General features: G+C 72.1%; 49 protein-coding genes, 2 tRNA genes, 2 pseudogenes and 1 riboswitch (2 of these 54 running past the window's edge). Of the genes and pseudogenes, 34 read left to right on the top strand and 19 right to left on the bottom strand.

Annotated features, from left to right (window positions below):
• On the bottom strand, positions 1–891 hold the 5' portion of the coding sequence (locus tag KME66_RS09595) for a zinc-dependent metalloprotease (RefSeq protein ID WP_073214852.1). The gene continues 564 nt to the left of window position 1, outside the view; the window shows 891 of its 1,455 coding nt (coding positions 1–891); the start codon lies at positions 889–891; its stop codon lies beyond the left edge, outside the window.
• A gap of 190 nt (positions 892–1,081) precedes the next feature.
• On the opposite strand from KME66_RS09595, the gene KME66_RS09590 reads away from it, so the two are divergent.
• The 3 genes from KME66_RS09590 to KME66_RS09580 all read left to right on the top strand — a co-directional run bounded on the left by KME66_RS09590 (position 1,082) and on the right by KME66_RS09580 (position 4,315).
• Positions 1,082–2,233 carry an SDR family oxidoreductase gene (locus KME66_RS09590; RefSeq protein WP_216321001.1) on the top strand — a complete coding sequence of 384 codons (1,152 nt, stop codon included), beginning with the start codon at positions 1,082–1,084 and terminating at the stop codon, positions 2,231–2,233.
• A 106-nt stretch (positions 2,234–2,339) separates the two neighbouring features.
• Positions 2,340–2,801 carry a molybdenum cofactor biosynthesis protein MoaE gene (locus KME66_RS09585; RefSeq protein ID WP_073214847.1) on the top strand — a complete coding sequence of 154 codons (462 nt, stop codon included), beginning with the start codon at positions 2,340–2,342 and terminating at the stop codon, positions 2,799–2,801.
• A 398-nt stretch (positions 2,802–3,199) separates the two neighbouring features.
• Entirely contained in the window at positions 3,200–4,315 is a 1,116-nt protein-coding gene (locus KME66_RS09580) for a PDZ domain-containing protein (protein ID WP_216321000.1), read from the top strand.
• Positions 4,316–4,402: 87 nt separating this feature from the next.
• Here KME66_RS09580 and KME66_RS09575 read toward each other — a convergent pair whose 3' ends face one another.
• On the bottom strand, positions 4,403–4,963 hold the full coding sequence (locus KME66_RS09575; protein ID WP_236726209.1) for a PPA1309 family protein: 561 nt from the start codon (positions 4,961–4,963) through the stop codon (positions 4,403–4,405).
• Positions 4,964–5,098: 135 nt separating this feature from the next.
• Between KME66_RS09575 and KME66_RS09570 the strand changes: the two genes are divergently transcribed.
• From KME66_RS09570 to KME66_RS09555, 4 genes are all read left to right on the top strand, one after another.
• Positions 5,099–8,092: a UPF0182 family protein gene (locus KME66_RS09570; RefSeq protein WP_216329177.1), complete on the top strand. Its 2,994-nt coding sequence runs from the start codon at positions 5,099–5,101 to the stop codon at positions 8,090–8,092.
• A 42-nt stretch (positions 8,093–8,134) separates the two neighbouring features.
• Positions 8,135–8,208 (top strand) — tRNA-Met (locus tag KME66_RS09565).
• A 226-nt stretch (positions 8,209–8,434) separates the two neighbouring features.
• Positions 8,435–10,522 (top strand): tetratricopeptide repeat protein, encoded by a 2,088-nt coding sequence (locus tag KME66_RS09560; RefSeq protein WP_073214837.1) that lies wholly within the window; start codon positions 8,435–8,437, stop codon positions 10,520–10,522.
• A 96-nt stretch (positions 10,523–10,618) separates the two neighbouring features.
• Positions 10,619–10,692, top strand: a tRNA-Met gene (locus KME66_RS09555).
• Between the two features lie 120 nt (positions 10,693–10,812).
• Here KME66_RS09555 and KME66_RS09550 read toward each other — a convergent pair.
• Entirely contained in the window at positions 10,813–11,232 is a 420-nt protein-coding gene (locus KME66_RS09550; protein WP_216320998.1) for a Fur family transcriptional regulator, read from the bottom strand.
• Between the two features lie 183 nt (positions 11,233–11,415).
• Here KME66_RS09550 and KME66_RS09545 point away from each other — a divergent pair, with 183 nt between their 5' ends.
• Positions 11,416–12,867, top strand: coding sequence for a catalase (locus KME66_RS09545; protein ID WP_073214832.1), 1,452 nt, complete (start codon positions 11,416–11,418; stop codon positions 12,865–12,867).
• A 100-nt stretch (positions 12,868–12,967) separates the two neighbouring features.
• Here KME66_RS09545 and KME66_RS09540 read toward each other — a convergent pair.
• Positions 12,968–13,345: pseudogene (locus tag KME66_RS09540) on the bottom strand (cyclic nucleotide-binding/CBS domain-containing protein); the annotation flags it as partial.
• A gap of 234 nt (positions 13,346–13,579) precedes the next feature.
• Positions 13,580–14,380, bottom strand: coding sequence for a histidinol-phosphatase (gene hisN, locus KME66_RS09535; protein WP_216320996.1), 801 nt, complete (start codon positions 14,378–14,380; stop codon positions 13,580–13,582).
• A gap of 122 nt (positions 14,381–14,502) precedes the next feature.
• On the opposite strand from hisN, the gene KME66_RS09530 reads away from it, so the two are divergent.
• Positions 14,503–15,201 (top strand): TetR/AcrR family transcriptional regulator, encoded by a 699-nt coding sequence (locus tag KME66_RS09530; protein ID WP_216320993.1) that lies wholly within the window; start codon positions 14,503–14,505, stop codon positions 15,199–15,201.
• On the opposite strand, the gene KME66_RS09525 is transcribed toward KME66_RS09530, so the two are convergent.
• The 4 genes from KME66_RS09525 to KME66_RS09510 all read right to left on the bottom strand — a co-directional run bounded on the left by KME66_RS09525 (position 15,158) and on the right by KME66_RS09510 (position 18,844).
• The gene (locus KME66_RS09525) at positions 15,158–15,481 is read right to left on the bottom strand and encodes a multidrug efflux SMR transporter (protein WP_006127447.1); all 324 of its coding nucleotides are present in this window, start codon (positions 15,479–15,481) and stop codon (positions 15,158–15,160) included. The two genes, KME66_RS09530 and KME66_RS09525, sit on opposite strands and share 44 nt — an antisense overlap.
• 173 nt (positions 15,482–15,654) lie before the next feature.
• Entirely contained in the window at positions 15,655–16,671 is a 1,017-nt protein-coding gene (gene rsgA / locus KME66_RS09520; RefSeq protein WP_216320989.1) for a ribosome small subunit-dependent GTPase A, read from the bottom strand.
• A gap of 3 nt (positions 16,672–16,674) precedes the next feature.
• Positions 16,675–18,027 carry a 3-phosphoshikimate 1-carboxyvinyltransferase gene (gene aroA, locus KME66_RS09515; protein ID WP_216320986.1) on the bottom strand — a complete coding sequence of 451 codons (1,353 nt, stop codon included), beginning with the start codon at positions 18,025–18,027 and terminating at the stop codon, positions 16,675–16,677.
• Between the two features lie 103 nt (positions 18,028–18,130).
• Positions 18,131–18,844 carry a M50 family metallopeptidase gene (locus KME66_RS09510; protein ID WP_073214815.1) on the bottom strand — a complete coding sequence of 238 codons (714 nt, stop codon included), beginning with the start codon at positions 18,842–18,844 and terminating at the stop codon, positions 18,131–18,133.
• A gap of 53 nt (positions 18,845–18,897) precedes the next feature.
• Here KME66_RS09510 and KME66_RS09505 point away from each other — a divergent pair, with 53 nt between their 5' ends.
• The 9 genes and pseudogenes from KME66_RS09505 (at position 18,898) to KME66_RS09465 (ending at position 27,683) form a co-directional block, all read left to right on the top strand.
• A complete protein-coding gene (locus KME66_RS09505) occupies positions 18,898–19,713 on the top strand; it encodes an SOS response-associated peptidase (protein ID WP_216320982.1) in 816 nt (271 codons plus the stop codon).
• A gap of 109 nt (positions 19,714–19,822) precedes the next feature.
• Positions 19,823–20,464 carry an alpha/beta family hydrolase gene (locus KME66_RS09500; RefSeq protein WP_216320979.1) on the top strand — a complete coding sequence of 214 codons (642 nt, stop codon included), beginning with the start codon at positions 19,823–19,825 and terminating at the stop codon, positions 20,462–20,464.
• A 311-nt stretch (positions 20,465–20,775) separates the two neighbouring features.
• Entirely contained in the window at positions 20,776–21,432 is a 657-nt protein-coding gene (locus tag KME66_RS09495; RefSeq protein WP_201790463.1) for a sigma-70 family RNA polymerase sigma factor, read from the top strand.
• On the top strand, positions 21,429–21,749 hold the full coding sequence (rsrA, locus tag KME66_RS09490; protein WP_073214803.1) for a mycothiol system anti-sigma-R factor: 321 nt from the start codon (positions 21,429–21,431) through the stop codon (positions 21,747–21,749). Before KME66_RS09495 ends, rsrA begins: the two co-directional genes overlap by 4 nt.
• Before the next feature lie 98 nt (positions 21,750–21,847).
• Positions 21,848–23,146: pseudogene (locus KME66_RS09485) on the top strand (HD-GYP domain-containing protein); the annotation flags it as partial.
• Between the two features lie 524 nt (positions 23,147–23,670).
• Entirely contained in the window at positions 23,671–24,957 is a 1,287-nt protein-coding gene (locus KME66_RS09480; protein WP_216320976.1) for an HD-GYP domain-containing protein, read from the top strand.
• A gap of 92 nt (positions 24,958–25,049) precedes the next feature.
• Positions 25,050–26,045, top strand: coding sequence for a hypothetical protein (locus tag KME66_RS09475; protein ID WP_006127468.1), 996 nt, complete (start codon positions 25,050–25,052; stop codon positions 26,043–26,045).
• A 74-nt stretch (positions 26,046–26,119) separates the two neighbouring features.
• Complete coding sequence (gene def / locus KME66_RS09470) at positions 26,120–26,758, top strand: peptide deformylase (RefSeq protein WP_216320973.1); 639 nt, start codon at positions 26,120–26,122, stop codon at positions 26,756–26,758.
• 187 nt (positions 26,759–26,945) lie between these two features.
• Positions 26,946–27,683, top strand: coding sequence for a D-Ala-D-Ala carboxypeptidase family metallohydrolase (locus tag KME66_RS09465; RefSeq protein ID WP_073214792.1), 738 nt, complete (start codon positions 26,946–26,948; stop codon positions 27,681–27,683).
• Between the two features lie 46 nt (positions 27,684–27,729).
• On the opposite strand, the gene KME66_RS09460 is transcribed toward KME66_RS09465, so the two are convergent.
• Positions 27,730–28,710: a GlxA family transcriptional regulator gene (locus tag KME66_RS09460; RefSeq protein ID WP_216320970.1), complete on the bottom strand. Its 981-nt coding sequence runs from the start codon at positions 28,708–28,710 to the stop codon at positions 27,730–27,732.
• Positions 28,711–28,791: 81 nt separating this feature from the next.
• Here KME66_RS09460 and KME66_RS09455 point away from each other — a divergent pair, with 81 nt between their 5' ends.
• Positions 28,792–29,007 carry a hypothetical protein gene (locus KME66_RS09455; RefSeq protein WP_073214787.1) on the top strand — a complete coding sequence of 72 codons (216 nt, stop codon included), beginning with the start codon at positions 28,792–28,794 and terminating at the stop codon, positions 29,005–29,007.
• Between the two features lie 118 nt (positions 29,008–29,125).
• Here the strand turns inward: KME66_RS09455 and KME66_RS09450 are convergent, their stop codons facing one another.
• From KME66_RS09450 to KME66_RS09420, 7 genes are all read right to left on the bottom strand, one after another.
• A complete protein-coding gene (locus KME66_RS09450) occupies positions 29,126–30,142 on the bottom strand; it encodes a ribonucleotide-diphosphate reductase subunit beta (RefSeq protein ID WP_216320967.1) in 1,017 nt (338 codons plus the stop codon).
• The gene (locus KME66_RS09445; protein ID WP_216320964.1) at positions 30,142–32,556 is read right to left on the bottom strand and encodes a ribonucleoside-diphosphate reductase subunit alpha; all 2,415 of its coding nucleotides are present in this window, start codon (positions 32,554–32,556) and stop codon (positions 30,142–30,144) included. Before KME66_RS09445 ends, KME66_RS09450 begins: the two co-directional genes overlap by 1 nt.
• A 136-nt stretch (positions 32,557–32,692) precedes the next feature.
• Positions 32,693–32,829, bottom strand: a riboswitch (cobalamin riboswitch).
• 43 nt (positions 32,830–32,872) lie between these two features.
• Positions 32,873–33,391, bottom strand: a complete 519-nt coding sequence (locus KME66_RS09440) for a GNAT family N-acetyltransferase (protein ID WP_073214776.1) — start codon at positions 33,389–33,391, stop codon at positions 32,873–32,875.
• The gene (locus tag KME66_RS09435) at positions 33,391–34,068 is read right to left on the bottom strand and encodes a hypothetical protein (protein ID WP_216320961.1); all 678 of its coding nucleotides are present in this window, start codon (positions 34,066–34,068) and stop codon (positions 33,391–33,393) included. The genes KME66_RS09440 and KME66_RS09435 overlap by 1 nt, the downstream gene beginning before the upstream one ends.
• A gap of 122 nt (positions 34,069–34,190) precedes the next feature.
• Positions 34,191–34,394 (bottom strand): YbdD/YjiX family protein, encoded by a 204-nt coding sequence (locus KME66_RS09430; RefSeq protein WP_073214770.1) that lies wholly within the window; start codon positions 34,392–34,394, stop codon positions 34,191–34,193.
• Positions 34,391–36,616 carry a carbon starvation CstA family protein gene (locus KME66_RS09425; RefSeq protein WP_216320958.1) on the bottom strand — a complete coding sequence of 742 codons (2,226 nt, stop codon included), beginning with the start codon at positions 36,614–36,616 and terminating at the stop codon, positions 34,391–34,393. Before KME66_RS09425 ends, KME66_RS09430 begins: the two co-directional genes overlap by 4 nt.
• A gap of 216 nt (positions 36,617–36,832) precedes the next feature.
• The gene (locus KME66_RS09420; protein ID WP_073214767.1) at positions 36,833–37,828 is read right to left on the bottom strand and encodes a helix-turn-helix transcriptional regulator; all 996 of its coding nucleotides are present in this window, start codon (positions 37,826–37,828) and stop codon (positions 36,833–36,835) included.
• 532 nt (positions 37,829–38,360) lie between these two features.
• On the opposite strand from KME66_RS09420, the gene KME66_RS09415 reads away from it, so the two are divergent.
• The 11 genes from KME66_RS09415 (at position 38,361) to KME66_RS09365 (ending at position 50,158) form a co-directional block, all read left to right on the top strand.
• On the top strand, positions 38,361–38,741 hold the full coding sequence (locus tag KME66_RS09415; RefSeq protein WP_073214764.1) for a hypothetical protein: 381 nt from the start codon (positions 38,361–38,363) through the stop codon (positions 38,739–38,741).
• A complete protein-coding gene (locus tag KME66_RS09410; protein WP_073214760.1) occupies positions 38,738–39,739 on the top strand; it encodes a glycosyltransferase family A protein in 1,002 nt (333 codons plus the stop codon). Before KME66_RS09415 ends, KME66_RS09410 begins: the two co-directional genes overlap by 4 nt.
• 188 nt (positions 39,740–39,927) lie before the next feature.
• A complete protein-coding gene (locus KME66_RS09405) occupies positions 39,928–40,959 on the top strand; it encodes a lysylphosphatidylglycerol synthase domain-containing protein (RefSeq protein ID WP_253208272.1) in 1,032 nt (343 codons plus the stop codon).
• Positions 40,956–42,404, top strand: a complete 1,449-nt coding sequence (locus KME66_RS09400; protein ID WP_216320955.1) for an aminotransferase class III-fold pyridoxal phosphate-dependent enzyme — start codon at positions 40,956–40,958, stop codon at positions 42,402–42,404. The genes KME66_RS09405 and KME66_RS09400 overlap by 4 nt, the downstream gene beginning before the upstream one ends.
• Positions 42,392–43,438, top strand: coding sequence for an NAD(P)-dependent oxidoreductase (locus KME66_RS09395; protein WP_216320952.1), 1,047 nt, complete (start codon positions 42,392–42,394; stop codon positions 43,436–43,438). The genes KME66_RS09400 and KME66_RS09395 overlap by 13 nt, the downstream gene beginning before the upstream one ends.
• Positions 43,439–43,455: 17 nt before the next feature.
• A complete protein-coding gene (locus KME66_RS09390) occupies positions 43,456–44,547 on the top strand; it encodes a UbiA prenyltransferase family protein (RefSeq protein ID WP_216320950.1) in 1,092 nt (363 codons plus the stop codon).
• Between the two features lie 159 nt (positions 44,548–44,706).
• A complete protein-coding gene (locus tag KME66_RS09385; RefSeq protein ID WP_216320947.1) occupies positions 44,707–45,738 on the top strand; it encodes a glycosyltransferase family 2 protein in 1,032 nt (343 codons plus the stop codon).
• Positions 45,735–46,901, top strand: a complete 1,167-nt coding sequence (locus KME66_RS09380; RefSeq protein ID WP_216320944.1) for an endonuclease/exonuclease/phosphatase family protein — start codon at positions 45,735–45,737, stop codon at positions 46,899–46,901. The genes KME66_RS09385 and KME66_RS09380 overlap by 4 nt, the downstream gene beginning before the upstream one ends.
• Positions 46,898–48,064 carry a glycosyltransferase family 4 protein gene (locus KME66_RS09375; RefSeq protein WP_216320942.1) on the top strand — a complete coding sequence of 389 codons (1,167 nt, stop codon included), beginning with the start codon at positions 46,898–46,900 and terminating at the stop codon, positions 48,062–48,064. The genes KME66_RS09380 and KME66_RS09375 overlap by 4 nt, the downstream gene beginning before the upstream one ends.
• Positions 48,061–49,191 carry an endonuclease/exonuclease/phosphatase family protein gene (locus KME66_RS09370; protein WP_216320940.1) on the top strand — a complete coding sequence of 377 codons (1,131 nt, stop codon included), beginning with the start codon at positions 48,061–48,063 and terminating at the stop codon, positions 49,189–49,191. The genes KME66_RS09375 and KME66_RS09370 overlap by 4 nt, the downstream gene beginning before the upstream one ends.
• On the top strand, positions 49,148–50,158 hold the full coding sequence (locus KME66_RS09365) for an aldo/keto reductase (RefSeq protein WP_073214736.1): 1,011 nt from the start codon (positions 49,148–49,150) through the stop codon (positions 50,156–50,158). Before KME66_RS09370 ends, KME66_RS09365 begins: the two co-directional genes overlap by 44 nt.
• Positions 50,159–50,248: 90 nt before the next feature.
• Here KME66_RS09365 and KME66_RS09360 read toward each other — a convergent pair whose 3' ends face one another.
• Positions 50,249–51,013, bottom strand: coding sequence for a GntR family transcriptional regulator (locus KME66_RS09360; RefSeq protein WP_073214732.1), 765 nt, complete (start codon positions 51,011–51,013; stop codon positions 50,249–50,251).
• Between the two features lie 279 nt (positions 51,014–51,292).
• Here KME66_RS09360 and KME66_RS09355 point away from each other — a divergent pair, with 279 nt between their 5' ends.
• The 4 genes from KME66_RS09355 (at position 51,293) to KME66_RS09340 (ending at position 56,112) form a co-directional block, all read left to right on the top strand.
• Positions 51,293–52,591: a sugar ABC transporter substrate-binding protein gene (locus tag KME66_RS09355; protein ID WP_073214729.1), complete on the top strand. Its 1,299-nt coding sequence runs from the start codon at positions 51,293–51,295 to the stop codon at positions 52,589–52,591.
• 114 nt (positions 52,592–52,705) lie between these two features.
• On the top strand, positions 52,706–53,713 hold the full coding sequence (locus KME66_RS09350) for a carbohydrate ABC transporter permease (protein WP_073214726.1): 1,008 nt from the start codon (positions 52,706–52,708) through the stop codon (positions 53,711–53,713).
• Positions 53,710–54,573: a carbohydrate ABC transporter permease gene (locus KME66_RS09345; RefSeq protein ID WP_073214723.1), complete on the top strand. Its 864-nt coding sequence runs from the start codon at positions 53,710–53,712 to the stop codon at positions 54,571–54,573. Before KME66_RS09350 ends, KME66_RS09345 begins: the two co-directional genes overlap by 4 nt.
• A 9-nt stretch (positions 54,574–54,582) precedes the next feature.
• On the top strand, positions 54,583–56,112 hold the full coding sequence (locus KME66_RS09340) for a glycoside hydrolase family 3 protein (protein WP_073214720.1): 1,530 nt from the start codon (positions 54,583–54,585) through the stop codon (positions 56,110–56,112).
• Between the two features lie 241 nt (positions 56,113–56,353).
• Here the strand turns inward: KME66_RS09340 and nagB are convergent, their stop codons facing one another.
• Positions 56,354–57,017, bottom strand: the 3' portion of a protein-coding gene (nagB, locus tag KME66_RS09335; RefSeq protein ID WP_216320938.1) for a glucosamine-6-phosphate deaminase. It continues 122 nt past the right edge of the window; the window shows 664 of its 786 coding nt (coding positions 123–786); its start codon lies beyond the right edge, outside the window; the stop codon is at positions 56,354–56,356.

The following is a 57,017-nucleotide window of genomic DNA, read 5'->3' as shown; positions in this document are numbered from 1 at the left end:
GACGACGTCCTCCAGCTTGCTGGTGTCGACCTTGATGCCGCGCGCATACGCCTCGACGGCACCGAACAGGTGCGAGCGCAGCCACGGCACATGGGCGAAGAGCCGCTGGTGAGCGGCCTCGCGCAGGGCCAGATACAGCCGGACCTCGTCCTGCGGGACGCTGAGGTCCTTGCCGAACCGCTCCACGTTCAGCGGGAGGAGCGCGGCCTTGCCCGCCGGGCCGAGCGGCAGCCCGATGTCGGTGGAACCGACCACCTCACCGGCCAGCGTGCCCACGGCCTGCCCGATCTGCTGGCCGAACATGGCGCCGCCCATCGACCGCATCATGCCGATCAGCGGGCCCGCCATGGCCTGCATCTCCTCGGGCAGCACGTCGCCCATCGCCAGGCCCACGCGCTCGGCCACCGGGTCGACGAGCTGTTGCCAGGCCGGCAGCGACGCCTCGACCCACTCCGCGCGGCTCCACGCCACGGTCGAGACCGAACCGGACGGCATCGACGTCACACCGTCCAGCCAGAGGTCCGCCAGCCGCAGCGCCTCGTCGACCGCCGTGCGCTCCGACGGGCCGACGCTGGCGTCCTTGGAACCGTCCGGGGCGCCCTGCGACACCGTCTGGCGGGCGATCTGCTTGGCCATGTCCCAGTTCACGGGACCGCCCTCGTAGCTCAGCATCTGGCCGAGCTGCTGGAAGGCCGCGCCGAGGTCGTTCGGATTCATCGAGCCGAACATTGCGGCGAACGGGTTGTCCCCGCCCGCGCCCGGCCCGAAGCCGAACGGATTACCCGGCCCGCCCGCGCTCTGCCCACCCTCGGTGGGGTCCTTCTTCTTGCCCTCGTCGCCGTTCTCCGGCTCCTCCGGCGGAAGGCCGAATCCGAATGGGGTGTCACTCACGGGTTTCCTCGGCTCGTAGGGCCGTCGGCTCGAACCGACGGCGACTGCCCGACATCACCATCCAGCGTAGACACCACGCCCGCTTCGGGCCTCAGTGCTCCGCCGACTCCCGGCCTGCGGCAGGATGGACGCCACCTGGTACGTACGCGTCATTCGGGTACGTACTGAAGACAACCGCTGGAGACGCCCGGTGAGTTCCCCAGATCCGCAGGTTCGCGCAGCGCGAAACCCGACCGACCCCGTACCCGAGAGCACATCCGAAGAGAAACGCCCCAGGTCCCCCGGAAACCGGGGCCCCGTCGTCGCGGTCACCGGCGCCGCCACCGGCATCGGCGAGCTGCTGACGGCCCACCTCGCCGCGTCCGACGCGATCAAGCAGGTCATCGCGATCGACGAGCGGCGCGGTGAGGCCTCCGAGGCGACCTGGCACATCCTGGACGTACGGGATCCGGCGATCGCCGAGAAGCTGCGCGGCGCCGACGTCGTCGTGCACCTCGCGCTCGACCTCGACCTGGAGACCGACCCCGCCGCCCGTACCGCCTACAACGTGCGCGGCACGCAGACCGTGCTCACCGCCGCGGCCGCCGTCGGGGTCCACCGGGTCGTGCTGTGCACCTCGGCGATGGTCTACGGGGCCCTCGCCGACAACGACGTGCCGCTCTCCGAGGACGCGGAGCTGCGCGCCACCGCCGAGGCCACCGGTGTCGGCGACCTCCTGGAGATCGAACGGCTCGGCCGCCGGGCCCCGCGCGCCCACCCCGGGCTCAACGTCACCGTCGTGCGGCCCACCGTCCTGGTCGGCGGCACCGACACCGCCCTGACCCGCTACTTCGAGTCCCCGCGCCTCCTGGTCGTCGCCGGATCACGCCCCACCTGGCAGTTCTGCCACGTCGAGGACCTGGTGACGGCGCTGGAGTACGCCGCTCTGGAGAAGATCGACGGCGAGTTCGCCGTCGGCTGCGACGGCTGGCTGGAGCAGGAGGAGGTCGAGGAGCTCAGCGGCGTACGCCGGATGGAGCTGCCCTCCGCCGTCGCGCTGGGCGCCGCCGCCCGGCTGCACCGGATCGGCCTCACCCCGTCCCCGGCGGGCGACCTGGCGTACACGATGCACCCCTGGGTGGTCAGCGTCAGCCGGCTGCACGACGCGGGATGGCGGCCGAAGTGGACCAACGAGGAGGTGCTCGGCGCCCTCCTCGAAGAGGTCGAGGGCCGCCACACGCTCGCCGGGCGCCGTCTCGGCCGCAAGGACGCCACCGCCGCCGGAGCCGCCGGAGCCACGGTCGCCCTGCTCGGCGCCGCCGCCGTGGTCCGCCGCGCCCGCAAGGCCCGCCGCCGGATCTGACCGGCCGCCGCGCCCGCGGGCCCTGTAGGAGGCTCCAAACCGGACGGCCGGCCGCCGGTAGAAGAGGCAATTCCGGGATGTCCGGCCCGTACGGCACGATGGGAGCATGGCACCCACCCACGACCACCCCGGCGAGTACGCGGCGGCCGAGCCCCTCCGACTGCTGGCGATCCGGGACACCCCGCTCTCCGTCGACGAGGTCTTCCGCGCCGTCGGGGACGACGCGGCGGGCGGCATCGCGCTCTTCGTCGGCACCGTGCGCAACCACGACGCGGGACAGGACGTCGGCGCGCTGGGCTATTCCTGCCATCCCTCGGCCGAGGACGAGCTGCGCCGGGTGGCGGAGAAGGTCGTCGCCGACTTCCCCGTCCGTGCCCTGGCGGCGGTCCACCGAGTGGGTGAACTGGAGGTGGGCGATCTGGCCGTGGTCGTCGCGGTCGCCTGTCCGCACCGAGCCGAGGCGTTCGAGGCCTGCCGCAAGCTCATCGACGACCTCAAGCACGAGGTTCCGATCTGGAAGCACCAGCGTTTCTCGGACGGCACGGAGGAGTGGGTCGGAGCCTGCTGAGCGCAAACCGTACCGGGGCGCATCAGCCCCGATTTGCGTAACCGCACCCCCGCCATGAGCGTTGGTCTTCCGGATCGTTAATCTGCTGATCGGGCATCCGGTCGCTCATGGGGTAGGGAGGTCGTGATGGCGGCACTCACGTGGCTGTTGATTCCAGTTATCGCTGCTGTCGGTGGTGCGATATGGGCGAGTTGGGCTGCCCGCAACCGCACGACCGGCGATGTCACCGAACTCGCCGGGTACGCCAGGTTCCGTGACGCGATGGAGAAATCGCACTCCGGTTCCGAGGCTCTCTGAGACCGACGCACGCCGCGTGACCGCCTTCCGCCGCGTTCCGGTCGCCTCGTACGGACCGGCCCCGGCGGTGCACTGACAGGCCCTTCCCGTACTGTCGTTCCATGCCACGCCGCACCGCGACGATGCTCGCCTCCACTCTCGTCCTCATCGCGCTGCTCTGCGCAGGCGTGCTGATCAAAGTGCCGTACTCGGAGATGTCCCCCGGACCGACGGTCAACACGCTGGGCGAGGCGCGTGGCGAACCCGTCCTGCAGATCTCCGGCCGCAAGACGTACCCGGCATCCGGCCATCTCAACATGACCACCGTCCGCGTCACCGGGGCGGACTACCGGATGAACGTCTTCGAGGCCGTCTACGGCTGGCTCGCCCACGACAGCGTCGTGGTGCCGCACGACACGCTCTACCCGGACGGCAAGACCGAGGAGGAGTCCACCCAGGAGAACGCCGAGGAGTTCAGCCAGTCCCAGGAGAGCGCCAAGGTGGCCGCTCTGAAGGAACTGGGCATCCCGGTCTCCACGCAGGTCGTGGTCTCCTCGGTGATCAAGGACAGCCCCTCCGAGGACAAGCTGCACGCGGGCGACGTGATCAAGGCAGTCGACGGCACGGTGGTCAAGGAGCCCGGGGACGTCGCGAAGCTCGTCACCGAACACCGCCCCGGTGAGAACGTCACCCTCACCATCGTCCCGGCCGAGGACGCCGCCGCGGCCGAGAAGGCCGGCCGCGCCCCCGAGGGCGGCGAGGAGGTCACGATCCGGACCGCGAAGGCTCCGTCCGCCGAGGGCGACGGCGAGGGGGACGGGAAGGGCCGGGCGATCATCGGGATCAGGGCCGGGACGGACCACACGTTCCCGTTCGAGATCGACATCAAGCTCGCGGACGTCGGCGGGCCCAGTGCCGGGCTGATGTTCTCCCTCGGCATCATCGACAAGCTCACCCCGGGCGATCTGACCGGCGGCACGTTCGTCGCGGGCACCGGCACCATCGACGACGCGGGAACCGTCGGCCCGATCGGCGGCATCACCATGAAGCTGGTCGGCGCCCGCAACGCCGGCGCCCGCTACTTCCTCACGCCCGACGACAACTGCGCCTCGGCCGCCGCCGACACACCGGACGGGCTCACCCTCGTCCGGGTCAAGACCATCGAGGACGCCACGAAGTCGCTGGAGCAGATCAAGGCGGGGAAGACCGCGGGCCTGCCGAGCTGTTCGACCGGCTGACGACCCCCCGGCCGGTCCGGCGTACGGTTCCGGGCCGGCGGCCGTGCCGCCCGGGGACCCGTACGACGGCCCCGGGCAGCGGCCGGATCAGGACTCGAACGTCGCCGCGAGCGCCTCGGCGAGTCCGGGCACCAGGCCCGCACCGGTCAGCACCTCGGTCGGGGAGTCCTTCTCCCGCAGCCGTACGGCGGACTCGCGCGCCCCGTCCCGCAGGACGGCCACGGTCATCCGCACCTCCTGACGGTCGGGGTGCTTCGCCACCCACGCGGTCAGCTGCTCGTCGCTGAGCTTCTCCGGTACGGAGGCCTCGGCGGACGGCGGCAGCATCAGCCGCTCCACCGTCATGGCGCAGCCGACCACGGCGTCGGGCCAGGCGATCGTGGCGAGGAACTCGTCGAGAGCGGCACCCGGCGGCAGCTCGTCCTGCTCGATCGGGGTGAGTGCGGCGACGGAGGAATTCGGGTCCTCCAGGCCCAGCTGAGCGGCGAGTCCGGGCTCCTGGGTGCGGAGCCGGTCGGTGTCGACCAGGGCGAACAGCCGGGCGGGCTGGTCCCAGCCGAGGTTGGAGGCATAGGCGTCGATTTCGAGGACGGCGACGGTCAGCGGGCTCGCGGCCATCGGGGGTCCTGCGGGGGAAACGTTGGGCATGGGCAATATCCTGCCTCCTTCCGCCCCGGGAACGGGAACTAGGTAAAGCCTCAGTAAGTTGCATAGGTGGGCTCTAGGATCGCTGGGCCTGTTCACACGACCGCGAACTTCGAGGTGCGCACGTTGGCTTTCCAGATGCCGGACCGCGGCGGAGGCCCGACCGGGCCACGGATCAGAGTCGGCCGCCCGTCCCGGCGCGCCCGTACCCTGCTCATGACTTTGGGTGTCCTGGCGGTTCTCGCCATGGCCTTCGTCATGTTCGCGGGGTTCTGGACGGACTGGCTCTGGTACAGGTCGGTCGCGTATTCATCCGTCTTCACCACCACCCTGTGGACCAAGATCGGGCTGTTCCTCGTCTTCGGACTGCTGATGGCACTGGCCATCGGTGTGAACATCTGGCTTGCGCACCGGCTCCGGCCGCCGCTGAGCGCGATGTCGCTGGAGCAGCAGAGCCTGGACCGCTACCGCATGAGCATCGCCCCCTACAAGAAGTGGGTGCTGCTCGCCGTCACGGCGCTCGTCGGACTGATCGCCGGAGCCTCCGCCTCCGGCCAGTGGCGCACGTGGCTGATGTATGTGAACGGCGTGGCGTTCGGGCAGAAGGACCCCCAGTTCCAGCTGGACGTCTCCTTCTACGCCTTCGACCTGCCGTGGTACCGCTTCATGCTGGGCTTCGGCTTCGCGGCGACCGTGCTCTCGCTGATCGCCGCGGCGCTGACCCACTACCTGTACGGCGGGCTGCGCATCACCAGCCCCGGCGCGCGGGCCACCGGGGCGGCCACCGGCCACCTCTCGGTCCTCCTCGGCGTCTTCGTCTCCCTGAAGGCCGTGGCGTACTGGCTCGACCGGTACGGGCTGGCGGTGAAGTCCAGTGACTTCAAGGCCACCGAGAACTGGACCGGTCTGCGATTCGTCGACGCCAACGCCTACCTCCCGGCGAAGACCATCCTGTTCTGCATCGCCGCGATCTGCGCGGTGCTGTTCTTCGCGACGCTGTGGCGCCGCACCTGGCAGCTCCCGGTCATCGGCTTCGGCCTGATGGTGCTCTCGGCGATCCTGATCGGCGGGCTCTACCCGGCGATCGTGCAGAAGTTCCAGGTCCAGCCGAACGAGCAGGCCAAGGAAGCGCCGTTCATCCAGAAGAACATCGACGCCACCCGCGACGCGTACGGCATCGACGACGCCGAGGTGGACGACTACGAGGGCCAGGCGGCCACGGCGGACGACGGCAAGCTGCGGGCCGCGGCCAACACCGCCGCCAGCTACCGCGTGATGGACCCCAACGTCGTCTCCCCGGCCTTCCAGCAGCTCCAGCAGCGCAGGAACTACTACCAGTTCCCGAAGACGCTGGACGTCGACCGCTACAAGGACAAGGACGGCAAGGAGCAGGACACGATCATCGGTCTGCGTGAGCTGAACATCCAGGGCCTGCCCAAGCGGAACTGGATCAACGACCACTTCACGTACACCCACGGCTACGGCGCCATCGCGGCCCGCGGCACGACCACCGGCACCAACCCGACCGGGTCCCCGGACTTCACCGAGTCCGGTCTGCCCTCCACCGGTGAGTTCGGGAAGTACGAGCAGCGCGTCTACTACGGCGAGAAGACCGAGCAGTACTCCATCGTCGGCGGGCCCCAGAAGGAGCTCGACTACGAGGAGGACGGCGAGAAGACCACCAGCTACAAGGGCGACAGCGGGGTCAGTCTCTCCAACTCCTTCAACCGTGCCGCCTACGCGGTCACCTTCAGCGAGCCGCAGATCATGTACTCGGGAGCCATCGGTGAGGGCTCGCGGATCCTGTACAACCGCACGCCGAAGGAGCGCGTCGAGGCCGTCGCCCCGTGGCTGACCATCGACGGTGACGCCTATCCGGCGGTCGTCGACGGCCGGATCAAGTGGATCGTCGACGCGTACACCACGACCAACGGCTACCCCTACGCGTCCCGGACGACGCTCGGCGACACCACGGCCGACTCGCTGACCACCAACCAGCGCGCGGTCGTCGCCCAGCAGAACCAGGTCAACTACATCCGCAACTCGGTGAAGGCCACCGTCGACGCGTACGACGGCAAGGTCAAGCTCTACGAGTGGGACACCAAGGACCCGGTCCTGAAGACCTGGCGCAAGGCGTTCCCGGGGACGGTCGAGCCGCGCGGCGACATCCCGCAGGAGCTGATGGAGCACCTGCGCTATCCGCAGGACCTGTTCAAGGTCCAGCGCGAGCTGCTGACCCGCTACCACGTCGAGGACCCCGCGCAGTTCTACAGCGGCTCCGACGCGTGGCAGGTGCCGGACGACCCGACCAACAAGGAGCCGGGTTCGGTCCCGCCGTACTACCTGAGCATGAAGATGCCGGGTCAGGACGAGCAGGAGTTCTCGCTGACCACCACCTTCACGCCGAGAGGACGCCCCAACCTGGGTGCCTTCATGGCGGTGAACGCGGACGCGGCCAGCAAGGACTACGGCACCATGCGGCTGATGCGGGTCACCTCCACGGTCAAGGGCCCCGGCCAGGTACAGAGTGAGCTCAACGGCAACGACGACGTCGCCGAGTTCGTGAGGAACCTCAAGGGCACCGACTCGGACATCGAGTACGGAAACCTGCTCACGGTTCCGCTGGAGGGCGGCTTCCTCTACATCGAGCCGGTGTACACGCGCGGTGGCAACCAGAACTACCCGCTGCTGCGCAAGGTGGCCGCCTCGTACGGTTCGAAGATCGTCTTCGAGAACAACCTCAAGGACGCGCTCAACGCGGTCTTCGGCGTCGAGGACGACGGATCCACGACACCGCCGGACACCCAGGAACCGCCGGGTGAGACCGACGAGCCCCCGGCCACCGGCAGCGCCGCCCTCAAGAAGGCCATCGCGGACGCCCAGAAGGCGTACTCCGACGGCGAGAAGGCACTGCAGGAGCAGGACTGGCCGGCGTACGGCAAGGCCCAGGAGGCCCTCCAGGACGCCCTGGAGCGAGCCGCCGCCGCGGAGCCCAAGGCGGGCAGCGAGGGCGAGAAGGCCGACGGCGCCGAGAAGCCCGAGGGCGGGGCGAAGCCGGAAGGCGAGGCCGGGCCGGAGGGTGACGCCGAACCGGACAGCTCGGCCGAGCAGGCCTCCGACCAGGGCAGCTGAGTAAGGTCCACCCCGCGTCGTGGTAAGGTTTGAACACAACGACGCGGGGTGGAGCAGCTCGGTAGCTCGCTGGGCTCATAACCCAGAGGTCGCAGGTTCAAATCCTGTCCCCGCTACTGAAAGATGAAGGCCCGGATTCCCTTGGGATCCGGGCCTTCGTCGTGTTCGGTGCGGATGCGGGCCGTGTCGGTCCCCGGCTGGGGGTGTGAAGTGCGGTTCGCTGAGCAGCAGTTGCCTCCAGGCGTGTTTGACTTGTCTCCCTGTGGGCATGTCGACAAAACGCTGTAGTGACCTCACTGGCCGCGATATACCAGGTGTACGCGGGTTACAGGTGGTGCGACGATGGTATTTATGGGGGACAGGGCAACTCTGTTGGAGACAGGGCGGTTTGTGCAGCAGCACGGCCAAGATACGGAAAGCGCGGTAGACGCGGCTTTCGCCGCTGCCATCGCCGGGGCCGGCGCACCGGTCCAGCGCACCGGTGCCATCGACGCGAGCGCTGCCCCCGGGGCGAGCGCCGCCACCCCCGCCCCGCCCGACGAGGACACCACGGACGCGGTCGACGCCGCGGACAGCGCCGAGAGCGAAGCGCGCCACCGCCGTGCCGCCGACGAGGGCGACACCGCGTCCATGAGCGTCCTCGGCGCGCTGCTGCTGCGCCGCGGGGAACTGGACGGCGCCGAGCGGTATCTGCGTGCCGCCACCGCCGACGGGGACCGCGCCGCCGCGAACAACCTGGGCGTCCTGCTGCACCAGCGCGGCTATCCGGACGAGGCCGCCGGCTGGTGGCGCATCGCCGCCGTGGCCGGTTCCGCCGCCGCCGCCCACGCGCTCGGCCGGCACTTCCGCGAGCGCGGCGACGAGCCCGGCGCGGAGTACTGGCTGCGCCAGTCCGCCGAGCAGGGCCACGCGCTGGGCGCGTACGCGCTGGCCGACCTCCTGGAGCACCGCAGCGACGTCGGCGCCGAGCGCTGGCTGCGCGCGGCCGCCGAGCAGGGGCACCGGGAGGCCGCCTACCGGCTCGCCCGCGCCCTGGAGCGGAAGGCCGTCCAGGACCCGCACGAGGCCTTCGGCCTGGGCCGGAGCGCCGCTCGCGGCGGGACCGGAACGAGGCTCGCCGTCCCCGGCTCCCCGCCCGCGCAGGACGTGCGGACGACAAGCCCCGCGGGGGACACGGGCGCGGCCGACGGCGACGGTCCCGTGGCGGGCCCCACCGCCGGCCGGGTCGGCGAGGCCGAGCAGTGGTACCGCCGGGCCGCGGCCCGGGGCCACCGCCGCGCCGCCCTGCACCTGGGCGCGATCCTGGAGCAGCGCGGCGAGCTCAAGGAGGCCGGCCGCTGGTACCTCACCTCCGCCAAGGACGGCGAGCCCCGTGCCGCCTGCGCGCTGGGCTTCCTGCTGCGCGACGCGGGCGACGAGGAGAGCGCCGCCGTGTGGTGGCTGCGCGCCGCCCAGGACGGCGACGGCAACGCCGCCAACGCGCTCGGGGCGCTGCACGCCGCACGTGGTGAGCAGCAGACCGCCGAGCGCTGGTACCGGGCCGCCATGGACGCCGGCGATGTCAACGGGGCGTACAACCTCGGGCTGCTCTGCGCCGCCCAGGACCGCACCCCCCAGGCCGAGCAGTGGTACCGCCGCGCCGCGTACGCCGGACACCGCGAGGCCGCCAACGCGCTCGCCGTGCTCCTCCTCCAGGCGGGCGACCACGCGGGCGCCGAGCCGTGGTTCTCCAAGGCGGCCGAGGCGGGCAGCGTCGACGCCGCCTTCAACCTCGGCATCCTCCACGCCGGCCGCGACGAGGACCGTACGGCGCTGGGCTGGTACGAGCGCGCCGCGGCGGCCGGGCACATCGACGCCGCGCTCCAGGTCGCCATGGCGCTGCTGCGCGACGGCGACGACCAGGAGGCCGAGCGCCACCTGCGCTGCGCCGCGGGCGGCGGCAGTGCCGAGGCCGCGTTCCGGCTGGCCGGGGTGCTGGACGCGCGGCAGCCGCCGCCGGGCCCGCCCGCGCTGGGCGAGCCGATGCCGGAGAAGACCGAGTGCGAGGAGTGGTACGAGCGGGCCGCCCAGCAGGGCCACCGCCGCGCCCAGGTCCGGGTCGGCATGCTCGCCGCCGCCCGCGGGGACGTGGAGAGCGCCGCCCACTGGTACCGGGAGGCCGCCGAGGCGGGCAGCCGCAACGGGGCCTTCAACCTCGGGCTGCTGCTGGCCCGTGAGGGCAGCGAGCGTGAGGCGGCCCTGTGGTGGACCCGTGCGGCCGGCGCCGGACACGGCCGGGCCGCGCTGCGCCTGGCGCTCCTCGCCGCCCGCCGGGGCGAGCTCACCGAGGGGCAGCGCTGGTGCGCGCGAGCCGTGGAGCTGGGTCCGGCCGAGGTGGCCGAGCGCGCCGCACGCCTGCGGGAGGCGCTGCACCAGGAGCTGACCGCCTGACGCCGCGACCTCGCGGCGCCGGGGTTCCGGCTTCCCCGGGGCCGCCTGAAGCAATTTGCGCTGCCCGACCCGCTGACGTAATGTTGCATTCACCGACGCGGGGTGGAGCAGCTCGGTAGCTCGCTGGGCTCATAACCCAGAGGTCGCAGGTTCAAATCCTGTCCCCGCTACTGAAGACGAAGGCCCGGATCTCTTCCGAGAGATCCGGGCCTTCGTCATGTTCGGACACCGGAAACGAGCCGGGCCCGCCTGTCGAACAGGCGGGCCCGTAAGTGTCAGGGGCGTTCGGCTCAGGCGGTGGGGGCGCAGTTCGGGCAGATGCCGCGGTACGTGACCTCGACGTCGGAGACCATGAAGCCGTAGCGCTCGTCCGCGGGCAGGTCCGCCAGCGGGTTGCCCGCCGGGTGCACGTCCCGGATGGCGCCGCACCGCGCGCACACCAGGTGGTGGTGGGGGCGGTGGGCGTTCGGGTCGTAGCGCTTGGCCCGCCGGTCGGTGGAGACCTCCAGCACCTCACCGAGGGACACCATCTCGCCGAGGGTGTTGTAGACGGTGGCGCGCGAGATCTCGGGCAGGCGGGAAACGGCCCTCGCGTGGACCTCGTCCGCCGTCAGGTGCACATGGTCCCCGTCGAGGACCTCGGCCACGACACGCCGCTGCGCCGTCATGCGCCAGCCGCGTCCTCGAAGTCGTTCCAGCAGGTCGCTCATGCAGCCCAGCCTAACAGTGGGGGGACCGAGTCCCGATCGGGTGTGGCTTTGGATGCTCACTTGACTTAGACATTGTCCATTGTAGGATCGGCTACGGCATTAGCCAAGGGACAGGGCTGTACAGGTTTTGACCGCTGCGCAGGGACACCACGGACCGCGCGGGGATACACGCAGGAGGCGCACGTGACGCAGGGACCGCTCACCACGGAGGCCGGCGCGCCGGTCGCCGACAACCAGAACAGTGAGACCGCGGGCCCCGGCGGTCCCGTTCTCGTCCAGGACCAGGCGCTGCTGGAGAAGCTCGCGCACTTCAACCGTGAGCGCGTCCCGGAGCGCGTCGTGCACGCCCGCGGCGCCGGCGCGTACGGCACCTTCACGCTGACCCGCGACGTCTCGCAGTGGACCCGGGCGGCCTTCCTCTCCGAGGTCGGCAAGCAGACCGAGACCTTCCTGCGCTTCTCGACCGTCGCGGGCAACCTCGGTTCCGCCGACGCCGTGCGCGACCCCCGCGGTTTCGCGCTGAAGTTCTACACCGAGGAGGGCAACTACGACCTCGTCGGCAACAACACCCCGGTGTTCTTCATCAAGGACGCCATCAAGTTCCCCGACTTCATCCACACCCAGAAGCGCGACCCGTACACCGGCTCGCAGGAGGCGGACAACGTCTGGGACTTCTGGGGTCTGTCGCCCGAGTCGACGCACCAGGTGACGTGGCTCTTCGGCGACCGCGGCATCCCGGCCACGCTGCGCCACATGAACGGGTACGGCTCGCACACCTACCAGTGGAACAACGAGGCCGGCGAGGTCTTCTGGGTCAAGTACCACTTCAAGACGGACCAGGGCATCAAGAACCTCACCCAGGACGAGGCCGACGAGCTCGCCGGCAAGGACCCCGACAGCCACCAGCGCGACCTGCGCGAGGCGATCGAGCGCGGCGACTTCCCGTCCTGGACCGTGCAGGTCCAGATCATGCCGGCGGCCGACGCGGCGACGTACCGCTTCAACCCGTTCGACCTCACCAAGGTGTGGCCGCACGCGGACTACCCGCCGGTCGAGATCGGCACGCTGGAGCTCAACCGCAACCCGGAGAACATCTTCGCCGAGGTCGAGCAGTCGATCTTCAGCCCCGCCCACTTCGTGCCGGGCATCGGCCCGTCCCCGGACAAGATGCTGCAGGGCCGCCTCTTCGCGTACGGCGACGCCCACCGCTACCGCGTCGGCATCAACGCCGACCACCTGCCGGTGAACCGCCCGCACGCCACCGAGGCGCGGACCAACAGCCGCGACGGCTTCCTCTACGACGGCCGTCACAAGGGCGCCAAGAACTACGAGCCCAACAGCTTCGGCGGGCCCTCCCAGACCGGCCGGCCGCTGTGGCAGCCGCTCCCGGTCACCGGTGCCACCGGCAGCACCGAGGCCCCCGGCCACGCCGAGGACGACGACTTCGTCCAGGCGGGCGACCTCTACCGGCTGATGTCTCAGGAGGAGAGGAGCCGGCTGGTGGAGAACCTCGCCGGGTTCATCGCCAAGGTCTCGCGCGACGACATCGCCGAGCGCGCGATCAGCAACTTCCGCCAGGCGGACGGCGACTTCGGCAAGCGGCTGGAAACCGCGGTCCAGGCCCTCCGCGGCTGACCGGACGCTTGGCGTCGACGGTGGGCCGGATCTCCTTCAGGGGGTCCGGCCCACCGGCCGTTCCGGACCCGGCGGGGGTCAGCGCCGCGGCGGGGGTGCCACGGCGGGCGGGCGCCCAGCAGCGGATGATGTCGCGCACCGACACGATGCCCACGGGGCCGTCGCCGTCCAGCACGATCAGATGCCGGAACCCTCCGTGCGTCATGGCTTCCGCGGCCTCCTCCAGGGTCCAGGCCGGGGCGGCGAACACCACGTCGGTGGTGGTGTGGGCGGATGCGGTCTCCCGGTCGGGGTCCATCCCCGAGCCGACCGCGTCGAGGATGTCGCGCTCGGTGATGATGCCGAGCCCGCAGGTGTCCGGGTCGTGGACGACAGCGGCCCCGATGCGGCGGGCCGACATCAGCCGGGCCGCCTGGCGGAGCGTGTGGGTGGGGCCGATGGTCAGAACCACCGTGCTCATGGCGTCACGGACGAGCATGAATCGAGCCACCTCCTCGGCGAGTCGACTCTGTGAGCCGATTCACAAGTTCACAAGTGGGGGGACTTTCAGAGTTGCACCCTTGGGGCGGGTCGACAAGGGGTGGGCAGGCGCGCGCCGGGGGAGTGCGCGAGCGCGCGCATACAGGGCCCCGCCGGGCGACGCGGTGCACAGCGCTCGTTCGGCGCACGGGTCCGCCGGCGCTGGTGGACCCGTGCGCCGGCGGAGCGCGGCTCAGCGGCGCTGGTTGAGGTAGCCCAGCAGCTCGTCGTGGAGCAGCCCGTTCGAGGCCGCCGCGTTTCCGCCGTCGGGGCCCTCCACCCCGTCCAGCGAGGTGTACCGGCCCCCCGCCTCCTGGACGACGATCGCGGGCGCCGCCATGTCCCACAGCGACAGCTCCGGCTCCGCGCAGAGGTCCACGGAACCCTCGGCGACCATCATGTACGGCCAGAAATCCCCGTATCCCCGCGTCCGCCAGCAGGCCCGGGTGAGGTCCAGGAGGCCGTCGAGGCGGCCCTGGTCCTCCCAGCCCGACAGGGAGGAGAACGCGAACGAGGCGTCCGCGATCCGCCCCACCCGCGACACCTGCATCCGGGTCGCGGAGGTGAGGCTGCGGCCGGTGAACGCGCCCGCGCCCTTCGCCGCCCACCAGCGCCGGTTCAGCGCGGGCGCGGAGACCACCCCCACCACCGGCCGGAAGCCCTCGTCGCCCGCCTCCATCAGCGCGATCAGCGTCGCCCACACCGGCACACCGCGGACGTAGTTCTTGGTGCCGTCGATCGGGTCGATCACCCAGCGCCGCGGACCGGAGCCCTCGACCCCGTACTCCTCGCCCAGGATCGCGTCCCTCGGGCGGGCCCGATGCAGATGGCCCCGGATCAGCTCCTCGGCGGCCTTGTCGGCCTCGCTCACCGGCGTCATGTCCGGCTTGGTCTCCACCTTCAGGTCGAGAGCCTTGAACCGGTCCATCGTCGCGGCGTCGGCGGCGTCCGCCAGTACGTGGGCGAGGCGCAGATCATCGTCGTAGTCGGGCATGCCGCCACAGTATCCAGCGCCGCCGGACACGGGCCACAGCGCCCCTGCCGCCCGGAACCCTTGACAGTCCCCGGGGGCGCGTCGACGCTGAGCGGCAGGATCCCGGGGCGGGGGAGGCGACGATGCCGACAGCGCGGCAGGCCCTGCTGGAGGCCGCCCTCCGGGCCCTGTCCGACCGGCCCTGGCGCGCCGTGCGCATGGTCGACGTCGCCGCGCTGGCCGATGTCTCGCGCCAGACCCTCTACAACGAGTTCGGCACCAAGGGCGGACTGGCCGGGGCGCTTCTGCGCGGGGCCGCCGACGGCTATCTCGCCGGGGTCGACCGCGCCCTGACGGCCCCCGCCCCCGACCGCCCGGCCGCGGTCGCGCTCTGGACCCTGCGGGCCGCCCGCCAGGACGTGCTGGTCAGGGCCCTGCTCACGGGGCACTGGACGGAGGGGCTGCCCCGCCCGGACCGGCGGCCGGACTCCTCGGAGCGTTCGGGCTCCGGGCGTCGTCCGGGCGGGACGCCGCCGCCGGGCCCCGGCGAGCTGCTGGCGCTGGTGCGGGACCGGATGGCGGCCGCCTCCCCCGGGCTCACGGCCGGGCACTGCGAGATCGTCCTGCGCCTCGCGTTGTCCTGTGTGACCGTTCCGGTGCCGGGCGACGACGCCACCGACAGCCGCGCCCTCGGACTCGTCCGGGAGGCGGCCGGGCGGGCGGTCCGCGAGAGGACCCGGGGCCCGGAGGACGTCAGGGCCCGCGAGGGCCCCGGGGCGGCCCCCGAGCGGGTGCGGCTCAGTGGGCCGAGCCGGACAGCTGGAGACCGATCACACCGATGATCACGAGCGAGATGGACACCAGCTTCAGGGTGGAGACCACGTCACCGAGGAAGATCATGCCGTAGATCGCGGTCCCGGCGGCCCCGATCCCGGTCCACACCGCGTACGCGGGGCCGACGTCCAGCTTCTTCAGTGCCAGGGTCAGCAGCCCGAAGCTGCCGAGCGCGAACGCGGCGAACGCGATCGTCGGCCAGAGACGGGTGAATCCGTGGGAGAGCTTCAGACACACGGCGAAGCCGGTCTCCAGCAGTCCTGCGACCACGACCAGCAGCCACGCCATCGTCAGTTGCCTCCCGCACAGGTGACCGGCTTCGGTTCGGGAACGTACCCGGTGGGCGGCGTCACGCGCCGCTCACTCGGTGCGATTATGCCTTTACCGGTCGTTGAAGGTCGCAAACATGCCCGCGCGGCTGTCGGATATTCCCCTCGGGCGGAGTGCGGGCCGTGGCGCCCTCAGTCGCCCTCGCGCCTCTCGCGGGTGGCGAGCAGCCGGCGCAGCGAGTCCAGCCGCGCCGGGTCGGCGTGCCCCTCGGCCACCCAGGCGTCCAGGGCGCACTCGGGCTGGTTCCCGTCATGGGTGCAGCCGCGCGGACAGTCCTCGGTGCCCGGCTCCAGGTCCGGGAAGGCGTGGATGACGCGTGACGGGTCGACGTGGTGCAGCCCGAAGGAGCGCACGCCCGGGGTGTCGACCACCCAGCCCCGGTCGCCGGGCAGCGGCAGCGCGAGGGCCGAGGTGGTGGTGTGCCGGCCCCGGCCGGTGACGGCGTTGACGTTGCCGGTGGTCCGCCGCCGGTCCTCCGGCACCAGGGCGTTGACCAGCGTCGTCTTGCCGACCCCGGAGTGCCCGACGAAGGCGGTGACCCTGCCCTCCAGCAGCTCGCGCACCCGCTCCGCCGCGTCGCCGTTCTCCAGCTCCTCGCGGCTGGTCACGATGTACGGCACGCCGAGCGGGGTGTACGCCTCCAGCAGCTTGTCGGGGGAGGCCAGATCGGACTTGGTCAGGACGAGGAGCGGGGTGAGCCCGCCGTCGTACGCCGCCACCAGACAGCGGTCGATCATGCGCGGGCGGGGCTCCGGGTCGGCCAGGGCGGTGACGATCGCCAGCTGGTCGGCGTTGGCGACGACCACGCGCTCGTACGGATCGTCGTCGTCGGCCGTGCGGCGCAGCACCGTGCGGCGCGGGGCGATCCGCACGATCCGGGCCAGGGTGTCCTTCTCGCCGGAGAGGTCCCCGACGAGGGAGACGGTGTCCCCGACCACGGCGGCCTTCCGCCCCAGCTCGCGGGCCTTCATGGCGACCACGGTCCGGCCGTCGACGAGGCAGGTGAGCCGGCCCCGGTCGACGGTGAGGACCATGCCGTCCTCGGCGTCCTCGTGCTTGGGCCGGATGTGCGTACGCGGCCGGTTGCCCTTGCGGTTGGGGCGGACGCGGATGTCGTCCTCGTCGGGGTTCTTCCCGTAGCGGCGCATGGTCTAGATCCCGAGCATCCCGGTCCACAGGTCCGGGAAGTCCGGCAGGGTCTTGGCGGTCGTGCCCACGTTCTCGATCTCCACGCCCTTCACCGCCAGGCCGATGATTGCCCCGGCGGTGGCCATCCGGTGGTCGTCGTACGTGTGGAAGACGCCGCCGTGCAGCGGGCGCGGGCGGATGTGGAGCCCGTCGGCGGTCTCGGTGACGTCACCGCCCAGCTCGTTGATCTCCTTGGTCAGCGCGGCCAGCCGGTCCGTCTCGTGGAGGCGCAGGTGGGCGACGCCGCTCAGCGTGGAGGGGGAGTCGGCCAGCGCCGCGACGGCCGCGATGCCCGGGGTCAGCTCGCCGACCTCGCCGAGGTCCACGTCGATGCCGTGGATCCGGCCCGTACCGGTGAAGGTGAGGCCGCGCTCGGTCAGCTCGCAGGAGCCGCCCATCGCGGTGAAGATCTCGCGCAGCGCGTCGCCCGGCTGGGTGGTGCGCTCGGGCCAGTCCGGGATCGTGACCCGGCCACCGGTCACCAGGGCCGCCGCCAGGAACGGCTGGGCGTTGGAGAGGTCCGGCTCGATCGTCAGGTCGCGGCCGAGCAGGGCGGAGGGGGAGACCCGCCAGACGTTGGGTTCGCCACCCGTCTCCGGCTCGTCCACCTGGGCCCCGACGGCCCGCAGCATGTCGACGGTCATCCGGATGTGCGGCATCGAGGGGAGCACCGCACCGGTGTGCCGGACCTCCACGCCCTGGTTGAACCGCGGCCCCGACAGCAGCAGCGACGAGACGAACTGCGAGGACGAGGAGGCGTCGATCGAGACCGGGCCGCCCTCCAGCGCCCCGCCGCCGTGCACGGTCAGCGGCAGCGCGCCGCGCCCGTCGTCGTCGATCCGCGCGCCGAGCGCCCGCAGGCCCTCGATCACCCCGGTCAGCGGGCGCTCGTAGGAGCGGGGGTCGCCGTCGAAGCGGATCGGGCCGTCGGCGAGCGTGGCGACGGGCGGCAGGAAGCGCATCACCGTGCCCGCGTTGCCGACGTCGACCGTGGCCGGACCGTGCAGCCCCGCCGGGATGACCCGCCAGGCCTCGCCGGAGCTGTCCGGGGAGGCAGCGGCGGACGGGCTGCTCGCGGACGAGGAGGAGACGGTCTCCTCGATGCCGACGCCCATGGCGCGCAGCGCCTCCGCCATCAGCAGGGTGTCCCGGGAGCGCAGCGGGCGGCGCAGCCAGCCCGGCTCGGCGGCCAGCGAGGCCAGCACGAGGGCGCGGTTGGTGACCGATTTCGATCCGGGCACGGTGACGGTCGCGTCGACGGCCCCGCTCGCATGGGGGGCGGGCCAGAGGGCGGGCTGCACGGAACTCTCGGTCATGGCCCTTACTTTAGTGGCTCCTCGCCGACCCGGATCCTGGCCAAATGGGCGGAAACCATCCCGTAACCCGAGAGTGGTACGGGCCGGAGCGGCCGCCCCGGCCTCACCAGCCCAGCAGCCACCGCCCGCCGCCGATCAGCGAGCACAGCGACACCGCGTGGAAGAGGAACAGCCACAGCACCGCCGGGGCGTGCGTGAGGCGGGCCAGCTGGTCCGCGTCGGAGTCCGGGGCGCCCCCGTGGCGCCGCTTGGACTGGAGCTCGAACGGCGGCCGGACCCCGCCCAGCAGCAGGAACCACACCACCACGTACGCGAACGCCGACTGCACGTCGGACGAGGCGAGCCAGGACACCAGGAGGAACGTGGTGCCGGTCAGGATGACGGTGAGGGCCCCGTAGACGTTGCGGATCATCACCAGCATCACCGCGAGGAGGGCGGTCGCCACCCACAGCAGGAGGGTGATCCTGCCGTTCGCCAGCAGCCAGGCGCCGCCCAGGCCCAGCAGCGACGGGGCCGTGTAGCCCGCCGCCGCCGTGAGGATCATGCCGATCCCTGTCGGCTTGCCCCGGCTCACGGTCAGGCCGCTGGTGTCCGAGTGCAGCCGGATGCCGGAGAGCTGCCGCCCGGTGAGCAGGGCCACCAGGCCGTGGCCGCCCTCGTGCGCGATGGTGATCGTGTTGCGGGCGAGCCGCCATATCGGGTTCGGCACGACCGCCATGAGCGCGAGCGTGGCCGTCACGACCACCAGCCACTGCTCGGGGGCGGCCTGGGTGCCGGTCACGCGATCCCACAGATCGGCCAGTTCGGTGCTGTTCATCGGCCGGGCGACTCCTTGCGGTCGGTGCGGGCGGTCGTGGCAGTCTGGCACTTATGTGCGGACGGTATGCAGCGAGTCGGAAGCCCGAGGACCTGACCGGACTCTTCGGCGTCGAGAAGTGGGAGCCCACCGAGACCCTGGAGCCGGACTGGAACGTGGCGCCGACCAAGAAGGTCTACGCGGTTCTGGAGCGTCCTGTGAAGGACGCGGACGACCGGCGTCCGGTTCGCCAGCTGCGCGCCCTGAAATGGGGACTCGTACCGTCCTGGTCCAAGACTCCGGACGGCGCCGCCCGGATGATCAACGCCCGCGCGGAAACCGTGCACGAGAAGCCCTCCTTCCGCCGCGCCTTCGCCCAGCGCCGCTGCATCCTGCCCGCCGACGGCTACTACGAGTGGGTCACCGGCGCGGAGGAGCGCCAGCTGGAGGAGAAGAAGGGCAGGAAACGCGCCCGCAAGCAGCCGTACTTCGTCACCCCCGCCGACGGCTCCGTCTTCGCGATGGCCGGACTGTACGAGTTCTGGCGCGATACGACCCTGCCCGGCGACCACGAGAACGCCTGGTGGGCGACGTGTTCGGTGATCACGACCGAGGCGGAGACCACCCCGCTGGCCGTCGCTCCCGCGGAAGGGCCCGGCGCGCTCGCCGACATCCACCCCCGGATGCCGCTCATGCTCACCCCCGACCGCTGGGACGCCTGGCTGGACCCCTCCCGCACCGGCGAGGACGAGCTCCGGGCCCTGCTGGAGCCGCCGCCCGGCGGGCTGATGCGCGCCTACCCGGTCGCCACCGCCGTCAGCAACGTCCGTAACAACGGGCCCGAACTGCTGGAGGAACTGGCCGCACCGGAGGAATCGACGCTGTTCTGAGGCGTAGGCGGAGGAGTCCACGCAGTTCCGGGGCGCGCGGGGCGGTCCAGTTCCGGGGCGTGCGCGGGGGAGTCCTGTTCCGAGGCGTGCGCGGGGGGAGGATGGCACGGTGAGCCCTCAACCACGTACGCAGAACGTCACCACCGACGCCGGTGAGGCCCGGATCACCTGGGTCCCCGCCGCCGCACCCCGCCGCGTCCTCGCCGTGAGCCACGGGGCGGGCGGCGGGATCGAGGCCCGCGACCTGAAGGCGCTCGCCGCCGCGCTGCCCGGACACGGAGTCACCGTCGCCCTGGTGGAGCAGCCCTGGCGCGTGGCCGGCAAGAAGGTCGCGCCCGCCCCGAAGACCCTGGACACCGGCTGGCGCGGACTGTGGCCCGCGCTCGCCGCCCCCGGGCTCCCCGTCATCGCCGGAGGCCGCAGCGCCGGGGCCCGCGTCGCCTGCCGGACCGCCGCCGAACTGGGCGCGGCGGCCGTACTCGCCCTCAGCTTCCCGCTGCACCCCCCGGGCAAGCCCGAGAAGTCCCGCGCCGACGAACTGCTCGGCACCGGCGTGCCCACCCTCGTCGTGCAGGGCGGCAACGACCCGTTCGGCAGGCCCGGCGAGTTCCCGCCGGGTTCGTACACGCTGGCCGAAGTGCCGCACGGCGACCACGGGTTCGCCGTGCCGAAGCGGTCGGGTCTCACCGAGGAACAGGCGATGGGCATCCTCACGCACGCGGTCACCGGGTGGCTCACGTCACTCGGATGACCCGGTGCCACCCGCAGGGTCGGCCGTCCCACGCGGGTCACCGGCCCCGGGAATGCTCCGCGCCGGGGCGCTGTTGTTCGGGACGTCGGTACAACAACGTCGTACGTGGAGAGGGAGTCCGTCGCATGGGTTCGACCATCTGCCCCAGCCGCTCGAACGCCGCTGACCTGGAGTGGACCGTGCTGCCCGCGGCGAGGACCACCTCCGAGCGGCCCCAGGGCGGGAGTAATCGACAGGCCGCCACCAGGCAAGGTCGACTATTCTCCGAGGCGAGCGGGTCCGGTTTCGGCTCCGCCACATCGTTGGAGGAGGTGGGTCCGGTCACTGGGACCGACACAGGGACCGACGACGGCCGCGCACCCGAGACGCCCGCCGAGCGCAACGCGCGCTTCGAGCGGGACGCCCTCGGCTTTCTCGACCAGATGTACTCGGCCGCGCTGCGCATGACGCGCAACCCCGCCGATGCCGAGGACCTGGTCCAGGAGACCTACGCCAAGGCGTACGGCTCCTTCCACCAGTTCCGTGAGGGCACCAACCTCAAGGCGTGGATGTACCGCATCCTCACCAACACCTTCATCAACTCGTACCGCAAGAAGCAGCGGGAGCCCCAGCGCAGCGCCGCCGAGGAGATCGAGGACTGGCAGCTGGCCCGCGCCGAGTCGCACATGTCGACCGGACTGCGCTCGGCGGAGTCCCAGGCCCTCGACCATCTCCCGGACTCCGACGTGAAGTCGGCGCTCCAGGCGATCCCCGAGGAGTTCCGCATCGCCGTGTATCTCGCCGATGTCGAGGGCTTTGCCTACAAGGAGATCGCGGACATCATGGGGACTCCCATCGGTACGGTGATGTCCCGGCTGCACCGCGGCCGTCGCCAGCTGCGCGGCATGCTGGAGGACTACGCCCGCGAGCGCGGGCTCGTCGCGGCCGGTGCCGGTGACGCGGACGATCGGAAGGGCTCGGCCTCATGAGCTGCGGAGAGCCGCACGAGACGGACTGCTCGGAGGTCCTCGACCATCTCTACGAGTTTCTCGACCGGGAGATGCCCGAGGGCGACTGCACCAAGTTCGAGGTGCACTTCGAGGAGTGCTCCCCGTGCCTGGAGAAGTACGGCCTGGAGCAGGCCGTGAAGAAGCTCGTCAAGCGCTGCTGCGGACAGGACGACGTCCCGGCCGACCTGCGCTCCAAGGTGATGGGCCGGATCGACCTGATCCGGGCCGGCGAGGCCGTGCCCGATCAGGACGTGACCGTGCAGAACACGGACCGGTCGGCGACCGCCGCCGAATAGTCACCCGAATGTGCTAATCGGATCCGTAGCGGCTCGGTGAGCCGCACAACTCGCTAGCGTGGCGCGTCCATCGACCATGCTGGGGGGCGAGTGCGGGCGTGACCGGCACACCGACGGCGGCGCGTGCCTGCGTCCTGGCCGCCGTTCTCTGCGCGATCTGGTGCACGCTTCCCGCGTACGCCCCCGACGCCCCGGTCCCGTGGGGCACGGCAGCCCTGCTGGCCGCCGTCGGGCTCGCCTGCGAGGCGGCCGGCCGCCGTTCGCCGTCCGGGGGACCCGGACCGGCCGCCGCCGGAGCCTTCCTCCCGGTCCTCCTCACCGCCGCCTTCCTGCTGCCGCCCGCGGCCGCCGCCCTGGTGGCGGCGATCGGTTCCCCGGCCGGGCGGGTGGAGCGGCCGCCGTACGCGGTCCGCCGGATGTGGCGGGCCGCGCGGCTCGCCCTCGGCTGCGCCGCCGCCTCCTGGACGTACGCGGCCTCCGGCGGCCCCGCGGCCCTCGGCGGCGGGGGAGCCGCCCCGGACCTGCCCCGCGCCCTGCTGCCCGCCTGCGCGGCGGCGGTCGTCCTCAGCCTGGTGCTCACCGCGCTCGACGGCCTCATCCTCGCGGCGGCGGAAGGCCGGCCCGTGCACCGCAGCGTGTACGAACTCCTGCCGCTCGCGCTCGGTCCGCACCTGGTGCACGCGCTCGCCGGGCTGATGGCGGCTGTCCTGTGGCGGAGCCCGTACGGCCCGCTCTCCGGGTTCCTCGTGCTGCTCCCGATGTACCTCTCCTGCTGCGTGTTCGCGCGCTACCACCGGGAACAGGCCGCCCACCGGGCCACCATCCGCGCCCTGGTCCACGCCGTCGACATCAAGGACACCTACACCCGGGGTCACAGCGAACGCGTCGGACGGGCCTCCGTCCTGATCGCCCGTGAGCTCGGCATGGACGAGCGCCGGGTGGAGGGGCTCCGGTTCGCCGGGATCCTGCACGACGTCGGCAAGCTCGGCGTCCCCACCCGGGTGCTGCGCAAGGACGGGCCGCTCACCCCCGAGGAGCGGCGGATCATGGAGCTGCACCCGGAGTACGGGCACGAGATCGTCCGGGGCATCGGCTTCCTGGACGAGGCCCGCGACGCGATCCTCCACCACCACGAACGGCTGGACGGCAGCGGCTATCCGTACGGGCTCAGCGGCTCGCGCATCCCCGAGTTCGCCCGGGTCGTGGCCGTCGCCGACGCCTTCGACGCGATGACCTCCACCCGCTCCTACCGCCGCGCCCGGCCGGTCCCGGCCGCGCTCGCCGAGCTGAAGCGGTGCGCGGGCAGCCAGTTCGACCCCCGGATGGTGGGGGCGCTGGACCGCGCCCTGGACCGGCACGGCTGGAGCGGGGCCGACACCGCCGTCACGGCCGACGAACCGTGCGCGCCGTACGAGCCTGGCGCGCCGCACGCGGCGCGTGAGCGGCGTGAGCCTGACGCGGCGAGCGCGGTGAGCGCGACGAGCGGGGTGCGTGGGCCGCGTGAGTCCGGTGAGCCGCGCGCAGCGCGTGCGCCGTACGAGCCGAGTGAGCGGCACACGTCGCCTGAGCCCCCTGTGACTCACGGGCCGCAGGGGTCACAGCGGCCGCTTGAGCCTCACAGGCCGTCTGAACCCTGTGAGCCGCACTGGTCTCACCAGCCGCTTGAGCCCCACGGCCCCCACGCGTCGCACGGTGTCGTGGCCGGGGCCCGCGAGCCGCACGGAGCCGCAGCCGGTCCCCACGACTTTCACGGCCCCCATGAGCCGCACGGAGCCGCAGCCGGTCCCCGCGAGCCGCACGGAGCCGCAGCCGGGGCCCACGAGCCGCATGGAGCCGCATCCGGGGCTGGCCGTGACGCTCCCCCGGGGCCGCGTGCCCGGGGCGACGCCCCCCTCTCCGGGCCGTCCTGGGACCGCCGCCGGTGAGGGCCCCGTACGGAAGCCGCCCGCCCGCCCCGGCCGTCCTCGCGGTGCGCGGGGCCGCCCTGCTCCTCGCCCTCGTAGCGCTGTCCCGCATCCTGGTGCACGGGCTCGCCGAGCCGGGCCTCGCCCTCGTCTTCGGGCTCCTGGTCGCCGCCGGGGAGCTGGTCCGCCGGAACGCCGCCGTCGGGGAGCGGGAGCCCGCCCCGCTCGCCGCAGCCGGGGCTCTCGGGTATGCCCTGCTCGGGGAGAGCGCCGGGCGGCCCACCGCGCACGGGGCGCTCCAGGTGATCGCCGTGGTGGTCGTGGCGCAGGCGCTCGCCGCCCTGCCGCGCATGGCACGCGGCCGTCGCACCGACGCCGACCGGGCCGCCCGCCGGACCCTGACCGTGGGCTTCGCGGCGTTCTGCTGCCAGCCGCTGTACCACTCCGGGCAGGCCGAGCGCTGGTTCGGCGACGGAGCGTTCTTCCCGCTGTTCCCGCTGGCGGTCCTGGCTCTGACCGCCCTGGGTGACGCGGTGCTCGCCGCCCTCCTGGCAGGTTCGGCGGCCCGCGCCGGTGGGGCCGGCGGCCTGCCCCCGTACGGATCGCTCCTGGCCGACGAGGTCCGCGCACAGGCCGGGACCGGCGTCGCGATCGGGGCGACCGCGGCCGTGACGGCGCTCGGCGTCGCGGCCGCCGGTCCGTGGGCGCCGGCCGCGCTGTGCGGGCCGCTGCTGCTCACCCAGGTCTCCGTCCGCCGGTACGCCGCCGTCCGCACGACCTGCCGGCAGACGATGGCCTCGCTCGCCCGGTCCACCGAGATCGCCGGGTACACACCGCCCGGCCACGCCCGCCGGGTCGCGGCCCTCGCCACCGCCGTGGGGCGGGAGCTGGGGCTGACCGGGCCGCGGCTGGCCGTCCTGGAGCACGCCGCCCTGATGCACGACATCGGGCAGCTCTCCCTCCTCGACCCGGTCGCCGGAGGTGCGACCGCCCTGCTGCCCGCCGCCGAGCAGCGCCGGATCGCCCTGCTCGGCGGGGCGGTGGTCCGCCGTACCGGGGCCGGTCCAGAGGTCGCGGCGGTGGTGGAGCGGCAGGCCGATCCGTACCGGGAACAACCGCTCGCCGCCAGGATCGTCAGGACGGTCAACGCATACGACGACCTGTGCGGGGAAAGCGTCGGCGGGCCGCTCGGGGCACTGGAGCAGCTCAGGCTCGGCACCGGGCACGACCACCAGCCGCAGGTGGTCGAGGCGCTGGGGCGCGTCCTCGCGCGGGGCGGTCTGACCCCGGCCGGTGCTGGGTAACCCATGGGTAATGAGCGGGCGTCCGGCCGGGCATGGTTGGATGCGAAAGCAGAGTGGATGACGAGGGTGTCCAGTCGGGACAGGCGGGAATCGTGAGGATCTTCGGGAAGGTACGGCATCGGCCGTCCGCCTCTTGGCGGCAGGCCACGGACCGCGCGTTCACGCTGATCGGCGACGGCCGGTACGAGGACGCGGGGGCGCTGCTGACGCGTGCGGCGGATCTGGAGCCCTGGCTCTCGGAGTCCTGGTTCAATCTGGCGCTGCTGCACAAGTTCCGGCACGACTGGGAGCAGGCGCGCGCGGCGGGCCTGCGGGCGGTCGCGTTGCTGGACCGCGAGTCCGGCGCCCCGGACTGGTGGAACGTGGGGATCGCGGCCACCGCGCTGCAGGACTGGCCGCTGGCGCGGCGGGCCTGGCAGGCGTACGGGCTGAAGGTTCCCGGCGGCGGCCAGCACAGCGCGGCCACCACCGAGCCGACCGGCATGGAGCTGGGCAGCGCGGCGGTGCGGCTCTCACCGGAGGGCGAGGCCGAGGTGGTCTGGGGCCGTCGGCTCGACCCGGCCCGCATCGAGGTGCTCTCGATCCCGCTGCCCTCCTCCGGGCGGCGCTGGGGCGAGGTGGTCCTGCACGACGGGGTGCCCAACGGTGAGCGGGTCACCGCGGCCGGGCCCGCGTATCCGGTGTTCGACGAGATCGAGCTGTGGGCGCCGTCCCCGGTGCCGACCTGGGTGGTGCTGCTGGAGGCGGCCACCGAGGAGGACCGGGACGCGCTGGAGAAGCTGGCCTCGGACGCCGGGTTCGCCGCCGAGGACTGGTCCTCGTCCGTGCGGCTGCTGTGCCGGGCGTGCTCGGAGAGCCGGATGGAGAGTGACGAGGGCGACGGGGAGCACCTGGACCCGCACGACCACAGTGAGCCGGGTCACCCGGGACCGCTCGGCCACCGCACCGCCGGGGCCGGCGACCTCTGGGTGCCGGAGCGCGAGTGCGGTCTCGCCGCCCCCGCCGGACTGGTGCGCGGACTGCTGGACGGCTGGGTGGCCGACAGCCCGGACAGCCGCGAGTGGCGGGATCTCGAAGAAGTCTGCTGACCGCTGCCCGTAGGCTGTAGGCGCACCGGTCGTGGTGCGGTTCCCCAGGTTTTGCAGGAAGGCGTACGGCGGACATGTCGCAGCAGGAGACGGACGGGCGGATCGACGTGGACGACGAGGGGTTCGTCGTCGACACCGAGGACTGCGAGGAGCGCGAGGCGGCCTACCGCGAGCGCGGCACCTCGCGTCCGATCACGGTCGTGGGCAACCCGGTGCTGCACAAGGAGTGCAAGGACGTCACCGCGTTCGACGACGAGCTGGCCCAGCTGATCGACGACATGTTCGCCAGCCAGAAGACGGCCGAGGGCGTCGGCCTCGCGGCGAACCAGATCGGCGTGGACCTGAAGGTCTTCGTCTACGACTGCCCGGACGACGACGGCAAGCGCCACACGGGTGTCGTCTGCAACCCGGTCCTGGAGGAGCTGGCCCCCGAGATGCGGGTGCTCGACGACTCCAACGAGGGGTGCCTCTCGGTCCCGACCGCGTACGCCTCGCTCGCCCGCCCCGACTACGCGGTGGTGCGCGGCCAGGACGCCAAGGGCAACCCGATCCGGGTCAGGGGCACCGGCTACTTCGCGCGCTGCCTCCAGCACGAGACGGACCACCTGTACGGCTCCCTGTACATCGACCGCCTCTCCAAGCGGGAGCGCAAGGACGCGCTGCGCCAGATGGAGGAGGGCACGCCGCGCTACGAGGTCGTCCCCAACAGCTGAGGACGCCGCGCCCCGTCGCTACGTCACGGCAGGGGGCCGGACGCCGGTTCGCCGGCGGCCGGCCCCCTGCCGCGTTCCGCGCAATTCCTGGCAGCCAACTGCATTTTCCCCAGGCGTAGTTGACGCGCGTAGCGGACTGGGCCAGGCTCGCACCCACACCGACCGTGTCGTTCAGAGGGAGGCCCCTGTGCTGAGACGTGCCGCACGCGTCCTGCTCGGACTTGTCATGACCATTACATGTGCCTTGGGTGGTGTGGTGCTGACCGCCGGCGCCGCGCAGGCCGACGGCTGCTACACCTGGAACCGCACCCTGAGGTCCGGCGCCACCGGCAACGATGTCACCCAGCTCCAGATCCGGGTGGCCGGATACCCGGGCTACAACGCCGTGCTCGCCATCGACGGCTCGTACGGCCCCGCCACCACCGCCGCCGTCAAGCGGTTCCAGGCGGCCTACGGCCTGGTCGCCGACGGGATCGCCGGACCGGCCACCCAGTCCAAGCTCTACGCGCTCCAGGACAACGACTGCACGCCGATCCACTTCACGTACCCCGAGCTCAACAAGTGCAACAGCACCTGGGCCGGCGGAAAGGTCTCGGCGGGCACCGCCAGGGCCAACGCGCTGAGCAGCATGTGGAAGCTGGAGGCGCTCCGCCACGCGCTGGGCGACCAGTCCATCCGGGTCACCAGCGGCTTCCGTTCCGTCTCCTGCAACGCCGCCGTCGGCGGAGCCTCCAACAGCCGCCACATGTACGGCGACGCGGTCGACCTCGGGGCCTCCCCGCACTCGCTGTGCACGCTCGCCAAGCAGGCCCGCTACCACGGCTTCCGGGGCATCCTCGGCCCCGGCTACTCCGGCCACAACGATCACGTGCACGTCAACCAGGGGCCCAACCGCTTCTGGTCGGCGCCCAGCTGCGGCATCTGACCCCTCCCGTCCTCCATGGGCCCACCGTGCCCGGCGTCCCCCTCGTTCAGGCGACGCCGGGCACCGCCGTGGCGCCCGGACCCCGGAACGTACGGCGGTAGGCGTTCGGCGTGGTGCCCAGTGACCGTACGAACTGGTGTCGCAGCGTCGCCGCCGTGCCGAAGCCCGTCTGCCCGGCGATCGTGTCGATCGTCCGGTCGGAGGTCTCCAGCAGGTGCTGCGCCAGCAGGACCCGCTGGCGCAGCAGCCAGCGGTAGGGCGTCGTCCCGGTCTCCTGCTGGAACCGCCGGGCGAAGGTGCGCGGCGACATGTGCGCCTGCGCGGCCAGCTGCTCGACCGTCATCTCCTGGTCCAGGTGCTGCTCCATCCACGCCAGCGTCGCGCCGACCGTGTCGCAGGCGCTCCGGGGCAGGGGGCGGCTGATGTACTGCGCCTGCCCGCCGTCCCGGTGCGGCGGCACCAGCATGCGCCGGGCGAGGGTGTTGGCCGCGTCCTGGCCGTACTCCTGCCGGATCAGGTGCAGGCAGGCGTCGATCCCCGCGGCGGTGCCCGCCGAGGTGATCACCGGGCCCTCGTCCACGTACAGCACGTCCGGCTCGACGATCGCCTTCGGGTGACGCCGGGCCAGCTCCGCCGCGTGCCGCCAGTGCGTGGTGCAGCGGCGGCCGTCCAGCAGTCCGGCCGCGCCGAGGGCGAACGCCCCCGAGCAGACGCTCAGCACCCGCGCGCCGCGCTCCACGGCCCGGCGCAGCGCGTCCAGCGCCTCCTGGGGGTAGGTCCGGCCGATGAAGTGGCTGCCCGCCGGCACGGCGATGAGGTCGGCCTCCTCCAGCCGCTCCAGGCCGTGCTGCGTGGCGATGGTGAAGCCCGCGTGCGTGTTCAGGACGGGGCCCTCGGCGGAGACCACCGCGAAGTCGTGCACCGGCAGGCCCTCGTCGCTGCGGTCGAGGCCGAACACCTCGCACAGGACACCGAGTTCGAAGGGGTGGACCTCGTCGAGGAGAAGAGTGGCGACATTGGTCAGCATGGAGTGAGTGTGGCAGGTATTTGACGCCCCGTGGCAGTCCTGCCACTGCTGGATCGCCTTCCGGCGGGCCAGAGTGGAGGCATGAACACCTTCCTGGACTACCTCGTCGTCGCCGTCCTCTTCGCTCTCGTTCTCGCGCCCGCGGCCTTCGGCGCCGCCCGCGAACGCCGTGTCGACCGCCAGCTGAGGGAGGCGGAACGGGGGCGTCCGGCAGCCGGGCCCCCGACGGCGGAAAGCGCCGCGCCGCTCCCCGGGCTCACGCGCCCCCTGCACGGGCGGAGCTGGGCGAAGGCGTAGGACCTGGCGTCGAACCGCCGTCCACCGCGTCACGCCCGGCACGCACCCACGTCGCAAAGCGGGCCCCGGGCACCGAATCGGTGCCCGGGGCCCGCCCGGTCAGGCTCCGCGCCCCGGCCTAGAAGTCGTCGTCGAACCCGACCGAGCCCTCGACGGCCACCTGGTAGGCGGACGGGCGGCGCTCGAAGAAGTTCGTCAGCTCCTGGACGCCCTGCAGCTCCATGAAGGAGAAGGGGTTCTGCGAGCCGTACACCGTCGGGAAGCCGAGGCGGGCGAGCCGCTGGTCGGCGACGCACTGAAGGTACTCGCGCATCGACTCGGTGTTCATGCCCGGCAGCCCGTCGCCGCACAGGTCGCGGCCGAACTGGAGCTCCGCGTCGACGGCTTCCCTGAGCATGTCGGTGACCTGCTGCTGGAGTTCGTCGTCGAAGAGGTCCGGCTCCTCCTTGCGGACGGTGTCCACGACCTCGAACGCGAAGTTCATGTGCATCGTCTCGTCACGGAACACCCAGTTGGTGCCCGTGGCGAGACCGTGCAGCAGACCGCGCGAGCGGAACCAGTACACGTAGGCGAACGCCCCGTAGAAGAACAGACCCTCGATGCAGGCCGCGAAGCAGATCAGGTTCAGCAGGAAGCGGCGGCGGTCCGCCTTCGTCTCCAGCCGCTCGATCTTCTCGACCGAGTCCATCCATGTGAAGCAGAACTGCGCCTTCTCGCGGATCGACGGGATCTCCTCGACCGCGTCGAACGCCGCCGCCCGGTCGTCCGGGTCGGGCAGATAGGTGTCCAGCAGGGTCAGATAGAACTGGACGTGCACGGCCTCCTCGAAGAGCTGCCGCGACAGGTACAGCCGCGCCTCGGGGGAGTTGATGTGCTTGTACAGCGTCAGGACCAGGTTGTTCGAGACGATCGAGTCACCGGTCGCGAAGAACGCCACCAGCCGGCCGATCATGTGCTGCTCACCCGGCGACAGCTTCGCGAGGTCGGCGACGTCCGAGTGGAGGTCGACCTCCTCCACGGTCCAGGTGTTCTTGATCGCGTCCCGGTAGCGCTCGTAGAAGTCCGGGTAGCGCATGGGACGCAGGGTCAGCTCGAATCCCGGGTCGAGCAGGTTCTTGTCTTCGGTGGAGCTCATTACTGGCAGGCCTCGCAGGACTCGGGGTTTTCGAGGGAGCAGGCGATGGCGTCCGCGTCGGGCGCCTGCGCCTGCTGTACGGGAATGGGGGCGGCGGCCGACGCCTGGCCGGACGCGGCACGGGCGATCCGGGTCGCCGGGCGCGAGCGCAGGTAGTACGTCGTCTTCAGCCCCTGCTTCCAGGCGTACGCGTACATCGAGGAGAGCTTGCCGATCGTCGGCGTCTCCAGGAACAGGTTGAGCGACTGGCTCTGGTCGAGGAACGGAGTACGGGCCGCCGCCATGTCGATCAGCCCGCGCTGCGGGATCTCCCACGCCGTGCGGTACAGCGCCCGTACGTCCTCGGGGATCCAGGCGAAGTCCTGCACCGAGCCGCTGGCTTCGCGCAGCGCCTCGCGGGTGCGGGCGTCCCACACGCCGAGCTTCTTCAGCTCCTCCACCAGATAGGCGTTCACCTGGAGGAACTCACCGCTGAGCGTCTCGCGCTTGAACAGGTTGGAGACCTGCGGCTCGATGCACTCGTACACACCGGCGATGGAGGCGATCGTCGCGGTCGGGGCGATGGCGAGGAGCAGCGAGTTGCGCATCCCCGTCTTCGCGATCCGGGCGCGCAGGGCGTCCCAGCGCTCCGGCCAGTTCAGCTCGGTGGCGTAGTGGTCGGGGTGGAGCACACCGCGCGCGGCACGCGTCTCGGACCAGGCGGGCAGCGGGCCCGCGCGCTCGGCCAGGTCGCAGGACGCCTCGTACGCGGCGAGCATGATGCGCTCGGCGATCTGCGTGGAGAGCGTGCGGGCCTCGGGCGAGTCGAAGGGCAGTCGCAGCTGGAAGAAGACGTCCTGGAGGCCCATCGCGCCCAGCCCCACCGGCCGCCAGCGGGAGTTGGAGTTCCCGGCCTGCTCGGTCGGGTAGAAGTTGATGTCGACGACCCGGTCGAGGAAGGTCACCGCGGTGCGGACCGTGGAGTCCAGGCGGTCCCAGTCGATCGAGCCGTTCGCCACGAACGCGCCGAGGTTGACCGAGCCCAGGTTGCAGACGGCCGTCTCGCCGTCGTCGGTGACCTCCAGGATCTCCGTGCACAGGTTCGAGGAGTGCACGACCCGTCCCGGCTCGGCGGTCTGGTTCGCGGTCCGGTTGGAGGCGTCCTTGAACGTCATCCACCCCTGGCCGGTCTGCGCGAGGGTCCGCATCATCCGGCCGTACAGCTCACGCGCCGGAATCGTCTTGCGGGCCAGCCCCTTGGCCTCGGCCGCCCGGTAGGCCGCGTCGAAGGCGTCGCCCCACAGGTCGACCAGCTCCGGCACGTCCGCCGGGGAGAACAGCGACCACTCGGTGTCCGCCTCGACCCGGCGCATGAACTCGTCCGGAATCCAGTGCGCCAGATTCAGGTTGTGCGTACGCCGCTGGTCCTCACCGGTGTTGTCGCGGAGCTCCAGGAACTCCTCGATGTCCGCGTGCCAGGTCTCCAGGTAGACCGCCGCCGCGCCCTTGCGCCGGCCGCCCTGGTTCACCGCCGCCACCGAGGCGTCCAGCGTCTTGAGGAACGGCACGATGCCGTTGGAGTGCCCGTTGGTGCCCCGGATCAGCGAACCCCGGGCGCGGATGCGGGAGTACGACAGACCGATGCCGCCCGCGTGCTTCGAGAGCCGCGCCACCTGGTGGTAGCGGTCGTAGATCGAGTCCAGCTCGTCCTTCGGCGAGTCCAGCAGATAGCAGGAGGACATCTGCGGGTGCCGGGTGCCGGAGTTGAAGAGGGTGGGGGAGGAGGGGAGGTAGTCCAGCTTGCTCATCAGCCCGTAGAGCGCGGCGACCTCGTCCAGCGCCCGCACCGACTCGTCCTCGGCGAGGCCCGCGGCCACCCGCAGCATGAAGTGCTGCGGGGTCTCGATGACCTGCCGGGTGATCGGGTGGCGCAGCAGGTAACGGCTGTGCAGCGTACGGAGACCGAAGTAGCCGAAGCGGTCGTCCGCGCCCTCGGCCAGCGTCCGCTCGACCAGCTCGTCCAGCGCCTTCGCGTGCAGCTCGACGAAGGCGGCGGTGCGGTCGGCGATCAGGCCCTCGCGGTGTCCCACGGCGACCGAGGCGGAGAAGGAGGTGGCGCCCTGGCTCGCCGCCTCGTCCGCGATCGAGAGGGTCAGCAGCCGCGCGGCGAGGCGGGAGTACGCCGGGTCCTCGGAGATCAGGCCCGCCGCCGCCTCGGTGGCCAGCGAGCGCAGTTCGGCCTCGTCGGAGCGGGCGCTGCGCCCGCGCAGGGCCGCGGCGGCGACACGTCCGGGGTCGGTGTCGGGAAGATCGGCGGTGAGGTCGGTCAGGGTCCGCAGCAGGGCGGTCCCGGGTCCGTCGGTCGTGCCTTCCCCGGACGCGGTGGAGACAGCGGATTCGGTGGCTGAAACCGGATCGGCGGGCGCGATGGTCACTGGGCTTTCCCTCGCTCGGCAGGGGGCCGGCGGCGGACGGGGAAGCCGGGCAGCGCGAAGCCCGGGGCGGGAGCGCACTGCTGACGGCGTCCACCGGCCTATCCGCGAGGCCCGGACGTCTGGCGTCCGGTTCGGTCGAGCCGGACGCACTGTCGACAGGTCTTCGGACTTGCAGGTGCGCAAAAGCGCACTGATCACACCGTTGCGGGACAGTTCCGGATTCGCACCGGATTCCCCTGCGGCGACAGCGAGGTCGAGCATACATGTGGGGGCCGCCAGATGATGCGGCCCCCACATGTTGTGTCGTGTCGTTTCCCTATGCCCCTCGGGACACCGCCTCCAGCGGCAGCCGGAAGGTCATGAGCCGCAGGCCCGGCACCGGCTCCCAGTCCCGTCCGGGGGTCCGCAGAAAGCCGAGCCGACGGTAGATCCCATGGGCTGAGAGCATGGCCGGCTGCGTCGACAGCACCAGCGCCCGGACCCCTTCCGCCGACCGGGCCCGCTCGATGCACGCCCGTACGAGAGCCTCCCCCACGCCCCGCCCGCGCCCCTCGCGGGCCACGGCCAGCATCCGGAACTCGGCCTCGTCCGGACCGGCGATGTCGCACCACGGAGTCCCGGGAGCGGCATACGTCACCCCGCCCAGCACCACTCCGTCCGCGTCGAGGGCGACCAGCACCTCCGCTTCGGCCGCCCGCCGCTCCACCGCCCGCAGTTCGAGGAGATACGGGTCCTGCGGGCCGTCCAGCAGATCGTCCCCGAGATACGCCCCGGCGATGATCCCGCCGAGCACGGCGTACTCGGCGGGCTCCGCGACCCTGATCGTCAGATCCATCAGCCGCTCGCCCCCACCTCGTTGTCCGGGGCCCCGTCGCCCACCGGCGGCAGGTCTCCGCGCTCGACCGGCTGCTGCCCGGCGCCCTCCCGGGCCGGCGGCAGCACCTGGTCCAGCTCCCGGTCGTCGGCGCGGTGGGCGGCCCGCGCCGCCGCGCGCAGCGTCGCCCTGTCCACCGTTTCGCGCGCCCCGCTCACCGTGACCACGAGTCCGCCCTGCTCCCGGGCGTACGCATGGCCCGACTCCGTGGCCCGGTACCAGTGCTCGCCGTCCCGCTCACAGGTCACCAGGGGCTCCTGACCGCTCGCGGCCGCCGAGTCCTTCGTGCAGTCGGCGTCGGCGTGCGGGCGCCGCTCCACCGACAGCTGGAGCATCCCGCCGTCCGGCGCGGTGTAGGAACTGCTGAACCCGTCGTCACCGAGCACCCCGACCGACTGGCGCGCCAGGGCGTAGCCCGCGGCCTCGGTCACCCACACGTGCTCCGCGACGAGCTGTGCGGCGCTCGCCCGCGCCTCCAGCTCCGCCCGGCCGGGCGGCGGACCGGCGGAGGAGCTCCGGTCCGCCGCCCGCGCGCCGGACGCCGGCTCGGTGCCGCAGCCCGTCGCCGCGAGGGCCAGGGCCAGCGTCGTCGCCAGGAGGAGAGGCCGGAGCCGGGGAGATCGGGGGTGCGGTGTCATGGGGACATCCTTTCGTACGGTGAGGGCTCGGTGTGCCGCAGCGCCCATGGCCGGGCGGGGACGCGGAAAGGGGCCGCCGCACCCCTGGACGGGATGCGGCGGCCCCGGTCGGCCGGCGGTGCTCAGCAGCAGCGGAAGCCCTCGCGCGGATCCGCCTCCCGGGCGTCCGTGCGGCTGCGTTCGAAGGCGCGGCGGGTCATCACCGGCGCCTCGGGATCGTGCGTCCTGGCGTGCGCCACATAGCGGTCGTACGTGGACTCGCCGGTCAGCTCGCGGACGTACCAGCGGATCCGTCCGGCCACCCGTCGCACGTCCGCGACCGTCATGTCCGGCTCCCCGTCTCCGCCGGCTCCTTGCGGATGCCGCCCTCGGGACCGAGGCCGGCGGCGGCCAGTTCGGCCTTCTCCTCCTTGGTGGCGACGAGCGAGGCCGGGGCGACGAGCCTGGACTCGACGTACGGCGCCTCGTGGAGCCTGACGCCCTCCGGGTCGCGGATGGCCTTGTAGCAGACCCGGCCGGCGTCGACGAGCACCACGATGATGAGGAGCGCGAAGAGGGCGCTCAGCACCCCGTCGACGGTGGAGTTGGTCACGACGGTCCGCATGTCGTCCATGGACTTGGCGGGCGCCAGCACCTCGCCCGCGTCGATGCCCGCCTGGTACTTGTCGCGCTGGGCGAAGAAGCCGATCTTCACGTCGTCCGAGAAGATCTTCTGCCAGCTCGCGGTGAGCGTGACCGCCACGTCCCATGCGAGCGGGACCGCGGTGACCCAGGCCCACTTCAGGCGGCCGGACTTGACGAGCAGGGTGGTGCAGACGGCCAGCGCGACGGCGGCCAGCAGCTGGTTGGCGATTCCGAACAGCGGGAAGAGCTGGTTGATGCCGCCCAGCGGGTCGTGCACGCCGACCCAGAGGAAGTACCCCCATCCGCCGACCACCACGGCACTGGCGAACCAGACGCCCGGCTTCCAGCTGACCTCGCGGAACGGCTTGTAGACGTTGCCCAGCATGTCCTGGAGCATGAAGCGCCCGACCCGGGTGCCGGCGTCCACGGTGGTGAGGATGAAGAGCGCCTCGAACATGATGGCGAAGTGGTACCAGAACGCCTTCATCGCGCTCCCGCCGATCACCGCGGAGAAGATCTCCGACATGCCGAGCGCGAAGGTGGGCGCGCCACCGGTCCGGGAGAGCAGGCTCGCCTCCTCGACGTCCTTGGCGGCCTGGGCCAGGGCGTCCGGGGTGATGGTGAAGCCGAAGTTCGCCACGGCCTGGGAGGCGGACTGGACGCTGTCGCCGATCACGCCGACGGGTGCGTTGATGGCGAAGTAGAGCCCGGGATCGATGATGCAGGCCGTGATCATCGCCATGATGGCCACGAACGACTCGGTCAGCATGGCGCCGTAGCCGACCATCCGGATCTGCGTCTCCTTCTGGACCATCTTCGGCGTGGTGCCGGAGGAGACCAGGGCATGGAAGCCGGAGAGCGCGCCGCAGGCGATGGTGATGAAGACGAACGGGAACATCGATCCGGCGAAGACCGGGCCCTGGCCGTTGGTGGCGAAGTCGGTCACCGCGGGCATCTTCAGGGTCGGCAGCGCGACGACGACGCCGAGGGCGAGCAGCGCGATCGTGCCCACCTTCATGAAGGTGGAGAGGTAGTCGCGCGGGGCCAGCAGCAGCCACACGGGAAGCACGGAGGCGAGGAATCCGTACACGATCATCCAGATGACCAGCGTGCCCGGCTCCAGCGTGAAGAAGTCCGCCCACGACGACTCGGCGACCCAGCCGCCCGCGACGATCGCCAGGAGCAGCAGTGCGACGCCGACGAGGGAGACCTCGCTGACCCTGCCGGGCCGCAGGATGCGCAGATAGACGCCCATGAAGAGCGCGATCGGGATCGTCATGCCGATGGAGAACACGCCCCACGGCGAGTGCGCGAGCGCGTTCACGATGACGAGCGCGAGGACCGCGAGCAGGATGATCATGATCATGAAGACCGCGACCAGCGCGGCGATCCCGCCGACCGGCCCTATCTCGTCGCGCGCCATCTGGCCGAGCGAACGGCCGTTGCGGCGGGTCGAGAAGAAGAGCGTCACCATGTCCTGGACGGCGCCGGCGAAGATGACGCCGACGACGAGCCAGATCGTGCCGGGCAGATAGCCCATCTGCGCGGCGAGCACGGGACCGACCAGCGGACCCGCTCCGGCGATGGCGGCGAAGTGGTGGCCGAACAGGACCCGGCGGTCGGTGGGATGGAAGTCGACACCGTTGTCCAGCCGTTCGGCCGGGGTCGCGCGGTTCTTGTCGGCCTTCAGCACCCGGTTGGCGATGAACCGGGAGTAGAAGCGGTACGCGATGGCGTACGAACCGAGGGCCGCCGCCAGCATCCAGGCGGCGGAGACCTCTTCGCCCCGCGAGAGGGCGAGGACGGCCCAGCCGATGGCGCCGACCAGGGCGACGAGGCTCCAGACCGCCACGGACTTCGGGGAGATGCTCCGTTTCCCCGGCACCTGCGGGGAAGTTGGTGCTGATGTGGGCGCTTCCGCCATGTGGGTGACTCCGTCCCCTCGCTGATCACCGGTTGCGTGGGCAGGAAATCTAGGGGACGCGTCCGATCAGCGTCACCCCCTGTCCGTATTGCGGTCCGGCTACGGTGGTGTTTCCCCACGGGACACGGGCATGGCGGCAGTTCGGTTCACGGGGGAGGCGACCGGAACGGCCCTCCCGTGTCCGGCCGCTGCGCCGGGCCGTCGGCATCCCTTCGGTCAGACCCAGCCCCGGCGGGCCGCCTCGGCGCCCGCCTGGAACCTGCTGCGGGCCTGCATCCGGGCCGTCAGCTCCGCGTTCATCCGGCGCACGGTGCGCAGGGACACCCCCAGGCGGCGGGCGGCGGTCGCGTCCGTGTGCCCCTTCGCCAGCAGGGACAGCAACTCGTCCTCCTGCGGGGTCAGTCCGTTGCCGTCGCGGGCGGGAGGGGAGCAGAGCGGACTGGCGGCCGTCCACAACTGCTCGAACAGCATCCGGGCCACCGCGACGGCTCCCTTGCTGCGCAACTCCAGCGCGCCCGCCCGCCCGTCGTCCGGGTCCAGCGGCACCAGCGCGACCTCACCGTCGACCACCACCATGACCAACGGCAGCGTCGGCAGCGTACGGCTCTCCGCGCCGAGCGACCCCAGCCGGTTCACGTAGCGCAGCGTCGGCTGGTCGTTGCGGAAGCTGTCCTGGTAGATCGAGCGGAGCCGCACCCCGCGCTCCAGCGCCCGCCGGTCCAGCGGCCAGCTGGCCTCCAGCGTGTCCGGGGACTGCGCTCCGCCGGGCAGCAGCGAGAGGCACTCCGTCCGGGCCAGTTCGGCCAGTTCGGTCAGCCGCTCACGTACCGCGTCGAGCCCCTCCAGCCGTTTGACGACGTCGAATCCGCCGCCCGCCCGCCGCCCCCGGTCCGTGGTGAGGGCCGACATCGCGTCCCGGGCCACTTCGAGCCCCCGCTGCTGCCGGGCCAGTTCGGCCTCGCGGCGGGAGAGGAGGAACGGCAGGCTGGCCGCCGGGTCCAGGGCCCGGAAGACCGGCGGGCCCTGCTCCGTACCGTGCGGTCCGCCGTCGTCCAGCAGACACAGCTCGGCCAGCTGGTCCAGGGCCCGGCGCACATCCTCCTCGCTCCGCCCCAGACGCGCGACGATCTCGTCGAGCCGCAGCTCCGGTTCCTCCAGGACGAGCCGGTAGACCAGCTCCGTCCGCGCGTCCAGCCCCAGCACCTCTAACATCCCTGGCTCCCCCGCAGATGTCACGCCGTCCCCGCACGCCGGTGCGGGACGCCCCTTCAGCACCGGCGCGAGTGTAAGGGCGGCGGGTTGTGAAGGTATAGACCAAGTCCACGGGGTGGAAGGGCCCATGAAGGCCGCGCATGGCCGGAAAGGGCGAGTCCCGGCGGCGGCCGGAACGTGCCCCGGCGGCCCCGCCGGATGGCCGCAAGATGTCTGGCAGTCCGCTGCCATCGCCGCATCGCCCCTGGCAGCGGCCTCCCGGCGGCCGACGGCACGGGTGGCACTCTGCTGCCCCGCAGCTTTCGGCCACCCGCCAACCGTGGCCCCCGGGGTGGCGATGACGACAGGATCTGGCCGTCACAAGGCATCCACACACCGCTACTTTTCGAGGAGTTCCGCATGCGGGCGTTCCCTTCCCCCACCCCTCGCCACCCGTCGGCCGCGGCCTCCCGCGCGCTCCCGGCGGGCCTGGGCGCGGTCGCGGCCCGGGACGGCTTCTCCTGGGGGTGACCCTGGAGAACGGGACGCCCCCGTGTTCCTGGTGACCGCGCTCCTCGTGCGCGCCGCACCCCCGAGCCCCGGCCGGTGGACGGCGCGGGAGCTGGCCCGCCGACTGGGCTCCGGACAACTGCGGGCCGGCCCGCACGCGCCCGGACCGGTCCACGTCTACGCCGTCGAGGGCCCGGACGGCACCGTCCGCGCCGCGCTCTACATGGAGAGCCCCGACCCCGTGCACGCCGAACTGGCGGCACTGGACCACCTCCTGGCCGCCCTGAGCGCCGCCCGGCCCGCCTCGCTGGACTGGCGGCCCGCTGTCCTCGGCGGCGTCACGGGCCGCCCGGCCCCGCACCGACTCCCCGAACCGAAAGGACCGGACCCGCCATGCCACGGGAGCGCCCCTCCGTGTCAGTGATCATCCCCAACCACAACTACGAGAAGACCCTGCGGGCCTGCCTCGTATCCGTCTACGCCCAGACCCTGCGTCCCCTGGACGTGGTCGTCGTCGACGATGCCAGCACCGACTCCTCCCGTGACATCGCCCGCGCGTTCCCCTGCGTCCTGGTGGCCCGCCCGGAGAACGGCGGGGTCTCCGCCGCCCGTAACCTGGGCGTCGCCGCGTCCGCCGGGCAGGTGCTGTTCTTCCTGGACTCCGACATCGCCCTGGCGCCCGACGCGATCGAGAACGCCGTCGACCTGCTCATGGACGATCCGGCGACCGGCTGCGTCCACGGGGTCCTGGACCCCGAACCGCTCTTCGACGACGGCCCGGTGGAGGTCTACCACTGTCTCCACGCGCACTTCTGGCGACGCCGCAGCGCCGGAGTCGTCGGTACCGCCTTCTTCGCGCTGGCCGCGATCGAACGCTCCGTCTTCGAGGCGACCGGGCCCTTCGACGAGAACCTCCGCGACTCCGAGGACGTCGAGTACAGCGACCGCCTCGCCGCCACCCACCGCATCCGGCTCAGCGAGCGGGTGACCGGCCGCCACGACGACGTGGACCGGCTGCTGCCGATGCTCGCCGAGCAGTACCGCCGGTCCCAACTGCTCGTCCCCGTCGCCGCCGTGGAACGCCGGCGCGGTGGCGGACTGCGCGCCAACCGGACGGGCGGGGTCCTCGCCGCCGGCCTGGTCCCGCTCACGCTTCCGCTCGCCCTGCTCACCCCCTGGCTGCTCGCGGTGCCGCTCGCCTGCGCCGTGGCGTTCGCCCTGGCGGACGTGGGCCTCTCCCGCTTCGTGGCCCGCCGCAAGGGGTGGCTCTTCCTGCTCCGCTTCACCGCCCTGCATTTCGCGGTGCACCTGGCCCTCGTGCTCGGCGCGATGACCGGCGGCGTCCGCTGGCTGCTGGACCCGCGCTTCGGCCCCTCGGTCCGGGGCCGCCGCGACCGCCCGGCCCCGGCGGCGGCACCGTGAGCGCCGCACCGCCCGGGGAGCGGGGCACGGCACGGTCCGGGGGCGCGCCGTCGGAATCGGGGGTCGTACGGTCCGGGGGCGCGTTGCCGGAATCGGGGGTCGTACGGTCCGGGGCCGCGTTGCCGGAATCGGGGGTCGTACGGTCCGGGGCCGCGTTGCCGGAACCGGAGGTCGTACGGTCCGGGGCCGTGCCGCAGGAACCGGGAGCCGTACGGTCCGAGGCCGTGTCGCCGGAACCGGAGGCTGTGCCTCCAGGGGGCGGCCGGCGGCCCTCCCCGTGGGGCCGGGTGCTGCGTCCCGCCGCCGCCCTGGTCCTCGTCGCGGCGACCTGCTTCGCCGTCGGCGGTTCGCTGCGCGCGGCCGGTACGGAGCTGGCCGACGCCGCCGGCCGGCCCGGGGGAGTGCTCCTGCTGAGCGCGGCCCTGATCGCCAACGCGGCCGGACTCGGCCTGTCGATGCTCTCCTGGCGCGTCCTCGTCGTGGACGGCGGCTCCCCGGCCCGGACCAGCGACACCGCCCGCATCTTCTTCATCGGCGTCATCGCCAAGTTCGTCCCCGGCCGGATCTGGGGCGTCCTCGCCCACGTCCAGCTCGGCAAGGCCGTCGGCATCGCCCCCGAGCGGATGCTCGCCGCCTTCGGGCTCGGCCTCGTCATCGGGATGACCACCGGGGCCGCCGCCGGACTCCTCGTCGCCCCGGCCGTGTTCGGCGCGGGCGCCTGGGTGTTCGCCCCGCTCGTGCTGCTCGCGGCGGCCGCCGTGGCCCGGCCCGGCTGGGTGGGCCGGCTCGTCGCGTGGACGATGCGGGTGGCCCGCCGCCCCTCCGGGGCAGCCGACAGCTCGCCCCGCGCCCTGCGGCTCTCCATCGGCTGGGCCTGCGCCTCCTGGGCGGTGTCCGGGCTCCACCTGTGGGTCATCGCCGTCCTACTGGGCGCGCCTCCGGGGCTCTCCCTGCCCGTCTGCGTCGGCGGCTTCGCCCTGGCCACCGTCGCCGGAAGCCTCGCCTTCGTCCTGCCCGACGGCTGGGGCGCGCGCGAACTGGTCCTCCTCGCCCCGCTCGGCGCGGTGATGCCGCTCTCCGCCGCCACCGCCGCCGTCATCGCCAGCCGGCTCGTCTGCGTGCTCAGCGAGGTCGCCGCCACCGGCGCGGCCCTCGCCTGGGCCCGCGCCGCCGGACCCCCGCCCGCCCCTCGACCCGCGCTCCGGGAAGGAGCCGCATGACCCCCGACGTACCCGCCCTGCTGACCGTCGACGACTGCGAAGCACTGTCGACGAGCCAGGTGCACGAGCTCTACCGGTCCCATGTCAACAAGAGCCAGGTCTCCCTGATGACGTCGTTCGGCTTCGGCCGCGAACTCGTCGACCACGCCGAGGGATCCTGGATCCACACCCGCGACGGACGCCGCGTCCTGGACTTCACCGGCGGCGTCGGCGTCCTCAACCACGGCCACAACCACCCGCGCATCCTCGCCGCCCGCCGACGCTTCCAGGAGCAGCGCCGGATGGAGGTCCACAAGACCTACTTCTCGCCCTACATCGCCGCCCTCGGCCACAACCTCGCCCGGCTCCTCCCCGGCGACCTGGACCTCTCCTTCTTCCCCAACTCCGGGGCGGAGGCCGTCGAGGGCGCGGTGAAACTCGCGTACAAGTACCACGGCGGCCGCCGGAAGCAGATCCTGCACGCCGACATCAGCTTCCACGGCAAGCTGCTCGGCTCCGGCAGCCTCACCGGCAGCGCCCAGAACGCCTTCGCCTTCCCCGGCATCCCCGGCGTCTCCGCCTTCCGCTACGGCGACCTCGACTCCGTACGCCGGGCGGTCGCCGGAGCCCGGGACGCCAAGGGCGGCTGCGACGTCTACGCGATCCTCATCGAACCGTTCTCCGCCTCCACCATGACCGAGTGCTCCGAGGAGTTCCTGCGGGGGCTGCGGGAGTTGTGCACCGAGCAGAAGATCGTGCTGATCTTCGACGAGATCTACACCGGCTGGGGCAAGACCGGCAGCCTCTTCCACTTCATGCGCTACCCGGGCCTGGTCCCGGATGTGGTCACCACCTCCAAGTCCTTCGGCGGCGGCAAGTCCTCCATCTCCGCCTTCGTCGCCCGCGAGCCCGTCTTCCGGAAGGCCTACGACAGCCTCGGCGACGCCATGCTCCAGTCCACCAGCACCACCTACTACGGCTTCGGCGAGGAGACCGCGACTGCGCTGGAGGCCGTCAACATCGCGGTCGAGGACGACTACCCGGCCCGCGCCCGCGCCATCGAACGCGTCCTGAAGCCGGGCCTGGAGCGGCTGCGCAAGCAGTACCCCGACCTCATCGCCGACGTCCGGGGCGCCGGCGCGCTGTACGGGATCTTCCTCGACGGCGGCCCCCGCCTCCTGGACCTCGCCGCCAGGATCGCCCCCGGCGGCCTCGCCCGCGACCCGCTGCTGCGGACCAAGGTCATCACCTGCGCGGTCGTCAACGCGATGTACCACGACCACGACGTGTACATGTACTACACGCTGAACGGCCGCAGCCCCCTGGTGGCCGCTCCCTCCCTGGTCGCCGGACCCGACGAGGTGGAGATCTTCCTCGACGCCTTCGACCAGACCCTGGCCAAGGGCATGAACCGTCTGCTCACCGCCTTCTTCAAGGACAAGGCGGTGTCCCGATGGGCGGCCTGACGATCGCCGTGACCGGCGCCGCCGGCATGCTCGGCTCCCACCTGGTCGCCCGGCTCGCAGCCGACGGCCACGACGTCGTCGGGATCGACCTGCGCGACGAACCCCGCCCGCCCGCCGGGGCCCGGCACGTCGTCGCGGACATCCGGGACGGGGCCGCGCTCGCCCGCGCCTTCGACGGGGCCCACGCGCTGGTGCACTGCGCCGCGGCCCTGCCCAGCTACCCCGTCGACCAGATCCGCTCCATCACCGTCGACGGCACCCGCGCCGTGCTCACCGCCGCCCACCGGGCCCGCGTCGAACGCGTCGTGCACATCTCCTCCACCGCCGTCTACGGGCTGCCGAAGCGGGTCCCGACCCCCGAGGAGCACCCCCGCGAGCCCGTCGACCCGTACAGCAGGGCCAAGGCCGAGGCCGAGGAGGTCTGCGAGGAGTTCCGGGGGCGCGGGATGTGCCTGCCGGTGCTGCGGCCCAAGACCTTCCTCGGACCCGGCCGGATGGGCCTCTTCTCGATGCTCTTCGAATGGGCCGAGGAGCGGCGCAACTTCCCCGTCCTGGGCCGGGGCGACGTCCGCATCCAGATGTTCGGCATGGCCGACCTCGTCGACGCCGTGGTGCTCGCACTCCACGCCCCGCCCGAGGTCGCGAACGACGTCTACAACCTGGGCGCCGCCGAGTTCGGCACCCTGCGCGAGGACTTCCAGGCCGTGCTGGACGCGGCCGGACACGGCAGACGCGTGGTCCCGCTGCCGGCAGCACCGGCACTCGCGGTCCTGCGCGCCCTGGAGCGCACCAAGCTCTCCCCGGTCTACGGGCGGCTGCTGTTCAAGCTCCTCGACGACAGCTACGTGGACATCGCCCGGGCCACCGAACGGCTCGGCTTTCGTCCCGCGCTCTCCAACCAGGACGCCATCCTCGCCACGTACGCGTGGTGGCGCACCCAGCGGCGGGGCGGCGCCCCCGCTCCCGGAGCCGGCCGGACCAGCCGGGACCCGTGGCGCCAAGGGGCGCTCGGTCTGGCCAAGGTCTTCTTCTGATCCCCTGGAGCCCTGCCGTGGACATCACCCGTTCGTCCCCCGCGCCCCCGCGCGTGGCGGCAGCCCCACCCGACCCCGGGCCCGCCGGCCTCACCGGCCTGCCCGGGCCCGCCGATCTCACCGGCCTGCCCGAGACGGCCGGCCTCACCGGCCTCGCCCCGCTGCCCGAACCCGCCTACGCCGAGCCGCTGGAGACCCCGTCGCCGGCCGGCGTACGGCAGACCCGCCGCAACCGGCCGCGCGATCTCCTCGCGCTGGTGCGCCCCGGCCAGTGGGTCAAGAACCTGGCCGTCGTCCCGCTCGCCCTCCTCGACCTCCACCCGTGGGAGCCCGCCGCCCTGCTGCGCACCGGCTGGGCGATCCTCGGCTTCACCCTCGCCTCCGCCCTCGTCTACGTCGTCAACGACCTCGCCGACCGGGAGCGGGACCGGCTGCACCCGGTCAAGCGCCACCGCCCCATCGCCTCCGGCCGGGTCTCCCCGGCCGCCGCCACCGCCCTGACCGGGTCCCTCGCCCTGGCACTGACCTGCTGGGCGGTCGCCGGGCCCGCCTGGCAGTGGTGGCCCACCGCCCTCTACCTGGCGCTCAGCCTCGCCTACTCCCAGGGGCTCAAGCACGTCCCGCTGGTGGACGCGTTCATCGTGGCGACCGGCTTCGTCCTCCGGCTCCTCCAGGGGGCGCTGCTCGTCGGCGGCCGGCTCTCCGAGTGGCTGGCGCTCTGCGTCTTCTCACTCTGCCTGATGCTGGCGCTGGGCAAACGCCGCCACGAGATCACGGCGGCCGGCCGCGCCCACCGCCCCGCCCTGCGCGGCTACACGCCGGCCTTCCTCGACCACCTGGTCGTCCTGGTCGCCGTGCTGACGGCCGTCAGTTACGTGCTCTACCTCCGCGACGACGCGGCCCTCGCCGCCGGGGCCTCCTTCGTCACCCTGCTCTCCGCCCCCTGCGCCGTCTTCGGCCTCGCCCGCTACCTCCAGCTCCTCCTCGTCGAGGAAGGCGGCGGCAACCCCGTCCACGTCCTGTTCCGGGACCGCGCGACCCTCGTCAACGCGGCGCTGTGGGCACTCCTCGTCGCGGTAGCCCTCCTCCTCCGGCACGTGCCCGGCTGACCCACCCGCCCCGCGGCCCAGCGCCCCCTCCGTCCCTCCACCCCCCCCGCCCACCGGCGCGGAACTCCCTCTGTGCGGCACTTACGCCGCCCGCCCCCAGCCCTCCGTCCGCTCGCCGCCCAGCCCTCCGTCCGTCCTCCGACCGCCCGAAGGCGCCCCATGAACCGGAAGCACCCCCTCGTCTCCGTCGTCATCCCCAACTACAACTACGGCCGCGCCCTGGAGCTCTGCCTGCGCGCCGCCCTCGCCCAGACCTACGAGCCCCTGGAAGTCCTGCTCATCGACGACTGCTCCACCGACGACTCCGTCGCCGTCGCCGAGGCCTGCGGCGTCCGGGTCATCAGCACCGGCGTCAACAGCGGGGTCGCCACCACCCGCAACACCGGGGCCGCCCACGCCCGGGGCGAGATCGTCGTGTTCGTCGACTCCGACGTGGCGATGGAACCGGACGCGATCGCCAACGCCGTGGCCCTGCTCGACTCCGACCCCCGCATCGGCGCGGTCTGCGGCACCTACGACGCCGAACCCCTCATCCGGGACAGCCTGATCGAGGAGTACCGCTGCCTGCACCAGTTCTACTGGCTCGCCGAGCACGAGGGCCGCATCGGCACCCTGCACACCGCGATCTGCGCCATGCCCGCCCGGGTCTTCGCCGAGATCGGCCCCTTCAACCCCCGGCTGCGCCACACCGAGGACGGCGACTACGCCGCCCGCATCTGCCGGAGTTACGAGGTCCACAGCTCCACGACCGTCCGGGGCCGGCACGACCACGACGACACCTGGCGGGTCGTGCTGCGCAAGGTCTTCCACCGCACCCGGCTGCACATCCCGCTGTACGTGAGCCGGGGCGACCTCCCCGGAGGCATCGCCACCGGGCCCCGCGCCGGGGCCAGCGTCGCCGCGCTGCTCGCCCTGGTCACCCTGCCGCTCGGCCTGATCGCCGCGCCCTGGCTGCTCGTCCCGGCCGCGCTGCTCCTCCTCACACTGCTCGCGGACACCGCCCTGTACCGCTTCGTGCTGCGCCGCCGGGGCCCCCTGTTCGCCGCCTACTTCGCCTTCGCGCACACCGTCGTCAACGCGGTCATCGCGGCGGGCGCGGGCGTCGGCGCCCTCCAGTGGCTGGCCTCCCGCCGCTTCCGCCGGCTGTACGAGCCGGGCACCCACCCCGCCCCCGTACGGGCCACGTCGTGACGGGGACCCCGGTGGTGGACAACGCCGCCCCCGCGCAGCGGGACGCGCCCGAGGCGTACCCACCCGGGCGGGCGGCGCAGGACCGCCGGTGGCCCGGCCGGCTGCTGATCGCCGTCGCCGTCCTGTGGGCCCTGTTCGTCGCCGCCCGCGCGCTCCTCAGCGGCCGGTGGTGGGCGTGGAACGGCCTCGGCCTCGCCCCGCCCGTCCTCCATCTCCTCTTCCCGCTCGCCCTGCTGATCCCGGCCGCCCTGATCCGGCACGGCCGCCGGGCCGCCGTGGGCGTCGTCCTGGTCTCCCTGCTGCTGGGCTCCTGGCAGACCGGGCTGCACCCCGGGGCGCTGCTGCGCGGACAGCCCGCCGTGCCTCCGGGCGCCCTGAAGGTGGTCAACTGGAACACCTTCTTCTGGGACCAGGACGCCGACACCGACGCGTTCTACGCCTACCTGAAGTCCCGGTCCGCGGACGTCTACCTCCTCCAGGAGTACCAGAACGCCCGGGGCGACGAACCCGCACCGATCGACGATCTGGCGCGGATCCGGCGGGAGTTCCCCGGCTTCCACATCGCCACCGAGGGGGAGTTCCTCACGCTGTCCCGCTTCCCGATCACCTCGGTGCGGGCGCTGCGCCCCGACGGTCTCGCCCCGCCCGACACCGCCTGGGCCGACTACTGGAACATCCGCGTCCTGCGCACCGACATCGACGTGGACGGCGAGACCCTCTCGCTCTACAACACACACCTGCCCGACCTGCTGAACGTCGACCGCAACCCCCTGACCGCCGCCTACCACCGCTCCGTACGGCAGCTCTCCGACCGCCGCGACCGCCACTTCCGGGCCCTGCGCGACGATCTCGACGCCAACGGCCACCCGGTGGTCCTCGCCGGGGACCTCAACGTGCTGCCGGGCACCGGGGACCTGCGCTGGTTCGAGGGGCTGCGGGACGCCGCCGACGCCGGGGACTCGGTGTACCCGGCGACGTTCCCGGTGAGCGGTCCGGCGCTCTGGCGGCTCGACTGGGCGTTCGTCTCGCCACGCATCGACCTGCACCGGCAGTCCGTCCAGGACCCGCCCGCCGCGCTCTCCACCCACCGGCTCATCGAACTGCGCCTCTCCCTGCCCACGTCCGGGGCCACCGCCCCCGCCACCGAGAAGGACCGGCCATGACCCGGCGCCCCGCGCGCTCGCCGCGCTTCGACGCGACGATCGTGCTCACCTACTACCTCCCGTACACCAGCGGCCTCACCGAGGTGGCCCGCACGGTCGCCGAAGGGCTGGCCGCGCGGGGCCGCCGGGTCGCCGTCGTCGCGTGCCGCCACGACCCCGGGCACCGGGCGAGGGAGACCGTGAACGGCGTCGAGGTGTTCCGCGCCCCGGTCGCCGCCCGGTTCGGACGCGGCGTGATCAGCCCCGGGTTCGCCCCGCTGGCCGGACGGATCGCCCGCGCCTCCCGGGTCGTCAACCTCCATCTGCCGATGCTGGAGGCCGGGCTCGTGGCACGGCTCGCCGGGGACACCCCGGTCGTCGCCACCCACCACGACGACGTCTGGCTGGCGGGCGGCGTGCTCGCCCCGCTTCAGGTGAAGGCCGTCGACGCCTCGGTCGCCGGGGCGCTGCGCCGCTCGGCCGCCGTCGTCGTCAACAACGTGGACCACGCGGAGCATTCACGCCACTGGCCCCTGATGCGCGAGCGCCGTCTGCTCTCCATCGCCCCGCCCTGCCGGGAGCGCGAGCCCGCGCCCGCCGCCTTCCGCGAGACGGCGGGCCCGCACATCGGCTTCCTCGGCCGGATCGCCCCCGAGAAGGGACTGCACCACCTGGTCGACGCCTTCCGGACGATCCCGGACCCCGACGCCCGGCTGCTGATCGCGGGTGACTACTCCAAGGTGGCCGGCGGCAGCGTCGTGGGGGCGCTGCGCACCCGTGCCGGGGACGACCCCCGCATCCGGTTCACCGGCTTCCTCCGTGACGACCAGGTGGCGGGCTTCTACGCCTCGCTGGACGCCTTCGCCCTGCCGTCCGTCGCCGAGGAGTCCTTCGGCATCTCCCAGGCCGAGGCGATGATGCTCGGTGTCCCCTCGGTGGCGAGCGACGCCCCGGGCATGCGCGTCCCGGTGACGGAGACGGGTTTCGGCCGTCTCTTCCCGCCCGGCGACGCCCCCGCCCTCGCCCAGGCTCTGCGTGAGGTGGCCGCGTACCCGCCGAAGCGCCGCGCCGAGGGCGGCCGCGACGCCCGCGCCCGGTACGGGACGGACAACTGCCTGGACGCCTACGACGCCCTGTTCCGGGACACCGGGGCGCTCCGGGGCGCTCAGGGAGCCCGCGCGTGACGGAGCCGGAACCCCTGGCCGCCGCGGCCGTCGGCACCGGGGGATGGCCCCTGTGGGCGGCGGCCGCCTGGGCCGTGTTCCTCGCCGCCCACCTCGCCCTGAACGGCCGCTGGTGGCTGTGGCTGCTGCCCTCGCTGCTGCCGCCGCCGCTGTTCGTCGCGGTGCCCGCGCTGCTCCTGGCTCTCGCCGGGGCGGCGCGGGACCCCGCGGCCGGAGCGCTGGCGGGCGTGTCCCTGCTGCTCGGGGCCCGGCAGTCCGGTCTGGTGCCGGGCGCGCTGGTCCGAAGAGCACACCGCCCGCCGCCGGACGGGGCGGTGCGCATCGTCTCCTGGAACACCCAGCACTGGTGCCAGAGCACCGACCCCGAGCCGTTCTACGCCTTTCTGCGCGGGCTCGACGCCGACGTCTACCTCCTCCAGGAGTACCACCACGACCGGTTCAACGGCACCTACCGGCTGATCGACGACGAGCGGCGGCTGCGCGCGACCTTCCCCGGCCACGAGGCCGTCATCGCCCGGGGCCTGATCACCCTGTCCCGGCTGCCGGTCGCCGCGACCGTCGAGACGGCGGCCCGCCGGACCCTGCGGGTCGACCTGGAGATGCCGGACGACGGTCGGATTCTCGCCACGTTCAACGTCCACATCCCGGTACAGCTGCGGCTGATCAGCCCGTTGCGCGCAGACTTCTACCGCGCGGTCCGGTCCCGGGCCGCCGACCGGGAGAAGGAGTACCGGGGGCTCCTGGCGGACGTCGCCGACTGCCCTCACCCGGCCCTGATCGCCGGGGACTTCAACACGACCGCCGCGATCGGGGACGCCCGCCGCATCGCCCGCCTGGGCGCCGATGCCGTCGCCCTGGCCGGGAAGTTCTGCCCCGTCTCCTGGCAGGCACGTCCGGGCCTGCGCTGGTGGCGGCTGGACTGGGTGCTCGGCACGCCGGGCGCCCGGGTCCACAGCTACCGCTTCCGCGATCCGCGCGGACTGTCCGACCACTGCGTCCAGGAGGTGTCCGTGTCGCTCGCCGAACCGGACCCCCGGCCACCGGCCGGCCTCCGGGTCCACCACCACGACGAAGGAACCCACCATGCGCTACCGCTACCTCGGCAAGACCGGCCTGCGGGTCAGTGAACTCTGCCTGGGCGCCATGACGTTCGGCCGGGAGGCCGACGAGACGACCAGCCACGCGCTGCTGGACCGCTTCACCGAGGCGGGCGGCACCTTCGTGGACACCGCCGACATCTACTCCGCCGGGGCCTCCGAGGAGATCCTCGGCCGCTGGCTGAAGAGACAGCGCCGCGACGACGTGGTGATCGCCACCAAGGTGCGCTACGGCACGGGGGAGGGCCCCAACGACCGCGGCCTGGGCCGCAACCACCTGATCGCCGGGGTCGAGTCGAGCCTGCGCCGGCTGGGCACCGACCACATCGACCTCTACCAGGTGCACGCCTGGGACCCCGGCACCCCGCTGGAGGAGACCCTCGCCACCCTGGACGCCCTGGTCACCTCCGGCAAGGTGCGCTACATCGGGGCCAGCAACTTCTCCGGCTGGCAGCTCCAGAAGGCCGTCGACCTCAGCCGGGCGAACGGCTGGGAGCCCTTCACCGCCCTCCAGCCGCTCTACAACCTCCTGGACCGCTCCGCCGAGTGGGAGCTGCTGGAGGTCAGCCGCAACGAGGGCCTCGGCGTCATCCCCTGGAGCCCGCTGCGCGGCGGCTGGCTGAGCGGCGCCATCCGGCGCGGTACGCAACAGCCGCCCGCGGGCACCCGTGTGGAGACCGCCGAACGGCTCGGCTGGGGCGAGTCGTGGAGCGCCTACGAGGGGGACCAGCGCACCTGGCGGGTGCTGGACGCCCTGCACGAGGTCGCCGGGCGCACGGGCCTCGCGGTCCCGGTGGTGGCCCTCGCCTGGCTGCTCGGCCGCCCCGGGGTCACCGCCCCGATCGTGGGCGCGCGCACCCCGGAGCAGCTGGAGACCAACCTGGGCGCCGCGGACCTGGACCTCGACCCGGCCGACGCGGCCCTGCTGACCGGGGCGAGCGACCAGGTGCTCCCGTACCCGTACAGCGTGATCGAGACGGACCCCGAGCTGCGCTGAGGTTCCCCGTGTGACCGAAAACGGCCGGTGGCCCGGGGAGGAGATCCCCGGGCCACCGGCCTGTGTCCACCGTGCCGCCGCGTGCGGCGCTCAGTCCGCCGGCCGCTTGAGGCGCGCCACGAACTTGTAGCGGTCCCCCCGGTAGACCGAGCGCACCCACTCCACCGGTTCGCCCTGGCCGTCCAGGGAATGGCGGGACAGCATCAGCATCGGCAGACCCACGTCGGTGCCCAGCAGCCCCGCTTCCCGGGGCGTTGCCAGCGAGGTCTCGATGGTCTCCTCCGCCTCGGCGAGGCGGACGTCGTACACCTCGGCGAGCGCGGTGTAGAGCGAGGTGTACTTCACCAGCGAACGGCGCAGCGCCGGGAAGCGTTTGGCCGAAAGATGCGTGGTCTCGATCGCCATCGGCTCGCCGCTGGCGAGCCGCAGCCGCTCGATGCGCAGCACCCGGCCGCCCGTCGAGATGTCCAGCAGGCCGGCGAGCGTGTCGTCCGCCGTGACGTAGCCGATGTCCAGCAGCTGGGACGTCGGCTCCAGTCCCTGGGCACGCATGTCCTCGGTGTACGAGGTGAGCTGGAGGGCCTGGGAGACCTTCGGCTTGGCGACGAAGGTGCCCTTGCCCTGGATGCGTTCCAGCCGTCCCTCGACGACCAGCTCCTGGAGCGCCTGGCGCACGGTGGTGCGCGAGGTGTCGAACTCGGCGGCCAGGGTGCGTTCGGGCGGCACCGGGGTGCCCGGGGGCAGGGTGTCCGTCATGTCGAGGAGATGCCGCTTGAGCCGGTAGTACTTCGGCACGCGCGCCGTGCGCGTACCGCTACCGGTCTCGCTCCCCGTACTGCCCCCGTCGGCACTCATGGCCCGCCTTCCCGACGCTTGCGTTACTGCCGTCACCGGCTCCTCCGACTGTCGCGGCTCACATGGTGGCACGGTCCGGTCACGGGTCGTCGCCCTCCCTTAGGTGTCGGTCCTATAACGGACGCGAGTGCACTTCTTATACACCCTTGACACCCCTAAAGGTCTAGGCCAAGCTCCCGGTACTGGTCTAAACCATTAAAGACCAGGTCCAGCCCCAGCAGAACTCGTCGAATGTCTTCGCGGTGGGTGGGGTTGCAGCATCCCTGAGGAGGGTTTGACGTGAAGCGCAAGCTCATCGCGGCGATCGGCGTCGCGGGTATGTTGGTTTCGGTTGCGGCGTGTGGTTCGGATGACGGGAATGCGTCCTCCGACCCGAAGGACCGCAAGGAAACCCTGACCGTCTGGCTCATGGGCGAGGCCCAGTCCACCTGGCCGGAGCTGGTCAAGGACGTCAACGCCGAGTTCAACGAGAAGTACCCGGGCGTCACCGTCAAGGTTCAGTACCAGCAGTGGGCCGACAAGGTCAAGAAGCTGGACACCTCCCTCGGTGGCGACAAATTCCCGGATGTCGTCGAACTCGGCAACACCGAGACCATGCAGTACATCCTCAATGGTGCGCTCGGAGAAATCGACCCCAAGAAGTACGAGAACTCGGACACCTGGATCAAGGGTCTGAAGGACACGTGCTCCTTCGAGGGCAAGACCTACTGCGTTCCTTACTACGCCAGCGCCCGTCTGGCCGTGTACAACAAGGACATGCTGAAGGCCGGCACCGGCAGCGACGCCCTCCCGCAGACCGAGGACGAGTTCCTCGCCGCGATGGACAAGGTCGACGCCGAGCTGGGCAAGAAGGACAAGCGCGCCTCCTCGCTCTACTACCCGGGCCGCTACTGGTACGCCGCGATGTCCTACGTCGCCGCCTACGGTGGCCAGATAGCCACGTACGACGAGGGCAGCAAGGAGTGGAAGGCCGCCCTGTCCACCCCGGAGGCGCAGAAGGGCCTCCAGCACTTCGTCGACCTGGTCAAGAAGTACAACAAGGCCGACGTGACGAAGGACGAGCAGGACCACGCCAACGTCATGGCCAACGAGAAGGCCGCCGTGATCTACGGCCAGGCCTGGGAGGCCGGCAGCGTCACCACCGGTGAGAACGGCAACCCGAAGCTCGAGGGCAAGATCGCCACGGCCGGTATGCCCGGCCCCGAGGGCAAGGCCCTCCCGTCCTTCATCGGCGGCTCGGACCTCGCGACGATCTCCAAGTCCAAGGTCCAGGACCTCGGCCAGGAGTGGATCTCCCTCTTCACCAACGCGAAGTCCATGGAGGTCCTCGCGTCGAAGAACATCCTCCCCAACAACGAGAAGCAGCTTGAGCCGCTGAAGGCCAAGCCGGAGACCGCCGCCATCGCCAACGCGGTGCCGGACGCCTGGTTCACGCCGATCGCGCCGGGCTGGGCCTCCATCGAGAAGGAGGAGATCCTCCAGAACATGCTCCTCGACATCGTCAAGGGCGAGTCCGTCGCCGACGCCGCCAAGAAGGCCGACGAGAAGATCAACGAGCTGATCAACAAGGAAGCCTGACCTTCCGACCGCCAGGCGGGGGCCCGGCACCAGTGCCGGGCCCCCGCTTTTTCCCGCAAGTGAACGCCGTGAATTCCGGGGCTCGCCCCGGACCCGCGATGGAAGGTCAGCCACGTGTCTGCCGCTGATACCAAGGCCGCCGGACCGCCGGTCCCCGTACCACCCGACCCGCAGGCGATCGGCACGTCGTCCCCCGACGACGACGCGCCCCGGGTACAGAAGAGGAAGCGGAAGAAGGGCGAGCTCCTCCCCTACTTCCTGATCCTCCCGGCGATCGTGGCGATCGCCGCCGTCTACCTCTACCCCCTCGGCAAGACCGTCGTCATGTCCTTCCAGGACATGGGCCGCCGCGAACTGTGGTCCGGTGAGCCGGCTCCCTGGGTCGGCTTCGAGCAGTTCACCAACATCCTCGGCGACTCCGAGTTCTGGTGGGTCACCTTCCGCACGGTCGTCTTCATGGCGATCTGCGTGACGCTGACGATGGGCATCGGGCTGTTGGTCGCCCTGCTTATGCGCAAGCTCACCACCTGGGTCCGGCTGGTGCTCACCGCCTGCCTCATCGCCGCCTGGTCGATGCCGCTGATGGTCGCCGCCTCGATCTTCCGCTTCATGGCCGACTCCGACTACGGGCTGATCAACACCCTGATCGCCAAGGTCGTCGGCGAGGACTGGCTCGGACACAACTGGTACCTCAACCCCGTCCAGGGCTTCGGCATCATCACGCTGCTGGTCGTCTGGGGCGCCATCCCGTTCGTCGTCGTCACCCTGTACGCCGCCCTCACCCAGGTCCCCCAGGAACTGGAGGAGGCCGCCGCCCTCGACGGCGCCAGCGCCTACGGCATCTACAAGTTCGTCACCTGGCCGGTCATCAAGCCGGTCTTCGTCATGGTCACCACCCTCTCGGTGATCTGGGACTTCAACGTCTTCGGCCAGATCTGGCTGCTGCGCGGCAACAAGCCCGAGCCGGAGTACGAGACCCTCGGCCTCTACTCCTACTCCAAGGCGTTCGAGTCCACCTCCTTCAGCCAGGGCACCGCCATCGCTCTGATCACGGTGCTGCTGCTGTCCGGCGTGGCCGTGTACTACCTGCGCCAGCTCATGAAGACGGGAGAGGTCGAATGAGCAGCACGACCCAGACGACACAGGCGCTGCGGCCCGACCGCAAGAAGACCCGGCTCCACTTCGACCTGCTCGGCCTCGGCATCGCCCTGGTCATGGTCTTCCCGGTCTACTGGCTGGTCATCAGCGCCCTGCGGCCCAACCGGGAGATCCGCAGCTACGACCAGACGCTCTGGCCCACGTCGATCACCTTCGACAACTTCGTCCGGGCCACCGAGCAGCCGAACTTCACCACCGCCATCCAGTCCAGCCTGATCGTCGCGGTCACCGCGGTGGTCGGCGGCATGATCATCGCGACCCTGGCGGCCCTGGCGATCGGCCGGTTCCGGTTCTTCGGCCGCAAGGCCCTGGTCCTGATCATGATCCTGGTCCAGATGCTGCCGCCGACGGCGATGCTCATCCCCATCTACGCCCAGCTCAACGCGATGGGCGGGATCGACGAGTACTGGGGCCTGATCGTCGTCTACCTCGTCTCCACCCTGCCCTTCGCCACCATCATGATCCGCGGCTTCGTCGTGAACATCCCGGTGGAGCTGGAGGAGTCCGCGATGGTGGACGGCTGCACCCGCTTCCAGGCCTTCCGCCGGGTGATCTTCCCGCTGCTCGCCCCCGGGCTCGCCGCCGCGTCGATCTTCGCCCTGGTGAACGCCTGGAACGAGTACCTCTTCGCGTACATCCTGATCAACGACAACTCCAAGTACACGCTGAACGTCTGGCTGATGACGTTCACGACCGAGCGCGGAACGGACTACGGCGCCCTCATGGCCGCATCGACCATGATCGCCATCCCCGTCGTCGTGTTCTTCATGATCATCCAGAAGAAGATGGCCGCAGGCCTGACTTCCGGCGCCGTGAAGGGATAGTGCGGGCCCATGACCACCCTCGTTTCCACCACCGACACCGTGACGCGCGACGCGCTCGCCGTGCTCCAGCCCGGATTCACCGGCACCACCGCGCCGGACTGGCTGCTGCGCCGCATCGGTGAGGGCCTCACCTCCGTGGGCCTGTTCGGCCGCAACATCACCTCGCCGGAGCAGCTCACCGCGCTCACCGCGCGGCTGCGCGCCGAGCGGGACGACTTCCTCGTCGCCATCGACGAGGAGGGCGGTGACGTGACCCGGCTGGAGGTCACGCACGGTTCCTCGTTCCCCGGCAACTTCGCGCTCGGCACGGTGGACGACGTCCACCTCACCCGGGCCGTCGCCCAGGAGCTCGGCCGCCGGCTCGCCGACTGCGGCGTCAACCTCAACTGGGCGCCGTCCGCCGACGTCAACTCCAACCCGGACAACCCGGTCATCGGCGTACGCTCCTTCGGCGCCGACACCCGTCTGGCCGCCCGGCACACCGCCGCGTACATCGAAGGGCTCCAGGCCGCCGGCGTCGCCGCCTGCACCAAGCACTTCCCCGGACACGGCGACACCGCGGTCGACTCTCACCTCGCGATGCCCCGCATCGACGTGGACCTGGACACCCTGCACGCCCGTGAGCTGGTGCCTTTCCGGGCGGCCATCGCGGCGGGTTCCAAATCGGTGATGAGCGCGCATATCCTGCTTCCCGCGCTCGACCCGGACCGCCCGGCGACCGTGAGCCCGCAGATCCTCACCGGCCTGCTGCGCCAGGAGCTGGGCTACGACGGCCTGATCGTCACCGACGCCGTGGAGATGGACGCCATCGCCGGTGCGTACGGCATCGAGCGCGGGTCCGTCCTCGCCCTCGCGGCGGGCGCCGACGCCATCTGTGTGGGCGGCGGCCTGGCCGACGAGGAGACGGTGCTGCGGCTGCGTGACGCCCTCGTCGCGGCCGTGCGCAGCGGGGAACTGACCGAGGAGCGGCTCGCCGACGCGGCCGCCCGTGTACGAGCCCTGGCGTCCTGGACGCAGAGGGTTCGGGGGGACATCCGGGGGCCGGGCGCGGCAGTGCAGGAGGGGACCGCGCCCGGCACCGGAGTCAGCTCCGACATCGGTCTGATCGCCGCCCGCCGCGCGGCCCGGGTGACCGGCTCCGGCGACCCGCTGACCGAGGCGGCGTACGTGGCCTCGTTCGACGCGGAGGCGAACATCGCGGTCGGCGACGAGACCCCGTGGGGCATCGCCGCCGAGCTGGAGCGGATCCTGCCCGGCACCGGCACGGACACCTACACCGTCGAGAGCGCCGCTCCGGCGGACGCGATCCTGGCGGCGGCGGGGGAGCGGCGCGTCGTCGCCGTGGTCCGCGACGAGCACCGGCACGCCTGGATGGGCGCGGCGCTCGACGCCCTGCTGGCGGCCCGCCCGGACACGATCGTGGTCGAGATGGGTCTGCCCCAGTCGGAGCCCCGGGGCGCGCTGTACCTGGCCACCCACGGCGCGGCACGGGTCTGCGGCGTGGCGGCGGCGGAGGCGCTGACGGGCACGAAGTCCTGACCCGACCGGCCCCGTTCGGACGGGCGCATGCCGGCCCGTCGGGCGTCCGAGGACGAGGCCCGGGGCCGGTGGGCCCGCGGCCGAGGTCCGGGGCCGGCCCCGTCAAGCCCGTCCGGCGATCGAGGACGAAGCCTCCCGCCGGACGGGCTGCACCAGACCGCACCACACGGCAAAGGGCCGGGACGCCACAACGGCGTCCCGGCCCTGAGCCGTACAGGAACACGGAGCGAGGGGCGAAGCCCTACAGCCCCTGCCACTCCGGCTTCGCCGCGTACGTGGCCCGGAAGTAGTCCGCCAGCTTCAGCTTCGACGCCGCCGCCTCGTCCACCACCACCGTCGCGTGCGGGTGCAGCTGGAGCGCCGACGCGGGCACGATCGAGGCGACCGGGCCCTCCACCGTCTGGGCGACGGCCTCCGCCTTGCCCTCCCCGGTGGCCAGCAGGATCGGGTGCCGGGCGTCCAAAATCGTCCCGATGCCCTGCGTGATCACGTGGTGCGGCACCTGCTCGATGTCGTCGTCGAAGAAGCGCGCGTTGTCCACCCGGGTCTGCTCGGTCAGCGTCTTGATCCGGGTGCGCGAGGCGAGCGAGGAGCACGGCTCGTTGAAGCCGATGTGCCCGTCGGTACCGATGCCCAGCAGCTGGAGGTCCACGCCGCCCGCCTCCGCCAGCGCCCGGTCGTACGCCTCGCAGGCCGCCTGGACGTCCTCGGCCGCACCGTCGGGGCCCATGAAGGAGGACTCGGAGAGCCCGAGCGGCTCGACGACCTCGCGCAGCACCACGGAGCGGTACGACTCGGAGTGTCCCACGGGCAGCCCGACGTACTCGTCGAGCTGGCAGATCCGGGCGCGCGAGGCGTCGACCGCGCCGGAGGCGACCTTCGACGCGAGCGCGCGGTAGATGGGC

Source organism: Streptomyces sp. YPW6 (genome assembly GCF_018866325.1).
Lineage (GTDB): Bacteria > Actinomycetota > Actinomycetes > Streptomycetales > Streptomycetaceae > Streptomyces.
The sequence above is the reverse complement of the archived record's forward strand: the minus strand, read 5'-3'. Positions and strand labels throughout refer to the sequence as shown.

What these genes read in the sequence shown, in the direction of transcription:
- KME66_RS09585 (WP_073214847.1), top strand. Translation starts at nt 2,340, where the DNA reads ATGGCACCCACCCACGACCACCCCGGCGAGTACGCGGCGGCCGAGCCC.
- KME66_RS09580 (WP_216321000.1), top strand. Translation starts at nt 3,200, where the DNA reads ATGCCACGCCGCACCGCGACGATGCTCGCCTCCACTCTCGTCCTCATC.
- KME66_RS09575 (WP_236726209.1), bottom strand. Translation starts at nt 4,963, where the DNA reads ATGCCCAACGTTTCCCCCGCAGGACCCCCGATGGCCGCGAGCCCGCTG.
- KME66_RS09570 (WP_216329177.1), top strand. Translation starts at nt 5,099, where the DNA reads ATGCCGGACCGCGGCGGAGGCCCGACCGGGCCACGGATCAGAGTCGGC.
- KME66_RS09560 (WP_073214837.1), top strand. Translation starts at nt 8,435, where the DNA reads ATGGTATTTATGGGGGACAGGGCAACTCTGTTGGAGACAGGGCGGTTT.
- KME66_RS09550 (WP_216320998.1), bottom strand. Translation starts at nt 11,232, where the DNA reads ATGAGCGACCTGCTGGAACGACTTCGAGGACGCGGCTGGCGCATGACG.
- hisN (WP_216320996.1), bottom strand. Translation starts at nt 14,380, where the DNA reads ATGCCCGACTACGACGATGATCTGCGCCTCGCCCACGTACTGGCGGAC.
- KME66_RS09530 (WP_216320993.1), top strand. Translation starts at nt 14,503, where the DNA reads ATGCCGACAGCGCGGCAGGCCCTGCTGGAGGCCGCCCTCCGGGCCCTG.
- KME66_RS09525 (WP_006127447.1), bottom strand. Translation starts at nt 15,481, where the DNA reads ATGGCGTGGCTGCTGGTCGTGGTCGCAGGACTGCTGGAGACCGGCTTC.
- rsgA (WP_216320989.1), bottom strand. Translation starts at nt 16,671, where the DNA reads ATGCGCCGCTACGGGAAGAACCCCGACGAGGACGACATCCGCGTCCGC.
- aroA (WP_216320986.1), bottom strand. Translation starts at nt 18,027, where the DNA reads ATGACCGAGAGTTCCGTGCAGCCCGCCCTCTGGCCCGCCCCCCATGCG.
- KME66_RS09510 (WP_073214815.1), bottom strand. Translation starts at nt 18,844, where the DNA reads ATGAACAGCACCGAACTGGCCGATCTGTGGGATCGCGTGACCGGCACC.
- KME66_RS09505 (WP_216320982.1), top strand. Translation starts at nt 18,898, where the DNA reads ATGTGCGGACGGTATGCAGCGAGTCGGAAGCCCGAGGACCTGACCGGA.
- rsrA (WP_073214803.1), top strand. Translation starts at nt 21,429, where the DNA reads ATGAGCTGCGGAGAGCCGCACGAGACGGACTGCTCGGAGGTCCTCGAC.
- def (WP_216320973.1), top strand. Translation starts at nt 26,120, where the DNA reads ATGTCGCAGCAGGAGACGGACGGGCGGATCGACGTGGACGACGAGGGG.
- KME66_RS09460 (WP_216320970.1), bottom strand. Translation starts at nt 28,710, where the DNA reads ATGCTGACCAATGTCGCCACTCTTCTCCTCGACGAGGTCCACCCCTTC.
- KME66_RS09455 (WP_073214787.1), top strand. Translation starts at nt 28,792, where the DNA reads ATGAACACCTTCCTGGACTACCTCGTCGTCGCCGTCCTCTTCGCTCTC.
- KME66_RS09450 (WP_216320967.1), bottom strand. Translation starts at nt 30,142, where the DNA reads ATGAGCTCCACCGAAGACAAGAACCTGCTCGACCCGGGATTCGAGCTG.
- KME66_RS09440 (WP_073214776.1), bottom strand. Translation starts at nt 33,391, where the DNA reads ATGGATCTGACGATCAGGGTCGCGGAGCCCGCCGAGTACGCCGTGCTC.
- KME66_RS09435 (WP_216320961.1), bottom strand. Translation starts at nt 34,068, where the DNA reads ATGACACCGCACCCCCGATCTCCCCGGCTCCGGCCTCTCCTCCTGGCG.
- KME66_RS09430 (WP_073214770.1), bottom strand. Translation starts at nt 34,394, where the DNA reads ATGACGGTCGCGGACGTGCGACGGGTGGCCGGACGGATCCGCTGGTAC.
- KME66_RS09425 (WP_216320958.1), bottom strand. Translation starts at nt 36,616, where the DNA reads ATGGCGGAAGCGCCCACATCAGCACCAACTTCCCCGCAGGTGCCGGGG.
- KME66_RS09420 (WP_073214767.1), bottom strand. Translation starts at nt 37,828, where the DNA reads ATGTTAGAGGTGCTGGGGCTGGACGCGCGGACGGAGCTGGTCTACCGG.
- KME66_RS09400 (WP_216320955.1), top strand. Translation starts at nt 40,956, where the DNA reads ATGACCCCCGACGTACCCGCCCTGCTGACCGTCGACGACTGCGAAGCA.
- KME66_RS09395 (WP_216320952.1), top strand. Translation starts at nt 42,392, where the DNA reads ATGGGCGGCCTGACGATCGCCGTGACCGGCGCCGCCGGCATGCTCGGC.
- KME66_RS09385 (WP_216320947.1), top strand. Translation starts at nt 44,707, where the DNA reads ATGAACCGGAAGCACCCCCTCGTCTCCGTCGTCATCCCCAACTACAAC.
- KME66_RS09375 (WP_216320942.1), top strand. Translation starts at nt 46,898, where the DNA reads ATGACCCGGCGCCCCGCGCGCTCGCCGCGCTTCGACGCGACGATCGTG.
- KME66_RS09365 (WP_073214736.1), top strand. Translation starts at nt 49,148, where the DNA reads ATGCGCTACCGCTACCTCGGCAAGACCGGCCTGCGGGTCAGTGAACTC.
- KME66_RS09360 (WP_073214732.1), bottom strand. Translation starts at nt 51,013, where the DNA reads ATGAGTGCCGACGGGGGCAGTACGGGGAGCGAGACCGGTAGCGGTACG.
- KME66_RS09345 (WP_073214723.1), top strand. Translation starts at nt 53,710, where the DNA reads ATGAGCAGCACGACCCAGACGACACAGGCGCTGCGGCCCGACCGCAAG.
- KME66_RS09340 (WP_073214720.1), top strand. Translation starts at nt 54,583, where the DNA reads ATGACCACCCTCGTTTCCACCACCGACACCGTGACGCGCGACGCGCTC.